Origin of the sequence: Streptomyces sp. NPDC058872 (genome assembly GCF_042743065.1) — a bacterium.
GTDB lineage: Bacteria > Actinomycetota > Actinomycetes > Streptomycetales > Streptomycetaceae > Streptomyces.
On the sequence record NZ_JBHYMK010000009.1, the window covers coordinates 109,550 to 165,163 of the forward strand.

General features: G+C 69.8%; 58 protein-coding genes, 1 tRNA gene and 1 pseudogene (2 of these 60 only partly in view). 25 read left to right on the forward strand and 35 right to left on the reverse strand.

All coding sequences use genetic code 11. The annotated features are described in order from the left end of the window. The 14 genes from nuoN to ACFW22_RS08130 all read right to left on the reverse strand — a co-directional run. Nucleotides 1-107 carry the 5' end (the start) of an NADH-quinone oxidoreductase subunit NuoN gene (gene nuoN, locus ACFW22_RS08065; RefSeq protein WP_386400454.1) on the reverse strand. It extends 1,555 nt beyond the left edge of the window, so the window shows 107 of its 1,662 coding nt (coding positions 1-107); the start codon lies at nt 105-107; its stop codon lies off the left edge, out of view. Further along, nucleotides 104-1,714 carry an NADH-quinone oxidoreductase subunit M gene (locus tag ACFW22_RS08070; RefSeq protein WP_386400456.1) on the reverse strand — a complete coding sequence of 537 codons (1,611 nt, stop codon included), beginning with the start codon at nt 1,712-1,714 and terminating at the stop codon, nt 104-106. The genes nuoN and ACFW22_RS08070 overlap by 4 nt, the downstream gene beginning before the upstream one ends. Before the next feature lie 5 nt (nt 1,715-1,719). After that, nucleotides 1,720-3,612, reverse strand: a complete 1,893-nt coding sequence (gene nuoL / locus ACFW22_RS08075) for an NADH-quinone oxidoreductase subunit L (protein WP_386400459.1) — start codon at nt 3,610-3,612, stop codon at nt 1,720-1,722. 10 nt (nt 3,613-3,622) lie between these two features. Next, on the reverse strand, nt 3,623-3,922 hold the full coding sequence (gene nuoK / locus ACFW22_RS08080) for an NADH-quinone oxidoreductase subunit NuoK (protein ID WP_017239464.1): 300 nt from the start codon (nt 3,920-3,922) through the stop codon (nt 3,623-3,625). After that, a complete protein-coding gene (locus ACFW22_RS08085; RefSeq protein WP_386400461.1) occupies nt 3,919-4,752 on the reverse strand; it encodes an NADH-quinone oxidoreductase subunit J in 834 nt (277 codons plus the stop codon). Before ACFW22_RS08085 ends, nuoK begins: the two co-directional genes overlap by 4 nt. Then, nucleotides 4,749-5,345, reverse strand: a complete 597-nt coding sequence (gene nuoI, locus ACFW22_RS08090; protein ID WP_386400463.1) for an NADH-quinone oxidoreductase subunit NuoI — start codon at nt 5,343-5,345, stop codon at nt 4,749-4,751. The genes ACFW22_RS08085 and nuoI overlap by 4 nt, the downstream gene beginning before the upstream one ends. After that, entirely contained in the window at nt 5,320-6,648 is a 1,329-nt protein-coding gene (nuoH, locus tag ACFW22_RS08095) for an NADH-quinone oxidoreductase subunit NuoH (protein ID WP_386400564.1), read from the reverse strand. Before nuoH ends, nuoI begins: the two co-directional genes overlap by 26 nt. Nucleotides 6,649-6,680: 32 nt before the next feature. Beyond that, a complete protein-coding gene (locus ACFW22_RS08100) occupies nt 6,681-9,164 on the reverse strand; it encodes an NADH-quinone oxidoreductase subunit G (RefSeq protein ID WP_386400465.1) in 2,484 nt (827 codons plus the stop codon). Then, complete coding sequence (nuoF, locus tag ACFW22_RS08105) at nt 9,161-10,510, reverse strand: NADH-quinone oxidoreductase subunit NuoF (protein WP_386400467.1); 1,350 nt, start codon at nt 10,508-10,510, stop codon at nt 9,161-9,163. The genes ACFW22_RS08100 and nuoF overlap by 4 nt, the downstream gene beginning before the upstream one ends. Further along, nucleotides 10,507-11,253 carry an NADH-quinone oxidoreductase subunit NuoE gene (gene nuoE / locus ACFW22_RS08110; RefSeq protein WP_386400469.1) on the reverse strand — a complete coding sequence of 249 codons (747 nt, stop codon included), beginning with the start codon at nt 11,251-11,253 and terminating at the stop codon, nt 10,507-10,509. The genes nuoF and nuoE overlap by 4 nt, the downstream gene beginning before the upstream one ends. Continuing rightward, nucleotides 11,250-12,596 (reverse strand): NADH-quinone oxidoreductase subunit D, encoded by a 1,347-nt coding sequence (locus tag ACFW22_RS08115; RefSeq protein ID WP_386400471.1) that lies wholly within the window; start codon nt 12,594-12,596, stop codon nt 11,250-11,252. Before ACFW22_RS08115 ends, nuoE begins: the two co-directional genes overlap by 4 nt. Beyond that, entirely contained in the window at nt 12,593-13,324 is a 732-nt protein-coding gene (locus tag ACFW22_RS08120; RefSeq protein ID WP_386400473.1) for an NADH-quinone oxidoreductase subunit C, read from the reverse strand. The genes ACFW22_RS08115 and ACFW22_RS08120 overlap by 4 nt, the downstream gene beginning before the upstream one ends. A 114-nt stretch (nt 13,325-13,438) precedes the next feature. Continuing rightward, nucleotides 13,439-13,993, reverse strand: coding sequence for a NuoB/complex I 20 kDa subunit family protein (locus tag ACFW22_RS08125; protein WP_384873377.1), 555 nt, complete (start codon nt 13,991-13,993; stop codon nt 13,439-13,441). Between the two features lie 17 nt (nt 13,994-14,010). Then, entirely contained in the window at nt 14,011-14,370 is a 360-nt protein-coding gene (locus tag ACFW22_RS08130) for an NADH-quinone oxidoreductase subunit A (protein ID WP_019888619.1), read from the reverse strand. A gap of 659 nt (nt 14,371-15,029) precedes the next feature. Here ACFW22_RS08130 and ACFW22_RS08135 point away from each other — a divergent pair. Continuing rightward, nucleotides 15,030-15,914: a C40 family peptidase gene (locus ACFW22_RS08135; protein WP_386400566.1), complete on the forward strand. Its 885-nt coding sequence runs from the start codon at nt 15,030-15,032 to the stop codon at nt 15,912-15,914. A gap of 89 nt (nt 15,915-16,003) precedes the next feature. On the opposite strand, the gene clpB is transcribed toward ACFW22_RS08135, so the two are convergent. After that, nucleotides 16,004-18,595 (reverse strand): ATP-dependent chaperone ClpB, encoded by a 2,592-nt coding sequence (gene clpB, locus ACFW22_RS08140; RefSeq protein WP_386400476.1) that lies wholly within the window; start codon nt 18,593-18,595, stop codon nt 16,004-16,006. Between the two features lie 122 nt (nt 18,596-18,717). Here clpB and ACFW22_RS08145 point away from each other — a divergent pair, with 122 nt between their 5' ends. Further along, entirely contained in the window at nt 18,718-19,122 is a 405-nt protein-coding gene (locus tag ACFW22_RS08145; RefSeq protein WP_386400478.1) for a pyridoxamine 5'-phosphate oxidase family protein, read from the forward strand. A 124-nt stretch (nt 19,123-19,246) separates the two neighbouring features. Here the strand turns inward: ACFW22_RS08145 and ACFW22_RS08150 are convergent, their stop codons facing one another. Together ACFW22_RS08150 and ACFW22_RS08155 are read right to left on the reverse strand one after the other, a co-directional pair. Beyond that, nucleotides 19,247-19,564 carry a (2Fe-2S)-binding protein gene (locus ACFW22_RS08150; RefSeq protein ID WP_384886169.1) on the reverse strand — a complete coding sequence of 106 codons (318 nt, stop codon included), beginning with the start codon at nt 19,562-19,564 and terminating at the stop codon, nt 19,247-19,249. Continuing rightward, nucleotides 19,561-19,788, reverse strand: a complete 228-nt coding sequence (locus tag ACFW22_RS08155; protein ID WP_386400480.1) for a 5'-nucleotidase — start codon at nt 19,786-19,788, stop codon at nt 19,561-19,563. The genes ACFW22_RS08150 and ACFW22_RS08155 overlap by 4 nt, the downstream gene beginning before the upstream one ends. Nucleotides 19,789-19,927: 139 nt before the next feature. Between ACFW22_RS08155 and ACFW22_RS08160 the strand changes: the two genes are divergently transcribed. Then, nucleotides 19,928-20,911, forward strand: a complete 984-nt coding sequence (locus ACFW22_RS08160) for a helix-turn-helix transcriptional regulator (protein ID WP_386400482.1) — start codon at nt 19,928-19,930, stop codon at nt 20,909-20,911. A gap of 72 nt (nt 20,912-20,983) precedes the next feature. On the opposite strand, the gene ACFW22_RS08165 is transcribed toward ACFW22_RS08160, so the two are convergent. From ACFW22_RS08165 to dnaK, 4 genes are read right to left on the reverse strand one after another with little or no spacing between them, the layout of a single operon-like run. Further along, entirely contained in the window at nt 20,984-21,427 is a 444-nt protein-coding gene (locus tag ACFW22_RS08165; RefSeq protein ID WP_384886176.1) for a heat shock protein transcriptional repressor HspR, read from the reverse strand. A gap of 4 nt (nt 21,428-21,431) precedes the next feature. Further along, nucleotides 21,432-22,616: a molecular chaperone DnaJ gene (gene dnaJ, locus ACFW22_RS08170; protein ID WP_386400485.1), complete on the reverse strand. Its 1,185-nt coding sequence runs from the start codon at nt 22,614-22,616 to the stop codon at nt 21,432-21,434. Nucleotides 22,617-22,649: 33 nt separating this feature from the next. Next, the gene (grpE, locus tag ACFW22_RS08175) at nt 22,650-23,297 is read right to left on the reverse strand and encodes a nucleotide exchange factor GrpE (protein WP_386400487.1); all 648 of its coding nucleotides are present in this window, start codon (nt 23,295-23,297) and stop codon (nt 22,650-22,652) included. Beyond that, entirely contained in the window at nt 23,294-25,132 is a 1,839-nt protein-coding gene (gene dnaK, locus ACFW22_RS08180; protein ID WP_386400489.1) for a molecular chaperone DnaK, read from the reverse strand. The genes grpE and dnaK overlap by 4 nt, the downstream gene beginning before the upstream one ends. Nucleotides 25,133-25,377: 245 nt before the next feature. On the opposite strand from dnaK, the gene ACFW22_RS08185 reads away from it, so the two are divergent. From ACFW22_RS08185 to ACFW22_RS08195, 3 genes are all read left to right on the forward strand, one after another. After that, nucleotides 25,378-25,866, forward strand: a complete 489-nt coding sequence (locus ACFW22_RS08185) for a sugar transferase (protein WP_386400491.1) — start codon at nt 25,378-25,380, stop codon at nt 25,864-25,866. A 107-nt stretch (nt 25,867-25,973) separates the two neighbouring features. Next, entirely contained in the window at nt 25,974-28,229 is a 2,256-nt protein-coding gene (locus ACFW22_RS08190) for a (Fe-S)-binding protein (RefSeq protein WP_386400493.1), read from the forward strand. Nucleotides 28,230-28,467: 238 nt separating this feature from the next. Then, nucleotides 28,468-29,328 (forward strand): Yip1 family protein, encoded by an 861-nt coding sequence (locus ACFW22_RS08195; protein ID WP_386400495.1) that lies wholly within the window; start codon nt 28,468-28,470, stop codon nt 29,326-29,328. A gap of 78 nt (nt 29,329-29,406) precedes the next feature. Here the strand turns inward: ACFW22_RS08195 and ACFW22_RS08200 are convergent, their stop codons facing one another. The 3 genes from ACFW22_RS08200 to ACFW22_RS08210 all read right to left on the reverse strand — a co-directional run bounded on the left by ACFW22_RS08200 (nt 29,407) and on the right by ACFW22_RS08210 (nt 32,675). Continuing rightward, nucleotides 29,407-30,105 carry a LuxR C-terminal-related transcriptional regulator gene (locus ACFW22_RS08200; protein WP_386400497.1) on the reverse strand — a complete coding sequence of 233 codons (699 nt, stop codon included), beginning with the start codon at nt 30,103-30,105 and terminating at the stop codon, nt 29,407-29,409. Next, nucleotides 30,102-31,418 carry an ATP-binding protein gene (locus ACFW22_RS08205; protein WP_386400499.1) on the reverse strand — a complete coding sequence of 439 codons (1,317 nt, stop codon included), beginning with the start codon at nt 31,416-31,418 and terminating at the stop codon, nt 30,102-30,104. Before ACFW22_RS08205 ends, ACFW22_RS08200 begins: the two co-directional genes overlap by 4 nt. A gap of 144 nt (nt 31,419-31,562) precedes the next feature. Beyond that, the gene (locus ACFW22_RS08210; protein ID WP_386400501.1) at nt 31,563-32,675 is read right to left on the reverse strand and encodes a peptidoglycan DD-metalloendopeptidase family protein; all 1,113 of its coding nucleotides are present in this window, start codon (nt 32,673-32,675) and stop codon (nt 31,563-31,565) included. A 212-nt stretch (nt 32,676-32,887) separates the two neighbouring features. Here ACFW22_RS08210 and ACFW22_RS08215 point away from each other — a divergent pair, with 212 nt between their 5' ends. Together ACFW22_RS08215 and ACFW22_RS08220 are read left to right on the forward strand one after the other, a co-directional pair. Next, nucleotides 32,888-33,427: a hypothetical protein gene (locus ACFW22_RS08215; protein ID WP_386400503.1), complete on the forward strand. Its 540-nt coding sequence runs from the start codon at nt 32,888-32,890 to the stop codon at nt 33,425-33,427. Nucleotides 33,428-33,476: 49 nt separating this feature from the next. Next, complete coding sequence (locus tag ACFW22_RS08220) at nt 33,477-36,080, forward strand: GH25 family lysozyme (protein ID WP_386400505.1); 2,604 nt, start codon at nt 33,477-33,479, stop codon at nt 36,078-36,080. A gap of 90 nt (nt 36,081-36,170) precedes the next feature. On the opposite strand, the gene ACFW22_RS08225 is transcribed toward ACFW22_RS08220, so the two are convergent. Next, nucleotides 36,171-36,668: a phosphoribosyltransferase gene (locus ACFW22_RS08225; RefSeq protein WP_386400507.1), complete on the reverse strand. Its 498-nt coding sequence runs from the start codon at nt 36,666-36,668 to the stop codon at nt 36,171-36,173. Nucleotides 36,669-36,681: 13 nt separating this feature from the next. Further along, nucleotides 36,682-37,257 (reverse strand): dCTP deaminase, encoded by a 576-nt coding sequence (gene dcd / locus ACFW22_RS08230; protein WP_030690788.1) that lies wholly within the window; start codon nt 37,255-37,257, stop codon nt 36,682-36,684. Nucleotides 37,258-37,662: 405 nt separating this feature from the next. On the opposite strand from dcd, the gene ACFW22_RS08235 reads away from it, so the two are divergent. Continuing rightward, nucleotides 37,663-37,736: transfer RNA gene (locus tag ACFW22_RS08235), tRNA-Gly, on the forward strand. Nucleotides 37,737-37,827: 91 nt separating this feature from the next. Here the strand turns inward: ACFW22_RS08235 and ACFW22_RS08240 are convergent. Further along, on the reverse strand, nt 37,828-38,403 hold the full coding sequence (locus ACFW22_RS08240; RefSeq protein ID WP_386400510.1) for a PIN domain-containing protein: 576 nt from the start codon (nt 38,401-38,403) through the stop codon (nt 37,828-37,830). A gap of 43 nt (nt 38,404-38,446) precedes the next feature. Next, complete coding sequence (locus ACFW22_RS08245) at nt 38,447-38,896, reverse strand: helix-turn-helix domain-containing protein (RefSeq protein ID WP_386400512.1); 450 nt, start codon at nt 38,894-38,896, stop codon at nt 38,447-38,449. 612 nt (nt 38,897-39,508) lie between these two features. Here ACFW22_RS08245 and ACFW22_RS08250 point away from each other — a divergent pair. From ACFW22_RS08250 to ACFW22_RS08295, 10 genes are all read left to right on the forward strand, one after another. Beyond that, nucleotides 39,509-39,844 carry a WXG100 family type VII secretion target gene (locus ACFW22_RS08250; RefSeq protein WP_386400568.1) on the forward strand — a complete coding sequence of 112 codons (336 nt, stop codon included), beginning with the start codon at nt 39,509-39,511 and terminating at the stop codon, nt 39,842-39,844. Nucleotides 39,845-39,863: 19 nt separating this feature from the next. Continuing rightward, a complete protein-coding gene (locus ACFW22_RS08255) occupies nt 39,864-40,169 on the forward strand; it encodes a WXG100 family type VII secretion target (protein ID WP_386400514.1) in 306 nt (101 codons plus the stop codon). Further along, a complete protein-coding gene (locus ACFW22_RS08260; RefSeq protein WP_386400516.1) occupies nt 40,169-41,956 on the forward strand; it encodes an RNase A-like domain-containing protein in 1,788 nt (595 codons plus the stop codon). Before ACFW22_RS08255 ends, ACFW22_RS08260 begins: the two co-directional genes overlap by 1 nt. Before the next feature lie 27 nt (nt 41,957-41,983). Then, the gene (locus ACFW22_RS08265; RefSeq protein ID WP_386400518.1) at nt 41,984-42,544 is read left to right on the forward strand and encodes a hypothetical protein; all 561 of its coding nucleotides are present in this window, start codon (nt 41,984-41,986) and stop codon (nt 42,542-42,544) included. Between the two features lie 47 nt (nt 42,545-42,591). Beyond that, on the forward strand, nt 42,592-42,891 hold the full coding sequence (locus ACFW22_RS08270) for an RNase A-like domain-containing protein (protein WP_386400520.1): 300 nt from the start codon (nt 42,592-42,594) through the stop codon (nt 42,889-42,891). A 13-nt stretch (nt 42,892-42,904) separates the two neighbouring features. Further along, the gene (locus ACFW22_RS08275) at nt 42,905-43,561 is read left to right on the forward strand and encodes a contact-dependent growth inhibition system immunity protein (protein ID WP_386400522.1); all 657 of its coding nucleotides are present in this window, start codon (nt 42,905-42,907) and stop codon (nt 43,559-43,561) included. Nucleotides 43,562-43,920: 359 nt separating this feature from the next. After that, nucleotides 43,921-44,361, forward strand: a complete 441-nt coding sequence (locus ACFW22_RS08280; RefSeq protein WP_386400524.1) for a hypothetical protein — start codon at nt 43,921-43,923, stop codon at nt 44,359-44,361. Next, complete coding sequence (locus ACFW22_RS08285; RefSeq protein ID WP_386400526.1) at nt 44,358-44,924, forward strand: hypothetical protein; 567 nt, start codon at nt 44,358-44,360, stop codon at nt 44,922-44,924. Before ACFW22_RS08280 ends, ACFW22_RS08285 begins: the two co-directional genes overlap by 4 nt. Nucleotides 44,925-44,992: 68 nt before the next feature. Then, complete coding sequence (locus tag ACFW22_RS08290; RefSeq protein WP_386400528.1) at nt 44,993-45,751, forward strand: hypothetical protein; 759 nt, start codon at nt 44,993-44,995, stop codon at nt 45,749-45,751. Then, nucleotides 45,751-46,071, forward strand: a complete 321-nt coding sequence (locus tag ACFW22_RS08295) for a hypothetical protein (protein WP_386400530.1) — start codon at nt 45,751-45,753, stop codon at nt 46,069-46,071. Before ACFW22_RS08290 ends, ACFW22_RS08295 begins: the two co-directional genes overlap by 1 nt. Nucleotides 46,072-46,383: 312 nt before the next feature. Here the strand turns inward: ACFW22_RS08295 and ACFW22_RS08300 are convergent, their stop codons facing one another. From ACFW22_RS08300 to ACFW22_RS08310, 3 genes and pseudogenes are all read right to left on the reverse strand, one after another. Then, nucleotides 46,384-46,599 (reverse strand): DUF6243 family protein, encoded by a 216-nt coding sequence (locus ACFW22_RS08300; protein ID WP_386400532.1) that lies wholly within the window; start codon nt 46,597-46,599, stop codon nt 46,384-46,386. A 251-nt stretch (nt 46,600-46,850) separates the two neighbouring features. Next, the gene (locus tag ACFW22_RS08305; protein ID WP_386400570.1) at nt 46,851-46,982 is read right to left on the reverse strand and encodes an aldo/keto reductase; all 132 of its coding nucleotides are present in this window, start codon (nt 46,980-46,982) and stop codon (nt 46,851-46,853) included. A 163-nt stretch (nt 46,983-47,145) separates the two neighbouring features. Next, nucleotides 47,146-47,580: pseudogene (locus ACFW22_RS08310) on the reverse strand (aldo/keto reductase); the annotation flags it as partial. On the opposite strand from ACFW22_RS08310, the gene ACFW22_RS08315 reads away from it, so the two are divergent. Beyond that, nucleotides 47,543-47,845, forward strand: a complete 303-nt coding sequence (locus ACFW22_RS08315; RefSeq protein ID WP_386400573.1) for a helix-turn-helix transcriptional regulator — start codon at nt 47,543-47,545, stop codon at nt 47,843-47,845. The pseudogene ACFW22_RS08310 and the gene ACFW22_RS08315 sit on opposite strands and share 38 nt — an antisense overlap. A gap of 346 nt (nt 47,846-48,191) precedes the next feature. Here the strand turns inward: ACFW22_RS08315 and ACFW22_RS08320 are convergent, their stop codons facing one another. Both ACFW22_RS08320 and ACFW22_RS08325 read right to left on the reverse strand, forming a co-directional pair. Then, complete coding sequence (locus ACFW22_RS08320; RefSeq protein ID WP_386400534.1) at nt 48,192-48,644, reverse strand: GNAT family N-acetyltransferase; 453 nt, start codon at nt 48,642-48,644, stop codon at nt 48,192-48,194. 32 nt (nt 48,645-48,676) lie between these two features. Further along, the gene (locus ACFW22_RS08325) at nt 48,677-49,312 is read right to left on the reverse strand and encodes a TetR/AcrR family transcriptional regulator (RefSeq protein ID WP_386400536.1); all 636 of its coding nucleotides are present in this window, start codon (nt 49,310-49,312) and stop codon (nt 48,677-48,679) included. A 122-nt stretch (nt 49,313-49,434) separates the two neighbouring features. Between ACFW22_RS08325 and ACFW22_RS08330 the strand changes: the two genes are divergently transcribed. Both ACFW22_RS08330 and ACFW22_RS08335 read left to right on the forward strand, forming a co-directional pair. Then, nucleotides 49,435-50,376: an alpha/beta fold hydrolase gene (locus ACFW22_RS08330; RefSeq protein ID WP_386400538.1), complete on the forward strand. Its 942-nt coding sequence runs from the start codon at nt 49,435-49,437 to the stop codon at nt 50,374-50,376. Between the two features lie 143 nt (nt 50,377-50,519). Further along, the gene (locus ACFW22_RS08335) at nt 50,520-50,729 is read left to right on the forward strand and encodes a hypothetical protein (RefSeq protein ID WP_386400540.1); all 210 of its coding nucleotides are present in this window, start codon (nt 50,520-50,522) and stop codon (nt 50,727-50,729) included. Between the two features lie 601 nt (nt 50,730-51,330). Here the strand turns inward: ACFW22_RS08335 and ACFW22_RS08340 are convergent. Further along, nucleotides 51,331-51,924, reverse strand: coding sequence for an MBL fold metallo-hydrolase (locus ACFW22_RS08340; RefSeq protein ID WP_386400542.1), 594 nt, complete (start codon nt 51,922-51,924; stop codon nt 51,331-51,333). A 129-nt stretch (nt 51,925-52,053) separates the two neighbouring features. On the opposite strand from ACFW22_RS08340, the gene ACFW22_RS08345 reads away from it, so the two are divergent. Continuing rightward, on the forward strand, nt 52,054-52,962 hold the full coding sequence (locus ACFW22_RS08345; protein WP_386400575.1) for a GlxA family transcriptional regulator: 909 nt from the start codon (nt 52,054-52,056) through the stop codon (nt 52,960-52,962). Nucleotides 52,963-53,285: 323 nt separating this feature from the next. Here ACFW22_RS08345 and ACFW22_RS08350 read toward each other — a convergent pair whose 3' ends face one another. Then, nucleotides 53,286-53,540, reverse strand: coding sequence for a hypothetical protein (locus ACFW22_RS08350; RefSeq protein WP_386400544.1), 255 nt, complete (start codon nt 53,538-53,540; stop codon nt 53,286-53,288). 548 nt (nt 53,541-54,088) lie between these two features. On the opposite strand from ACFW22_RS08350, the gene ACFW22_RS08355 reads away from it, so the two are divergent. Together ACFW22_RS08355 and ACFW22_RS08360 are read left to right on the forward strand one after the other, a co-directional pair. Then, nucleotides 54,089-54,292: a cold-shock protein gene (locus tag ACFW22_RS08355; RefSeq protein ID WP_190223980.1), complete on the forward strand. Its 204-nt coding sequence runs from the start codon at nt 54,089-54,091 to the stop codon at nt 54,290-54,292. A 247-nt stretch (nt 54,293-54,539) separates the two neighbouring features. Then, on the forward strand, nt 54,540-55,614 hold the 5' portion of the coding sequence (locus tag ACFW22_RS08360) for a DEAD/DEAH box helicase (protein WP_386400546.1). The gene runs 437 nt beyond the window's last position; 1,075 of the gene's 1,512 nt are visible here — the first part of the coding sequence; the start codon lies at nt 54,540-54,542; its stop codon lies beyond the right edge, outside the window.

Consider the following 55,614-nt stretch of genomic DNA (forward strand, 5'->3'; position numbering starts at 1 on the left):
GGCGAGAGCTGGGTGTACTCGATGTGGGGGGCCGGGATCTTCTCCAGCGGCCCGGCGGCGTTCGCCCACAGGCCGTGGACGGGGGATGCGACGGCGGATGTGCTCACTTGGCCGCCTCCACGTTCTGGATGGAAGGCTGGGGGTCCTTCTGCTGGACGTCGGACATGGTGTGCTGGACCGCCGGGTTGACGACGTCCGTGAGCGGCTTCGGGAAGACCCCGAGGAAGATCAGGACGGCGATCAGCGGGACGACCACGGCCAGTTCGCGCGCCCTCAGGTCGGGCAGCGCCCGCACCTCCTCCTTCACCGGCCCGGTCATCGTCCGCTGGTACAGGACGAGGGTGTAGAGCGCGGCGAGGACGATGCCGGTGGTGGCGATGATGCCGGCCACCGGGTACCGGGCGTACGTGCCGACCAGGACGAGGAACTCGCTGACGAACGGCGCGAGTCCGGGCAGCGACAGGGTGGCGAGGCCGCCGATCAGGAAGGTGCCGGCGAGCACCGGGGCGACCTTCTGGACGCCCCCGTAGTCGGCGATGAGCCGCGAGCCGCGCCGGGAGATCAGGAAGCCGGCGACCAGCATGAGCGCGGCCGTCGAGATCCCGTGGTTCACCATGTAGAGGGTGGCGCCGGACTGGCCCTGGCTGGTCATCGCGAAGATGCCCAGGATGATGAAGCCGAAGTGCGAGATCGACGCGTAGGCGACCAGGCGCTTGATGTCCCGCTGGCCGACCGCGAGCAGCGCCCCGTAGACGATGCTGATGAGGGCGAGGACGACGATCGCGGGGGTGGCCCACTGGGAGGCCTCGGGGAAGAGCCCGAGGCAGAAGCGGAGCATCGCGAAGGTGCCGACCTTGTCGACGACGGCGGTGATGAGGACGGCGACCGGGGCGGTGGCCTCCCCCATCGCGTTCGGCAGCCAGGTGTGCAGCGGCCAGAGCGGCGCCTTCACGGCGAAGGCGAAGAAGAAGCCGAGGAAGAGCAGCCGCTCGGTGGTGGTCGCCATCTCCAGGGAGCCGTTGGCCCGGGCCTCGGCGATCTCCGTCAGGGAGAAGTTGCCGGCGACGACGTACAACCCGATGACGGCGGCCAGCATGATCAGGCCGCCGACCAGGTTGTAGAGGAGGAACTTGACCGCCGCGTACGAGCGCTGGGCCGCCGCGTTCTCGTCGGAGCCCGAGTGGGCGCGGTCGCCGAAGCCGCCGATGAGGAAGTACATCGGGATGAGCATGGCTTCGAAGAGGACGTAGAAGAGGAAGACGTCGGTGGCCTCGAAGGAGAGGATGACCATCGCCTCGACCATGAGGATCAGGGCGAAGAAGCCCTGGGTCGGACGCCACCGCTTGTCGACGCGGTCCCGGGGGCCTCCCCCGTCCGAAGGGCTCGGGGAGGGGTCGGCGTCGTGCCAACCGGCCAGGATCACGAAGGGGACCAGCAGGGCGGTGAGCGCGATCAGCGCCACGCCGATGCCGTCGACGCCCAGTTCGTAGCGGACGCCGAAGTCCTTGATCCAGGTCTGGGACTCGGTCAGCTGGTACCGCGCGCCGCCGGGTTCGAACCGGGCGAAGACGACGGCGGCGAGCACGAGCGTGCCCAGCGAGACCAGCAGCGCCAGCCATTTGGCGGCGGTGCGCCGGGCGGCGGGGACGGCGGCGGTGAGGATCGCACCGACCGCCGGCACCGCTGCCGTCACCGTAAGGAGCGGGAAGGACATGGGGGTTACACCGCCCTCATCAGCAGGGTCGCGGCGATGAGCACCGCCGCACCTCCGAACATGGAGACCGCGTAGGAGCGGACGTAGCCGTTCTGGAGCTTGCGCAGCCGGCCGGAGAGACCGCCCACCGAGGCCGCGGTGCCGTTCACCACGCCGTCGACCAGGGTGTGGTCGACGTAGACGAGCGAGCGGGTCAGGTGCGTGCCGCCGCGGACGAAGACGACGTGGTTGAAGTCGTCCTGGAGGAGGTCCTTGCGGGCCGCCCGGGTGAGCAGCGAACCGCGCGGGGCGACCGCCGGGACGGGCCGACGGCCGTACTGGAGGTAGGCCAGGCCGACGCCGATCACCATCACGGCGACGGTGGCCGTGGTGACGGCGGCGGCGCTGATCGGTGCGTGGCCGTGCTCGAAGCCGGTGACCGGCTCCAGCCACTCGACGAATCCGGCGAACTCGAAGAAGGCGCCTCCGGCGACCGAGCCGACGGCGAGGAGCACCATCGGGATGACCATGGACCGGGGGGACTCGTGCGGGTGCGGCTCGTGGCCCTCGGCATCGGGCTGCCAGCGCTTCTCCCCGAAGAAGGTCATCAGCATGACGCGGGTCATGTAGTACGCGGTGATGGCCGCGCCGAGCAGGGTGACCGCGCCGAGGATCCAGCCCTCCGTGCCGCCCTTGGCGAAGGCCGCCTCGATGATCTTGTCCTTGGAGAAGAAGCCGGACAGGCCGGGGAAGCCGATGATCGCGAGGTAGCCGAGGCCGAAGGTGACGAAGGTGACCGGCATGTACTTCCGCAGGCCGCCGTACCTCCGCATGTCGACCTCGTCGTTCATGCCGTGCATGACCGAGCCCGCGCCGAGGAACAGCCCGGCCTTGAAGAAGCCGTGCGTGACCAGGTGCATGATCGCGAAGACGTAGCCGATGGGGCCGAGACCGGCCGCCAGGATCATGTAGCCGATCTGCGACATCGTGGAACCGGCGAGGGCCTTCTTGATGTCGTCCTTCGCGCAACCGACGATCGCACCGAAGAGGAGCGTGACCGCGCCGACCACGGTGACGACGAGCTGGGCGTCCGGCGCCGCGTTGAAGATGTCGGCGGAACGGACGATCAGGTAGACGCCGGCGGTCACCATGGTGGCCGCGTGGATGAGGGCCGAGACCGGGGTGGGGCCCTCCATGGCGTCCCCGAGCCAGGACTGCAGCGGCACCTGGGCCGACTTGCCGCAGGCCGCGAGGAGCAGCATCAGGCCGATCGCCGTCAGCTTGCCCTCGGAGGCCTGACCGGTGGCCTCCAGGACCGGCCCGAAGGCGAAGGTGCCGAAGGTGGTGAACATCAGCATGATCGCGATCGAGAGGCCCATGTCGCCGACCCGGTTGACCAGGAAGGCCTTCTTGGCCGCGGTGGCCGCGCTGGGCTTGTGCTGCCAGAAGCCGATCAGGAGGAACGAGGCGAGGCCCACGCCCTCCCAACCGAAGTAGAGGAGCAGGTAGTTGTCGGCGAGGACGAGCAGGAGCATCGCCGCGAGGAACAGGTTGAGGTAGCCGAAGAACCGGCGGCGGCGCTCGTCGTGCTCCATGTATCCGATGGAGTACACGTGGATGAGCGTGCCGACCCCGGTGATCAGCAGGACGAAGGTCATCGACAGCTGGTCGAGCTGGAAGGCCATGTCCGCCTGGAAGCCCTCGACGGGGATCCAGGTGAAGAGCTGCTGGTGCAGGGTCCGGTCCTCGGCGGTCTTGCCGAGCATGTCGGCGAAGAGCACCAGGCCGATCACGAACGAGCCGGCCGCGAGCAGGGTGCCGAGCCAGTGCCCGGTCCTGTCCAGCCGTCGGCCGCCGCAGAGCAGGACGGCCGCCCCCAGCAGGGGCACCCCGACGAGCAGTGCAATGAGATTTTCCACGGTCAGCCCCTCACAGCTTCATCAGGCTGGCGTCGTCGACCGAGGCCGAGTGGCGGGCACGGAAGACGGACACGATGATCGCGAGCCCGACGACGACCTCCGCGGCGGCGACGACCATCGTGAAGAAGGCGATGATCTGGCCGTCGAGGTTTCCGTGCATGCGGGAGAAGGTGACGAACGCGAGGTTGCAGGCGTTGAGCATCAGCTCGACGCACATGAAGACGACGATCGCGTTGCGCCGGATCAGCACCCCGGCCGCACCGATGGTGAACAACAGGGCGGCGAGGTAAAGGTAGTTGACGGGGTTCACCGGGAAGCCTCCTCTTCGCGGCCCAGGCGCTCCGCCGACCGCTGCTCCAGGGCCTTGAGGTCCGAGAGCGCCTCGCTGGACACGTCCCGGACCTGGCCCCGCTCGCGCAGGGTCGAGATGACGGTGAGCTCGGACGGGGTGCCGTCGGGCAGCAGGCCGGCGATGTCCACGGCGTTGTGCCGGGCGTACACGCCGGGCGCGGGCAGCGGCGGCACGTGCTTGCCCTCCCGCACGCGCTGCTCGGCGAGCTCGCGCTGGGTGCGGGCGCGCTCGGTGCGCTCCCGGTGGGTGAGCACCATCGCGCCGACCGCCGCCGTGATCAGCAGTGCACCGGTGATCTCGAAGGCGAAGACGTACTTGGTGAAGATGAGGGCGGCGAGGCCCTCGACGTTCCCGCCGTAGGCGCCGTTGGCGGCGCCGAGGCCGGTGAACTCCGACAGGGAGGCGTTGCCGATGCCGGCGGCCAGCAGGATGCCGAAGCCGAGGCCGCAGGCGACGGCCCACCAGCGCTGCCCCTTGATCGTCTCCTTCAGCGAGTCCGCGGCCGTGACGCCGACCAGCATGACGACGAAGAGGAAGAGCATCATGATCGCGCCGGTGTAGACGACGATCTGGACGATGCCGAGGAAGTAGGCGCCGTTCGCCAGGTAGAAGACCGCCAGGACGATCATCGTGCCGGCGAGGCAGAGGGCCGAGTGCACGGCCTTCTTCATGAGGATCGTGCACAGCGCCCCGACGACGGCGACGGTGCCGAGGATCCAGAACTGGACGGCCTCACCGGTGGAGGTGCCGGCGGAGAGGGTGACCGCTGCGGCGAGGTTCGTGCTCATGCGCCCGCCCCTTCCGGCTCGGCCTTCTCCCCCTTGGAGACCGCGACCTGACGGACGGTGCCGGGCGCGGCCTCGGTGACCAGGCCCTGGTAGTAGTCCTGCTCGGTCATGCCCGGGTGGATCGCGTGCGGCGAGTCGACCATCTTCTCGTCCAGGCCGGCGAGGAGCTGCTCCTTGGTGTAGATCAGGTTCTCGCGGGAGGAGTCGGCCAGTTCGAACTCGTTGGTCATCGTCAGCGCGCGCGTGGGGCAGGCCTCGATGCACAGGCCGCAGAGGATGCAGCGGGCGTAGTTGATCTGGTAGACGCGGCCGTACCGCTCGCCCGGCGAGTAGCGCTCCTCGTCGGTGTTGTCCGCGCCCTCCACGTAGATGGCGTCGGCGGGACAGGCCCAGGCGCACAGCTCGCAGCCGACGCACTTCTCCAAGCCGTCGGGGTGACGGTTGAGTTGGTGCCGGCCGTGGAAGCGGGGCGCCGTCGTCTTCTGCTGCTCCGGGTACTGCTCGGTCAGCCGCTTCTTGAACATGGCCTTGAAGGTCACGCCGAAGCCGGCCACCGGATTCTGGAAATCAGACACCGTCCGTCTCCTTTCCATCACTCGCAGGAGCAGTATCGGGGCCACCGCTGACGACGAGGTCCCGGTCCTGCCGGGACCTGCGCCGCGGTACGGGCGGCAGGGACTGTCCGGGCTTGGGCGGTACGGGGAAGCCGCCGGCCATCGGGTCGAAGGGGGCCGCGGTGCCGGGGGTTCCTGCCACGGCCTTGGCCTTCCGCTCGCGGAAGAGGTCGACGAGGAAGGAGAGCAGCAGCAGGGCGAGGACGGCACCGGCCACGTACAGGACGATGTTGCCGAAGGCGATGTTCTCGTTGCGCAGCGCCCGGACGGTGGCGACCAGCATCAGCCAGACCACGGAGACCGGGATGAGCACCTTCCAGCCGAGCTTCATCAGCTGGTCGTAGCGGACGCGGGGCAGGGTGCCGCGCAGCCAGATGAAGAAGAACAGCAGCAGCTGCACCTTGATGACGAACCAGAGCATCGGCCACCAGCCGTGGTTCGCGCCCTCCCAGAAGGTGGAGACCGGGTACGGGGCCCGCCAGCCGCCCAGGAAGAGGGTCACCGACACGGCGGAGACCGTCACCATGTTCACGTACTCGGCGAGCATGAACATCGCGAACTTGATGGACGAGTACTCGGTGTTGAAGCCGCCGACGAGGTCTCCCTCGGACTCCGGCATGTCGAACGGCGCACGGTTGGTCTCGCCGACCATCGTGACGACGTAGATGATGAAGGAGACCGGCAGCAGGATCACGAACCAGCGGTCCGCCTGGGCCTCGACGATCGCCGAGGTCGACATCGACCCGGAGTAGAGGAAGACGGAGGCGAAGGCCGCGCCCATGGCGATCTCGTACGAGATCATCTGCGCGCAGGAGCGGAGGCCGCCCAGCAGCGGGTACGTCGAGCCCGAGGACCAGCCGGCGAGGACGATGCCGTAGATGCCGACGGAGGCGACCGCGAGGACGTACAGCATCGCGATCGGCAGGTCGGTCAGCTGCATCGCGGTCCGGTGGCCGAAGATCGAGACCTCGTTGCCGGCCGGGCCGAAGGGGATCACCGCGATCGCCATGAAGGCGGGGATCGCGGCGACGATCGGGGCGAGGACGTAGACGACCTTGTCGGCCCGCCGGACGATCACGTCCTCCTTGAGCATCAGCTTGATGCCGTCCGCGAGGGACTGGAGGAGGCCCCAGGGGCCGTGCCGGTTGGGGCCGATGCGCAGCTGCATCCAGGCGACGACCTTGCGCTCCCACACGATGGAGAAGAGCACGGTGACCATCAGGAAGGCGAAGCAGAAGACGGCCTTGACCAGCACGAGCCACCAGGGGTCCGTGCCGAACATGGACAGGTCTTCGGCCGCCAGGACGTTCGGGGTCACGACTGCACCTCCTGCGGGGTCGCCGGGCCGATGCGGACCGGGTCGCCGGGGTGGGCGCCGGTGTCGGAGAAGACGCCGCGGCCGGTGGAGTTCAGCGGCAGCCAGACCACGCGGTCGGGCATCTCGGTCACCTGGAGCGGGAGGGTGACCGAACCGGTGGGACCGGTCACCTCCAGGACGTCGCCGTCCTTGACCCCGGTGTCGGCGGCGGTGGTGGCGGAGAGCCGGGCGACCGCCGCGTGCCGGGTGCCGGCCAGTGCGGAGTCGCCCTCCTGGAGCCTGCCGAGGTCGAGGAGGAGGCGGTGTCCGGCGAGGACGGCCTCGCCCTCGCCGGCCCGGGGGGCCGGCTGGCCGGGCACGGTGGGCTCGGAGGCCCGCTCCTCGGCCCATCCGCCGAGCCGGTCCAACTCCCGGCGGGCCGACCGCAGGTCGGGCAGGCCGAGGTGGACGTCGAGGGCGTCGGCGAGCATGTGGAGCACCCGGGCGTCGCTCGGTGCGAGGGACCGGGTCATCTGCTCGGGCTTGAGCGCGGCCTCGAAGAGCCGGGCCCTGCCCTCCCAGTTGAGGAAGGTGCCGGGCTTCTCGGCGACGGCGGCGACCGGCAGGACCACGTCGGCGCGCTCCGTCACCTCGCCGGGCCGCAGCTCCAGGGAGACGACGAAGGCCGTTTCGAGGGCCTCGCGGGCGCGTGCCGGGTCCGGCAGGTCGGCGACCTCGACGCCGGCGACGAGCAGTGCGGCGAGTTCGCCGCCGGCGGCGGCCTCCACCATCTGGCCGGTGTCGCGTCCGTAGCGGTGCGGGAGTTCACGGACCCCCCAGGCCGCGGCGACCTCCTCGCGCGCGCGGGGGTCGGTCGCGGGCCGGCCGCCGGGCAGCAGGCTCGGGAGGGCGCCCGCCTCGATCGCCCCGCGCTCACCGGCGCGGCGCGGGATCCACACCAGCTTCGCGCCGGTGGCCACGGAGGCGCGCAGGGCGGCGGTGAGGGCGCCGGGCACGCCCGCGAGGCGCTCGCCGACGAGGATGACGGCGCCCTCCTGGCGGAGGGACTCGGCGGCGGTGTGGCCGGTGGAGCTCAGGCCGACCCGGGAGGTGAGGGCGTCGAGCCACTCGGCTTCGGTGCCGGGGGCGGCGGGCAGCAGGGTGCCGCCCGCCTTCGTCAGGCCCCGGGTGGCGAAGGCCGCGACCGCGTAGGTCTTCTGGCCGTGCTTGCGCCAGGCCTTGCGGAGCCGCAGGAAGACGCCGGGGGCCTCCTCCTCGGACTCCAGGCCGACGAGGAGCACCGCCGGGGCGGCTTCGAGCGAGGTGTACGTGACGCCGTCCCCCCCGAGGTCGCGACCGCGGCCGGCGACCGTGGAGGCCAGGAAGTCGGCCTCCTCGCCGGAGTGGATGCGGGCCCGGAAGTCGATGTCGTTGGTGTCGAGGGCGACCCGGGCGAACTTGGCGTACGCGTAGGAGTCCTCGACGGTCAGCCTGCCGCCGGTCAGCACGCCGGTCCGGCCGCGGACGAGTCCGCGGGCGGCGGCCTCCAGGGCCTCGGGCCAGGAGGCCGCCTCCAGTTCACCGGACTCGGGGTTCCGGACGAGCGGGGTGGTGAGCCGGTCGCGCTGCTGGGCGTACCGGAAGCCGAAGCGGCCCTTGTCGCAGATCCACTCCTCGTTGACCTCGGGGTCCTCGGCGGCGAGCCTCCGCACGACCTTGCCGCGCCGGTGGTCGGTGCGGGTGGCGCAGCCGCCCGCACAGTGCTCGCAGACGGACGGCGTGGAGACCAGGTCGAAGGGGCGGGAGCGGAAGCGGTAGGCCGCCGAGGTGAGGGCGCCGACCGGGCAGATCTGGATGGTGTTGCCGGAGAAGTACGACTCGAAGGGGTCGCCCTCGCCGGTGCCGACCTGCTGGAGCGCACCGCGCTCGACGAGCTCGATCATCGGGTCGCCGGCGACCTGGTTGGAGAAGCGGGTGCAGCGGGCGCACAGGACGCAGCGCTCGCGGTCGAGGAGCACCTGGGTGGAGATCGGGACCGGCTTCTCGTACGTCCGCTTGACGCCTTCGAAGCGGGACTCGGCCTGCCCGTGGGACATGGCCTGGTTCTGCAGGGGGCACTCGCCGCCCTTGTCGCAGACCGGGCAGTCCAGCGGGTGGTTGACGAGCAGCAGCTCCATCACCCCGTGCTGGGCCTTCTCGGCGACGGGGCTGGTCAGCTGCGACTTCACCACCATGCCGTCGGTGCAGGTGATGGTGCAGGAGGCCATGGGCTTGCGCTGGCCTTCGACCTCGACGATGCACTGGCGACAGGCGCCGGCGGGGTCGAGGAGCGGGTGGTCGCAGAAGCGCGGGATCTCGATGCCGAGTTGCTCGGCGGCGCGGATGACCAGCGTCCCCTTGGGGACGGAGATCTCGGCGCCGTCGATGGTCAGCGTGACGAGGTCCTCGGGGGGCACCGGCGCGCTGCCGCCGCCGCTGGGCGTGGACGCGATGACGGTCATGCGGTCACCTCCTTGTGGTTGTCCGCCCAGGCGGTCGACTTGGCCGGGTCGAAGGGGCAGCCCCCGCCCGTGATGTGCTGCTCGTACTCCTCGCGGAAGTACTTCAGCGAGGAGAAGATCGGCGAGGCGGCGCCGTCGCCGAGGGCGCAGAACGACTTGCCGTTGATGTTGTCGGCGATGTCGTTGAGCTTGTCGAGGTCGGCCGGGGAGCCCTTGCCGGCCTCGATGTCGCGGAGCAACTGGACGAGCCAGTAGGTGCCCTCGCGGCAGGGCGTGCACTTGCCGCAGGACTCGTGGGCGTAGAACTCGGTCCAGCGGGTGACGGCGCGCACCACGCAGGTGGTCTCGTCGAAGCACTGGAGCGCCTTGGTGCCGAGCATCGACCCGGCGGCGCCGACGCCCTCGTAGTCGAGGGGCACGTCGAGGTGCTCGTCGGTGAACATCGGGGTGGAGGAACCGCCGGGCGTCCAGAACTTGAGCCGGTGGCCGGGTCGCATCCCGCCGCTCATGTCGAGGAGCTGGCGCAGGGTGATCCCGAGCGGGGCCTCGTACTGGCCGGGTGAGGCGACGTGTCCGCTGAGCGAGTAGAGCGTGAAGCCGGGGGACTTCTCACTGCCCATCGACGTGAACCAGTCCTTGCCGCGGTGGAGGATCGCGGGAACCGAGGCGATGGACTCGACGTTGTTCACCACGGTGGGGCAGGCGTACAGACCGGCGACCGCGGGGAAGGGGGGACGCAGCCGGGGCTGGCCGCGGCGCCCTTCGAGCGAGTCGAGCAGCGCGGTCTCCTCGCCGCAGATGTACGCGCCGGCGCCGGCGTGCACGGTCAGTTCGAGGTCGAGGCCGCTGCCGAGGACGTTGGTGCCGAGGTAGCCGGCGGCGTAGGCCTCGCGCACCGCCTCGTGGAGCCGCCGCAGCACGGGGACGACCTCGCCGCGCAGGTAGATGAAGGCGTGGCGGGAGCGGATCGCGTAGCAGGCGATCACGATGCCCTCGATGAGCGAGTGCGGGTTGGCGAAGAGGAGCGGGATGTCCTTGCAGGTGCCGGGTTCGGATTCGTCGGCGTTGACGACGAGGTAGTGCGGCTTGCCGTCGCCCTGCGGGATGAACTGCCACTTCATTCCGGTGGGGAAGCCGGCGCCGCCGCGACCGCGGAGGCCGGAGTCCTTGACGTACGCGATGAGGTCGTCGGGGCTCATCGCGAGGGCCCGCCTGAGGCCCTGGTAGCCCTCGTGCCGCTCGTAGGTCTCCAGGGTCCAGGAGTCGGGCTGGTCCCAGAAGGCCGACAGGACGGGCGCGAGCAGCTTCTCGGGGCTGCTGTTGTTGATCTCGGCGGCCAAGGTCATTCCTCCCCCTCCTGTCCGGAGGTCTCACCGCGCGGGTGGACGATTCGGTGGTGCTGCGGGTGCTCGCCCTTGGCGAGGCGCAGGCCGACCAGCGAGGCGGGTCCCGCGCCGCCGGTGGCTTCGACCGCTCCGGGGCGCTCGTCGGGGAAGCCGGCCAGGATGCGGGCGGTCTCCTTGAAGGTGCAGAGCGGGGCGCCCCGGGTGGGCTCGACGGTCCGACCGGCCCTCAGGTCGTCGACCATCTGCTTGGCGGACTCGGGCGTCTGGTTGTCGAAGAACTCCCAGTTGACCATCACGACGGGGGCGAAGTCGCAGGCCGCGTTGCACTCGATGTGTTCGAGGGTGATCTTGCCGTCGGCCGTGGTCTCGTCGTTGCCGACGCCGAGGTGCTCCTTGAGCTCCTCGAAGATGGCGTCGCCGCCCATCACCGCGCAGAGCGTGTTGGTGCAGACGCCGACCTGGTAGTCGCCGGAGGGCTTGCGCCGGTACATCGTGTAGAAGGTGGCGACGGCGGTGACCTCGGCGGTGGTCAGTCCGAGGACCTCGGCGCAGAACCGCATGCCGGTGCGGGTCACGTGGCCCTCCTCCGACTGCACCAGGTGCAGCATCGGCAGGAGCGCGGAGCGGGAGTCCGGGTAGCGGGCGATGATCGCCCGGGCGTCCTCTTCCAGGCGGGCGCGGACGTCCGCCGGGTAGGCGGGGGCGGGGAGCTGGGGCATGCCCAGGCTGATCTGGTCGGTCATCGGTCGACGCCTCCCATCACGGGGTCGATGGAGGCGACGGCGACGATGACGTCGGCGACCTGGCCGCCCTCGCACATCGCGGCCATGGCCTGGAGGTTGGTGAAGGACGGGTCGCGGAAGTGGACCCGGAAGGGACGGGTGCCGCCGTCGGAGACGACGTGGACGCCGAGCTCGCCCTTGGGGGACTCGACGGCCGCGTAGACCTGTCCGGCGGGGACCCGGAAGCCCTCGGTGACCAACTTGAAGTGGTGGATGAGGGCCTCCATGGAGGTGCCCATGATCTTCGCGATGTGGTCCATGGAGTTGCCGAGGCCGTCGGGGCCGAGCGCGAGCTGTGCGGGCCAGGCGATCTTCTTGTCACCGACCATGACGGGGCCGGGCTCCAGGCGGTCGAGGCACTGCTCGACGATCCGGAGCGACTGCCGCATCTCCTCCAGGCGGACGAGGAAGCGTCCGTAGGAGTCGCAGGTGTCGGCGGTGGGGACGTCGAAGTCGTAGTCCTCGTAGCCGCAGTACGGGTCGGTCTTGCGCAGGTCGTGCGGAAGGCCCGCGGAGCGCAGGATCGGTCCGGTGGCGCCGAGGGCCATGCAGCCGGAGAGGTCGAGGTAGCCGACGTCCTGCATGCGGGCCTTGAAGATGGGGTTGCCGGTGGCGAGCTTGTCGTACTCCGGCAGGTTCTTCTTCATGGTCTTCACGAACTCGCGCACGGCGTCGACGGCACCGGGCGGGAGGTCCTGGGCGAGGCCGCCCGGGCGGATGAAGGCGTGGTTCATGCGCAGGCCGGTGATCAGCTCGTACAGGTCCAGGATCATTTCGCGGTCCCGGAAGCCGTAGATCATGATCGTGGTGGCGCCGAGCTCCATGCCGCCGGTCGCGATGCAGACCAGGTGCGAGGAGAGGCGGTTGAGCTCCATCAGCAGCACCCGGATGACGCTGGCCCGGTCCGGGACCTGGTCGGTGATGCCGAGGAGCTTCTCCACGCCCAGGCAGTACGCCGTCTCGTTGTAGAACGAGGTGAGGTAGTCCATGCGCGTGACGAAGGTGGTGCCCTGGGTCCAGGTCCGGTACTCGAGGTTCTTCTCGATGCCGGTGTGGAGGTAGCCGATGCCGCAGCGGGCCTCGGTGACGGTCTCGCCGTCGATCTCCAGGATCAGGCGGAGCACGCCGTGGGTGGACGGGTGCTGGGGGCCCATGTTGACGACGATGCGCTCGTCGTCGGCCTTGGCGGCGGAGCGGACGACCTCGTCCCAGTCGCCGCCGGTCACCGTGTAGACGGCGCCCTCCGTCGTCTCCCGCGGGGACTGCGGCGCCGCGGAGGGGCTCGATGCGTTGGGGCTGGTCACGAGTACGACCTCCGCTGGTCCGGAGCCGGGATCTGGGCGCCCTTGTACTCGACGGCGATGCCGCCGAGGGGGTAGTCCTTGCGCTGCGGGTGGCCCTGCCAGTCGTCCGGCATCATGATCCGGGTGAGGGCGGGATGGCCGTCGAAGACGATGCCGAAGAAGTCGTAGGTCTCGCGCTCGTGCCAGTCGTTCGTCGGGTAGACGGCGGTGAGCGAGGGAATCCGCGGGTCGGCGTCCGGGGCCGAGACCTCCAGGCGGATCAGCCGGCCGTGGGTGAGCGAGCGCAGGTGGTAGACGGCGTGCAGCTCGCGCCCCTTGTCCCCCGGGTAGTGGACGCCGGAGACGCCGGTGCAGAGCTCGAAGCGGAGCGCCGGGTCGTCGCGCAGGGTGCGGGCCACTCGGAGGAGGTGCTCGCGCTCGATGTGGAAGGTGAGCTCTCCGCGGTCGACGACCGTCTTCTCGATGGCGTTCTCCGGGAGGAGGCCCTGCTCCTCCAGGGCGCCTTCGAGTTCGTCGGCGACCTCGTCGAACCAGCCGCCGTACGGGCGGGCGGCCGGGCCGGGGAGCCGGATCGAGCGGACGAGACCGCCGTATCCGGAGGTGTCGCCGCCGTTGTTGGCGCCGAACATCCCGCGCTGGACGCGGACCTCCTCGCCGTGGTCCCCGCGCTGGCCCGGCAGGTTCTGCCCGCTGAGCTCCTTCTCGGGGTTGGGTGTCTCGTCACTCACTGGGCTGCCCCGTTTCCTTCTCCGCCCGCGCCGGGGGCACCGCCCGCCGGAGGCGGGGGAGCAGGGGCGCGGCCTTCGCTGTTGTCTGCGGCCAGGCGACCGTGCGCGCGTCGGTCACTGCAGCAGACCCTTCAACTCGATGGTCGGCAGGGCCTTGAGCGCCGCCTCCTCCGCCTCGCGGGCCGCCTCCTCGGCGTTCACGCCGAGCTTGGAGCCCTGGATCTTCTGGTGGAGCTTGAGGATCGCGTCCAGGAGCATCTCCGGACGCGGCGGGCAGCCGGGCAGGTAGATGTCGACCGGCACGATGTGGTCGACGCCCTGGACGATCGCGTAGTTGTTGAACATGCCTCCGGAGGAGGCGCAGACGCCCATGGAGATGACCCACTTGGGGTTGGGCATCTGGTCGTAGACCTGCCTCAGGACGGGTGCCATCTTCTGGCTGACCCGGCCGGCGACGATCATCAGGTCGGCCTGGCGCGGCGAGCCGCGGAAGACCTCCATGCCGAAGCGGGCCAGGTCGTACCGGCCGGCTCCGGTGGTCATCATCTCGATGGCGCAGCAGGCGAGGCCGAAGGTCGCGGGGAACACGGACGCCTTGCGCACCCAGCCCGCGGCCTGTTCGACGGTCGTCAGCAGAAAGCCGCTCGGGAGTTTCTCTTCGAGTCCCATAGGTGCCCCTCAGCCCCTCAGTCCCATTCCAGGCCGCCGCGCCGCCACACGTACGCGTAGGCGACGAAGACGGTGAGCACGAAGAGCAGCATCTCCACGAGCCCGAAAAGCCCCAGGGCGTCGAAGGTGACGGCCCAGGGGTAGAGGAAGACGATCTCGATGTCGAAGACGATGAAGAGCATCGCCGTCAGGTAGTACTTGATCGGGAAGCGACCGCCCCCGGCGGGAGTGGGCGTCGGTTCGATGCCGCACTCGTACGCCTCAAGTTTTGCCCTGTTGTACCTCTTTGGCCCGATAAGCGTGGCCATGACCACGGAGAAGATCGCAAACCCCGCACCCAGGGCACCGAGCACGAGGACGGGCGCGTACGCATTCACGCTCCTCGCTCCTTCCAGTCGTCCTTGACCGTTGGACCGCACCACCGGACCGTGAAAGATCGCCCCCATGTGAGGCAGTTCACAAGCCCGGCTGCCCCGCATCTTATGCCCGCCCCTCTGTGATCTGCGACACGGGGTGCAGCAAGGACTTTGTGATCTCCACCACCTGACGAAGGATCATGAAGTCGGATGAGCGGTGATCTTGTTGCGCGAAGCGCCCAGGTGATCACCAGATGTGACATCCGGACCGGAAATCGCTGCTCGGAAGGGGTGTCGCTCTATCAAGCCATGGCCTGTACAAGCAAATTGGTGGTGGGCACATCCAGGTGATAAAGGAACCGCCGGTCGCCCGGTCGGGGGTCCTCGCGTACGGAGGTGGACGCGTGCGCCCATGCACGAGCAAACCTGTGACCTGCGTCACCCTTCACAAGCGCACGAAGAAGAGGGCTTGGCCATCGGTGTGAAGAGGTGGTAAGTGACGGGCAATTCGGGCTTTTCATTGAAAACGCGTGATCAAGGGCTGGATGACTCATGCCCGATTTGCCCGTTACGGCGTCAATAAGGGTGCAGAAGAAGCGGATTCGGGGGTTCCGAACGTAACTGTGGCGCAACCCACGTTTCTTGAAGGGAACCGCATGGCCCTGATAGCGGTTGTCCTCATGTCCCACACCGCTCACATACCCAGCCACCGGAAGCCCCGCCGCAGCGCCTCGAAGCTCGCGCTCCGGGCCGGAGTTACCGGTGGCTTCCTCGGCACCATCGCGGTGGCCGGTGCTGCCGGGCCGGCGCATGCCGAGCCGGTGACCGAGACCATCGAAATGCCCACCCTGGGCTCCCTCAGCGCCGGCGCCGACCTCGCCAGTGCCGTTGCCGCCTCCGCGGAGGCCTCCCAGCAGGAGGCGCTCGACCAGAGCCTCCAGAGCCAGGAGGACGCGGCGCTGCAGAAGGCCGCCAAGGAGGCCAAGCAGGCCAAGGCCGAGGCCGACCGCAAGGCGGCTGCCGAGCGCGCCGAGGAGGCACGGCTCAAGGCCGAGCAGGAGCGCAAGGAGGCCGCGGAGCGCGCTTCCCGCGACGCCGCCCGCACCCAACTCGCCACCACGAGCTCGTCGAGCAACGGCGGCTCCACCGGCTCGTCCTCCGACAGCGGCGCCACCACCTCGAAGGGCAGCACCCAGACGCAGGCCCCCTCGGGCGCGGCGGCCACGATCGTGGCCTTCGCCAAGGCCCAGATCGGCGACGCCTACGTCTCCGGCGGCACCGGCCCCAACTCCTGGGACTGCTCGGGCCTCGTCCAGGCCGCCTACCGCGCGGCCGGCATCGACCTGCCCCGCATCTCGTACCAGCAGTCGAGCATGGGCACCTCCGTCTCGCTGGGCAACCTGCAGCCGGGCGACATCCTGTACTGGGGCAGCCGCAGCGGTTCGTACCACGTCGCCATCTACGTCGGCGGCGGCAAGTTCGTCGGTGCGCAGAACCCGTCCACCGGCGTGGTCGAGCGCTCCCTGGACTGGGACACCCCCTCGGGCGCGATCCGCATCCTCTGATCCTCACCGTCCGTGGGGGCGGGGCGGGCCACCCCGGGGGGGGGGGGGGCCGGCCCCCGCCCCGCCACCGCAGCGGACCGGCAGCCGCCCTACGGGGCGGCCCCGACGATCAGGCCGTCCTCGAAGCGGTCCACCCGGACCGTGTCGCCGTCCTCGACCTCCCCCGCGAGGATCTCCTTGGCGAGCCGGTCGCCGATCGCCGTCTGGATCAGGCGGCGCAGCGGCCGGGCGCCGTAGGCGGGGTCGTTGCCCTCCTCGGCGAGCCACTCCAGTGCCTCCGGGGTGACGTCCAGGGTGAGCCGTCGCTCCGCGAGGCGCTTGGCGAGCCGATCGATCTGAAGCCGTGCGATCCGTCCCAGTTCGGCCCGGTCCAGGGCCGAGAAGACGACGAGGTCGTCGAGCCGGTTGAGGAACTCGGGCTTGAAGCTCGCCCGCACGACCTCCAGGACCTGCTGCTTCTTGACGTCCTCCGGGGTCAGCGGCTCCACCAGGAACTGGCTGCCCAGGTTGGAGGTGAGGATCAGGATGGTGTTGCGGAAGTCCACCGTCCTGCCCTGCCCGTCGGTCAGGCGCCCGTCGTCGAGGACCTGGAGCAGGACGTCGAAGACCTCGGGGTGCGCCTTCTCCACCTCGTCGAGCAGCACCACGCTGTACGGGCGGCGGCGCACCGCCTCCGTGAGCTGGCCGCCCTCCTCGTAGCCGACGTAGCCGGGAGGCGCACCGACCAGCCGGGCCACGGAGTGCTTCTCCCCGTACTCCGACATGTCGATGCGGATCATCGCCCGCTCGTCGTCGAAGAGGAAGTCCGCGAGCGCCTTCGCCAGCTCGGTCTTGCCGACGCCGGTCGGGCCGAGGAAGAGGAAGGACCCGGTGGGCCGGTCGGGGTCGGCGATCCCGGCGCGGGTGCGGCGCACCGCGTCGGAAACGGCCTGGACGGCCTCGGACTGGCCGATCAGCCGCTTGCCGAGCTCGCTCTCCATGCGGAGCAGCTTCTTGGTCTCGCCCTCCAGGAGGCGACCGGCGGGGATGCCGGTCCAGGAGCCGACCACGTCCGCGATGTCGTCCGGGCCGACCTCCTCCTTGACCATGGTGTCCTTGGCGGACTCCTGCTGGGCCTCGGCCTCGGACGCCTCCTCCAGCTCCCGCTCCAGGGCCGGGATCTCCCCGTACAGCAGCTTGGAGGCGGTGTCGAAGTCGCCGTCGCGCTGGGCGCGCTCGGCGCGGCCACGGGCCTCGTCGAGGCGCTCCTTCAGCTCGCCGACGCGGTTGAGCGACTGCTTCTCCTTCTCCCAGCGGGCGGTCAGGCCGCGCAGCTCCTCCTCGCGGTCGGCGAGGTCGCGGCGCAGCTTCTCCAGGCGCTGCCGGCTCGCGGCGTCCGTCTCGTTCTTCAGCGCCAGCTCCTCCATCCGCAGCCGGTCCACGGAGCGCTGGAGCTCGTCGATCTCGACGGGTGAGGAGTCGATCTCCATGCGGAGCCGGGAAGCGGCCTCGTCGACGAGGTCGATGGCCTTGTCGGGGAGGAAGCGGGAGGTGATGTAACGGTCGGAGAGGGTCGCGGCGGCCACCAGGGCGGAGTCGTTGATCTGCACCTTGTGGTGCGCCTCGTAGCGGCCCTTGAGCCCGCGCAGGATCGCGATGGTGTCCTCGACCGTCGGCTCGGCGACCAGGACCTGCTGGAAGCGGCGCTCCAGGGCGGGGTCCTTCTCGATCCGCTCGCGGTACTCGTCGAGGGTGGTCGCGCCGACCATCCGCAGTTCGCCGCGGGCCAGCATCGGCTTGAGCATGTTGCCGGCGTCCATCGCCGAGTCGCCGCCGGCGCCCGCGCCGACGACCGTGTGCAGCTCGTCGATGAAGGTGATGATCTGCCCGTCGCTCTCCTTGATCTCGGAGAGGACGGTCTTGAGGCGCTCCTCGAACTCACCGCGGTACTTGGCGCCGGCGACCATCGCGCCGAGGTCGAGCGAGACGAGGCGCTTGTTCTTCAAGGACTCCGGGACGTCACCCTTCACGATCCGCTGGGCGAGGCCCTCGACGACGGCGGTCTTGCCGACGCCGGGCTCGCCGATGAGGACCGGGTTGTTCTTGGTGCGGCGGGACAGGACCTGGACGACGCGCCGGATCTCGTGGTCGCGGCCGATGACCGGGTCGAGCTTGCCCTCGCGCGCGGCGGCGGTGAAGTCCGTGCCGAACTTCTCCAGTGCCTTGTACTGCCCCTCCGGGTCGGGCGTGGTCACCCGGCGTCCTCCCCTGTTCGTCTCGAAGGCGTCGAGCAGTCGCTTCGCGCTCGCACCCTGCCGGTCGAGGATCTCACCGGCCTGACCGCCCTTGGCGGCGATCCCGATGAGCAGGTGCTCGGTCGACAGGAAGTCGTCGCCGAGCTCCTTGGCGTGCTGTGCGGCGTCCGCGATGACGGCGAGCAGCTCGCGGTTGGGCTGCGGCGGCGCGACGGTGGACCCGGTGACGCTCGGCTGGGCGGCGAGCAGGCGCTCCGCGCCGGAGCGGACGGCGGCCTGGTCGGCTTCGACGGCGGCGAGCAGGTCGACGATGTTCTCGTTGTCCTGACCTGCGAGGAGTGCGAGCAGCAGGTGTGCGGGGGTCAGGTCCGGATGCCCTTCGGACACGGCGCGGCTGGTCGCCGCGTTGATCGCGTCCCGGCTCCTGTTGGTCAGTTCGGCGTCCACGTGCGGTGCTCCTCCTCGAAGGTCGCGGGTCCACTTCTTCCTTTGACCCTTCCACCATACACAAACATGAGTGGAATCGACTCAAGTTATTGAAGGGAGTTCTGCCCGGGTAGTTTCCCGGCATGGCCACAGACCCGAGGAACCCCTCCGACTCGTACCTCAGCTTCTGGCGCGAGTACCACATGTGCACCCTGACCACCCCGCGCCCGGACGGCACCCCGCACGTCGTCGCGGTCGGCGTCACCTACGACCCGGAGCAGGGGTACGCGCGCGTGATCACCAACAAGAACAGCCGGAAGGTCGCCAACGTCCTGGCGGCGGGCGCGGACGGCGCACGGGTCGCGGTCTGCCAGGTGGACAAGGGGCGCTGGGCCACCCTGGAGGGCATCGCCCACGTCCGGGCGGACGCCGAGGTCGTCGCGGACGCCGTCGCCCGCTACGCCGAGCGCTACGGGCGCACGCCGACCCCGAACCCGGACCGGGTCGTCATCGAGATCGCCCTCACCCGGGCGATGGGCCGCGCCTGAGGAGCGCGGAGGACCTTCGAAGGACCTTCGGACGCAGCACAGCGGCGCCATCGCGTTTCAGGTCCGCGATGGCGCCGCTGTGTGGGGGAAGCACCTGAGCGATCTACAACGACGGGGGAATCGCTCAGGCACTGCGGGGAGTGGCCATGGTCTCGGGTTCGATCAGCTGGTGGTCCCGCTGGTCGAGGTTGACGAAGATCATGCCGTACCGGATGGCACACCGGATGGGCTGAGGAGCGCCCCGGGGGCGCCGCAGACAGCGGTAGGCCCGGACGTCCTCGTCGTGTTCGCGTGCAACGACCACGGGCTCTCCGAAGAGCGTGATCTTCAGCGAGTCACCACGGTGGGGGATGGCCGTGGCGAGATCGACGAAGTGCCAGCCGGACCGATAGGCCGAGGCCATCTCCCGGCGGAACCTGGGGTCGTCCGGCGGGACCGTCATGCTTCCTCGTTCGCCGGGGCGAAGTCCCACACCGGGTCGGCCTGCCGCGCCGGAGTGACGTCCCACACCGGGTCGGTCTGCCGCGCCGGAGTGACGTCCCACACCGGGTCGTTCGGGGCTGCGGCCACCAGGGCGGGCTCGCTGTCCCACACCGGGTCGCCGACGGCCAGCGCTCCTGCTGCTGCCGCCCCTATGAAGACGGAAGCAAGTATCGAGCGAAGCATTTTCCTGGACATGAGCAGCTTCGACCTCACTTGATGGTTTCCTCTCCCCCGCGCCTTAGACGATGGCTCACTCTTTGCGCGCACACCACTGGGGCAATGCATCATGTTCCTGAAATACAGGATCCTGGGGGGTGTACAAATGGCTCAAAATGACACATCCAACGCACATCCTCACGGGCATGTCGACCTCTGTACCGTCGGATCGGACTTGTACGCACGTGCGTTGCGCATCGGGCGAATCACAAGGAGTGAGGCAGAAGCCACTCCCTGCCTCATGGACCTCGACCTGCTCCATCCGGATCCCGACGACCCGGTGTGGCTCCGTCCGGTTCCACCTTCGGCCGCGCTCGCCCGGCTCGTCCATCCCCTGGAGCGCGAGATCCAGGAGCGGCGCGCCCTGGCCATGGGACTGTCCAGCACCTTCGAGCAGTTCATGGCGATCAGCGCCCAGGACCCGTCGACCACCCACGCCATCACCGTCCTCGAAGGCATCCACCGCATAGACGCCGTGCTGAGCCGGGTCACGGCCGAGTGCTCCCAGGAACTCCTCACCATCCAGCCCGGCGGCGCGCGCAGCGAGCACACGCTCAACACCGCCCTCAACCGGATCCAGCCGCTGCTCGACCGCGGGGTCCACGTGCGCACGCTCTACCAGCACACCGCACGGCACAGCCCCGGCATGCAGGTCTACCTCGAACAGGCCGGAATGGACCGGCTCCAGGTCCGCACCCTGGAGGAGAGCATCGAGCGGCTCATCATCATCGACCGCTCGGTGGCACTCATACCGGCACGGCAGGACCGCCAGGTCGCCCTGGAACTGCGTCATCCCGGCCTGGTCGAGTACCTGGCGTCGGTCTTCGAACAGTCCTGGGCGCGGGCCACCCCGTTCGGCGAGCAACTCCCCAACGCCCAACCGCGGGAGGGGATCAGCGGCGTCCAGCACTCCATCGCCCGGCTCCTCGTCGAGGGCCACGTGGACGAGGCCATCGCCCGCCGGCTCGGCATGAACGTGCGGACCTGCCGGGCACACATCGCCAAGCTCGCCGCCGCGCTCGGCAGCGGAAGCCGCGCACAACTCGGCTACCTCATCGCCCAGTCGGGCATCCTCGAACGGGACGAATGACCGACCCCGGGCACACGTCCGAGGCCCCCTCCGCCCATGGGGAGGGGGCCTCGGACACCAGCCGGTGAAGGGCTACTCGCCGCGCTTCGGGCGCCACACCACCAGGGCGCTCGCCTGCTGCACGTCGGTGTACGGAACCAGGTCCCGCCGGTACGAGGCATGGACCTGGGCCTCGCGCTGGCGCAGCGTCGCCGCCGCGCCCTCGACCGCCGCCGACAGCTCGGCCACCCGGGCCTGGAGCGCGGCGACCTGGTTCTCCAGTTCGATGATCCGCTTGATTCCGGCCAGGTTGATGCCCTCGTCCTGTGACAGCTGCTGCACCTGACGGAGCAGCTCGATGTCGCGGGCCGAGTAGCGCCGCCCGCGCCCCGCCGTGCGGTCGGGGGAGACCAGGCCGAGCCGGTCGTACTGCCGCAGGGTCTGTGGGTGCAGGCCGGAGAGCTGCGCCGCCACCGAGATGACGTACACCGGTGACTCGTCGGTCAGTTCGTACGGATTGCGTCGGCGTCCTTCCACCGCGTCACGCTCCCTTCGCCGCCTGGAACAGCGCGGCCCGCGGGTCCTCGGAGGCCGTCGCCTCGCGGAAGGTCTCCAGGGCCTCGCGTGCCTTGTCGTCCAACTCCTTCGGCACCGCGACCTCGACCGTCACCAGGAGGTCGCCGCGGGTGCCGTCCTTGCGGACCGCGCCCTTGCCCCGGGCCCGCATGGTCCGGCCGTTCGGGGTGCCCGCGGGCAGCTTCAGGGTGACCGCGGGACCGCCGAGGGTCGGCACCTTGATCTCGCCGCCGAGTGCCGCCTCAGCGAAGGAGATCGGCACCGTGACGGTGAGGTTGTCGTCCTTGCGGCCGAAGACCGGGTGGGCGTCGACGTGCACGACGACGTACAGGTCGCCGTTGGGCCCGCCGCGCTCGCCCGGCGCGCCCTTGCCGCGCAGTCGGATCTTCTGGCTGTTGCTCACGCCGGCCGGGATGCGGACCTGCATGGTGTGGGAGGACTTGGCCCGACCGCTGCCCTTGCAGACCTCGCAGGGGTTCTCGGCGATGAGGCCGCGGCCCTTGCAGTCCACGCAGGGGTCGGTCAGCGAGAAGCCGCCGCCGCTGCCGCGCGAGACCTGGCCGGTGCCGACGCAGGTCGGGCACACCCGGGGCGTGCCGTTCTTGTCACCGGTGCCCGAGCACGCCGTGCACGGCTGTTGGCTGGACATCCGCAGCGGCACGGTGGCGCCCTCGATGGCCTCGGTGAAGCTGAGCGTCACCTCGGACTCGATGTCCTGGCCGCGCCGCGGCTGGGTGCGGGTGCCCGCTCCCCCGCCCCGGTTGAACAGACCGCCGAAGACGTCCCCGATGCCGCCACCGCCGGCGCCACCGCCGAAGCCGCCGGCCCCGCCCTGGGCTCCCCCGAAGAGGTCGCCCAGGTCGAAGTTGAAGGAGCCGCCGCCGCCCGGGCCGCCGGCCCGGAAGCCGCCGTTGCCGAAGAGGGCGCGGGCGTCGTCGTACTCCTTGCGCTTCTTGGGGTCGCCGAGGACGTCGTTCGCCTCGGAGATCTCCTTGAAGCGGGCCTCGGCACTGGCGTCGCCCTTGTTGGCGTCCGGATGGTTCTCGCGGGCGAGCTTCCGGTACGCCTTCTTGATCTCCGCCTCGGTGGCGTCCTTGGGGACGCCGAGAACCTTGTAGTAGTCCTTCTCGACGAAGTCCTTCGTGCTCATCGACGTCCCTCCTCCCGCGTACGGGTACGGCTGTTACTCGTTGTCGTTCTCGGAGTCGTCCGACTCCTCGGCCTTGGCCTGCGCCCCCGGCTGGGGCTCGGCGACGGCCACGCGGGCGGGCCGGATGGTCCGCTCGCCAATCCGGTACCCCGGCTGCAGGATCGCCACGCAGGTCGTCTCGGTGACGTCCGGCGCGTACGAGTGCATCAGGGCCTCGTGGATCGTCGGGTCGAAGGGCTCGCCCTCCTTGCCGAACTGCTGCAGACCCATCTTGGCGACGACGGTCTCCAACGATTCGGCCACCGACTTGAACCCGCCCACGAGCTCTCCGTGCTCCCGGGCCCGGCCGACGTCGTCGAGGACGGGCAGGAGCTCGGACAGGAGGCTCGCGACGGCGATCTCCTTGACCGTGACCCGGTCCCGCTCCACGCGGCGGCGGTAGTTCTGGTACTCGGCCTGGAGCCGTTGCAGGTCGCCGGTGCGCTCGTCGAGCGCGGAGCGCAGCTGGTCCAGCTGGGCCGTGAGGCCCGCCGTACCGGCCGACTTCTGGCTGCTCGCGTCCCCGGCCGGGGCCGTCGAGTCCTCCTCGGTGGAGTTCTCGACGGCCTCGGCGGCGTCGTCAGGCGTGGCGCCGGAGGGGACGTCGGGCTTCTCCTCGAAGCCCGGGGTCTCCTCGGTCACGCCTGGCCGCCCTTCGGCTTGTCCTCGTCGACGATCTCGGCGTCGACGACGTCGTCGTCAGCGCCGCCCTTGGGGGCCGCACCCGCGTCGCCGCCGGCGGCCTGGGCGTCGGCGTACAGGGCCTGGCCGAGCTTCTGCGAGACGGCCGCGACCTTCTCGGTGGCGGTGCGGATCTCGCCGGTGTCCTCGCCCTTGAGCTTCTCCTTCAGCTCGGCGAGAGCGGCCTCGACCTCGGTCTTGACGTCGCCCGGGACCTTGTCCTCGTTGTCCTTGAGGAACTTCTCCGTCTGGTAGACGAGCTGCTCGCCCTGGTTGCGGGACTCGGCGGCCTCGCGGCGGCGGTGGTCCTCCTCCGCGTACTGCTCGGCCTCCTGGCGCATCCGGTCGACCTCGTCCTTCGGCAGCGAGGAGCCGCCGGTGACGGTCATCTTCTGCTCCTTGCCCGTGCCCAGGTCCTTCGCGGTCACGTGCATGATGCCGTTGGCGTCGATGTCGAAGGCGACCTCGATCTGCGGGACGCCGCGCGGCGCCGGCGGCAGACCGGTCAGCTCGAACATGCCGAGCTTCTTGTTGTACGCCGCGATCTCGCGCTCGCCCTGGTAGACCTGGATCTGCACGGACGGCTGGTTGTCCTCGGCCGTCGTGAAGATCTCGGACCGCTTGGTCGGGATCGTGGTGTTGCGCTCGATGAGCTTGGTCATGATGCCGCCCTTGGTCTCGATGCCGAGGGACAGCGGGGTCACGTCGAGGAGCAGGACGTCCTTGACCTCACCCTTGAGGACACCGGCCTGGAGCGCGGCGCCGATGGCGACGACCTCGTCCGGGTTGACGCCCTTGTTGGCCTCGCGGCCACCGGTCAGCTCCTTGACGAGCTCGGCGACGGCCGGCATGCGGGTCGAGCCGCCGACGAGGACGACGTGGTCGATCTCGCTGAGCTGGATGCCCGCGTCCTTGATGACGTTGTGGAACGGCACCTTGCAGCGCTCGAGCAGGTCGGAGGTGAGCTGCTGGAACTGGGCGCGCGTGAGCTTCTCGTCCAGGTGCAGCGGGCCCTCGGCGGAGGCCGTGATGTAGGGCAGGTTGATCGTGGTCTCGGTCGAGGAGGAGAGCTCGATCTTCGCCTTCTCGGCCGCCTCGCGCAGACGCTGGAGGGCCATCTTGTCCTTGGCCAGGTCCACGCCGTGGCCGTTCTGGAACTGCGTCACCAGGTAGTCGACGACGCGCTGGTCCCAGTCGTCACCACCGAGGTGGTTGTCACCGTTGGTGGCCTTCACCTCGACGACGCCGTCACCGATCTCCAGGAGGGACACGTCGAAGGTGCCGCCACCGAGGTCGAAGACGAGGATCGTCTGGTCGTCCTTGTCCAGGCCGTACGCCAGGGCGGCGGCGGTCGGCTCGTTGACGATGCGCAGGACGTTGAGGCCCGCGATCTCACCGGCCTCCTTGGTAGCCTGGCGCTCGGAGTCGTTGAAGTACGCCGGGACGGTGATGACCGCGTCGACGACCTTCTCGCCCAGGTAGGCCTCGGCGTCGCGCTTGAGCTTCTGCAGGATGAAGGCGCTCATCTGCTGCGGGTTGAAGCTCTTGCCGTCGATGTCGATCTTCCAGTCGGTGCCCATGTGGCGCTTGACCGACCGGATGGTCCTGTCGACGTTGGTGACGGCCTGGCGCTTGGCCACCTCGCCGACGAGCACCTCGCCGTTCTTCGCGAAGGCGACGACGGACGGCGTGGTCCTGGCGCCCTCGGCGTTGGTGATGACGGTGGGCTCGCCGCCTTCCAGAACGCTGACGACGGAGTTAGTCGTGCCCAGGTCGATGCCGACCGCACGTGCCATTTCGATTCCTCCAGCTGACTGACTTGAGTGGAACTGACTCAAGGATGCACGAGGAAGGGGAGCACGTCAACAGACTTGAGTGAAGTCGACTCAAGTCTTCGTCCGCAGCATCACTCAAAGAGGGGGTGTGAGCGCGTCGGTGCGGGCGCGGACGGGGTGCACCGTGAGAGAGTCCGAAGGCCCCTGCCGGGCAAAGCAGGCATATCCCACGAATATCCCATGATTCTTGTCGGAGGGTAGGGGCCATGGCGGCGAAGCGCGTGCTCGACCTGACGGGCGGACTGGCCCTCCTCGTCCTCCTCTCCCCCCTGGCCGCCGCCGTCGCGCTCTCGACCGCGCTCCGCTCGACGCCCTCGGAGCGCGCCGTGCTGCGACGCCGGACGGTGGCCGGGCTGGAGGGGCGGCCGTTCACGATGCTGACCTTCCGCACCAGGGGCCCGCTGGCCGCGCTGCCCCTGCTCCTGCACGTCGTGGCGGGCCGGATGTCGCTCGTCGGCCCCTGCCCGCTGAGCCCGACCCACCGCGAGTGCACGGGCGAGGGCCGGCGCCGGCTCTCCGTGCGCCCGGGACTCACCGGTCCGTGGCAGATCAGCGGCCGTTCGGACCTGCCGTGGGAGGAACGCGAGCTGCTGGACCTCCACTATGTGGACGACCACTGGCTGGGAATGGACCTGCTGATCCTTGCGCGTACGCTTCCAGCAGTCCGCAGGCGTCGCACGGCAAGGTTTGCCTGAGCGACACACATCACCGCGGGCGCCGCTACAGTGCGGCGCCGCGAACGGGTAATCTCAGCAGGAACTCAATAAGTTACCGCTTAGTAGGCCCGCCCGAGGAGCCCGTCATGCAACTCGCCGCGATCATCGTGTCGATCGCCATCACGGTGGTGGCCGTCGCGCTGTTCGGCCGCGCCACCGTGCAGATCTACCGCTTCGTGCGGCTCGGTCAGCCGGTACCGGCCGGCACGCGCACCGGTGACCCCAAGCAGCGCACCATCACGCTGGTCAAGGAATTCCTCGGCCACACGCGCATGAACCGCTGGGGGATCGTCGGCTTCGCGCACTGGTTCGTGGCGGTGGGCTTCTTCTCCCTGCTCCTCACCATCGTGAACGCCTTCGGCCAGCTCTTCCAGGCCGACTGGCTGATCCCGATCATCGGCGACTGGCTGCCGTACGAGATCTTCACCGAGTTCCTCGGCCTGATGACGGTGCTCGGCATCGTGACCCTCATCGTCATCCGCCAGCTGAGCACGCCGAACAAGGCCGGCCGCAAGTCCCGCTTCGCCGGCTCCAAGACCGGTCAGGCGTACTTCGTCGAGGCCGTCATCCTCATCGTCGGCGTCTGCATCATGACGCTCCGCGCCCTCGAAGGCGTCCAGCACCACGTGACCGGCTGGGAGCCGGGCTTCTTCGCCTCGTACCCGCTGATCGCGCTCCTGGACGGCCTGGACCTGGGCACGATCCAGCACCTCACCTACTTCTTCGCGGCGCTCAAGATCGTCACGTCCTTCACCTGGATGATCACGGTCTCGCTCAACACCAACATGGGCGTCGCCTGGCACCGCTTCCTCGGCTTCCCGAACATCTGGTTCAAGCGCAACGCCGACGGCTCCACCGCCCTCGGCGCGCTCCAGCCGATGACCACCGGCGGCAAGGAGATCGACTGGGAGGACCCGGCCGAGGACGCCGTCTTCGGCGTCTCCCAGGTCGAGCAGTTCTCCTGGAAGGGCATCCTCGACTTCTCCACCTGCACCGAGTGCGGTCGCTGCCAGTCGCAGTGCCCCGCCTGGAACACCGGCAAGCCGCTCTCCCCCAAGCTCCTCATCATGTCGCTGCGCGACCACGCGCACGCCAAGGCGCCGTACCTGCTCGCGGGCGGCGGCAAGACCATGGAGGGCGACGAGAAGGCCACCGAGGAGCAGCTCAAGGACGTTCCGGCCGCGGCCCTCGCCGAGGCCGAGCGCCCGCTGATCGGCACCGCCGAGGAGAACGGCGTCATCGACCCGGACGTCCTGTGGTCCTGCACCACCTGCGGCGCCTGCGTCGAGCAGTGCCCGGTGGACATCGAGCACATCGACCACATCGTCGACATGCGCCGCTACCAGGTCATGATCGAGTCGGCGTTCCCGTCCGAGGCGGGCACGATGCTCAAGAACCTGGAGAAGAAGGGCAACCCCTGGGGCCTGGCCAAGAAGCAGCGGGTCGAGTGGACCAAGGAGGTCGACTTCGAGGTCCCGATCGTCGGCAAGGACGTCGAGGACCTCTCCGAAGTCGACTACCTGTACTGGGTCGGCTGCGCCGGCGCCCTGGAGGACCGCGCCAAGAAGACCACCAAGGCCTTCGCCGAGCTGCTGCACATCGCGGGCGTCAAGTTCGCGATCATGGGCGGCGAGGAGAAGTGCACCGGTGACTCCCCGCGCCGCCTGGGCAACGAGCCGCTCTTCCAGCAGCTCGGCCAGGAGAACGTCGCGATGCTGAACATGGCCTTCGGCGAGGACGACGAGGACGAGTCGACGAAGAAGCCGAAGTCGGCCAAGAAGATCGTCTCGACCTGCCCGCACTGCTTCAACACCATCGCCAACGAGTACCCGCAGCTCGGCGGCGACTACGAGGTCATCCACCACACCCAGCTGCTCCAGCACCTCATCGACGAGGGCAAGCTGATCCCGGTGACCCCGGTCGAGGGCCTCATCACCTACCACGACCCCTGCTACCTGGGCCGCCACAACAAGGTCTACACGCCGCCGCGCGAGATCATGTCCGCCGTCCCGGGCCTGCGCCAGCAGGAGATGCACCGCCACAAGGAGCGCGGCTTCTGCTGCGGCGCCGGCGGTGCCCGGATGTGGATGGAGGAGCGGATCGGCAAGCGCATCAACAACGAGCGCGTCGACGAGGCCCTGTCCCTCAACCCGGACATCGTCTCCACCGCCTGCCCCTTCTGCCTGGTCATGCTGACCGACTCGGTCAACGGCAAGAAGAACGAGGGCAAGGCCAAGGAGTCCGTCACCGTCGTCGACGTCGCCCAGCTGCTGCTCGACTCGGTGAAGACCCCGGTGGAGCCGGAGGAGCCGGCCGCCGAGGAGCCGACACCGGCCGTCTGAGCCCGGACCGCGAGGGGGCCGCAACGCGCGAGGAGCGCGGGGCGGCCCCCTCGCGCACGTCCGCAGCGGCACGGCGCGGGGCCGGGGGAACCGCGCCACCCGGTCGGGGTCCCCGCGCCCCGCGACGGCCCGCCCGCACTCCCCCGCGCCCCCGTCACACCCCCGACGCCCCCTAGGGGATGTCACAGGTCAGCCGCAAAGGAGCGAGTCCACAGCCGAAGCAGGTACGTTCGATGACGTGGCTGGATTCAGGAACGGACGCGGCAGGGACAACCGCCCCCCGCAACAACAACCGCAGCAGGCGCCGTACGGGTACAACGCGGCCCCGCCGCCCTACCCGCAGCAGCAGTGGCAGCAGCAGCAACAACAGACGCAGCCGTACGGGCAGCAGGGGCAACCGCAGCAGTCCCACGGCGAACCGGAGTACTTCGGCGAACCGTACGGCCAGCAGCCCCGGCAGCACGCGGCGACGGCGAACAACCCGGGCCACACCCAGATGTTCAGCGTGGACGACCCGTACGGCCAGGGCGGCCCCTCCGGCGCCCCCGCCCCGACGGGGCCCCGACTGCCCTGGAAGCAGCTGCTGAGCGGCATCGTGCTGCGCCCGGCGGACACGTTCCTGCAGATGCGGGACTACGCGGTCTGGGGCCCGGCGCTGTCCGTCACCTTCCTCTACGGACTCCTGGCGATCTTCGGCTTCGACCAGGCCCGCGAGGAAGCGATCAACGCGACCCTGTCGACGGCGGTCCCGTACGTCCTGATGACCGCCCTCGGCTTCGTGGTCGGCGGTCTGATCCTCGGCGCGGTCACCCACACCCTCGCCCGCCAGCTGGGCGGTGACGGCTCCTGGCAGCCGACCATCGGCCTCTCGATGCTGATCATGTCGATCACGGATGCGCCGCGTCTGCTCTTCGCGCTCTTCCTGGGCGGCGAGAACGGTCTCGTCCAGGTCATCGGCTGGGCGACCTGGCTGGCGGCGGGCGCGCTCTTCACCGTGATGGTGAGCCGCTCGCACGACCTGCCCTGGCCGAAGGCGCTGGGCGCATCGGCGATCCAGCTGGTGGCGCTGCTGAGCCTGATCAAACTGGGCACGCTGTAACGGCGCCCGCACGGACCCCGAGGAGCCCCCCACCGCACGCGGTGGGGGGCTCCTCGTCTCGGTGGTGCCGCCCGGTGCTCAACGGACGCCGCCGATCCGCCACCAGTCCTTGCGGTCCGTCGTCCCGTCGGCCCAGAACTCCAGCAGGTCGCCCGGCGCGAGTCCCAGGGCCCGCTCGATCTCACCCGGCGTCAGGCTCCGCAAGGACTCCGACAGCGACCTGGTCAGGTCGAACCAGTAACCGCGCAGCGTCGACTCGCTCACGAACAGCTCCCGTGCGAGCCGGGCGTAGCTCAGTCCGCGGGCCCGCCCGTGCAGGACCTGGCGCTGACGCTCGCTCAACAGCGTGATGCAGTCGCGTCGGACGAGCACTTCGAGGATGCCGACGACCGCTGCCGGAACGACGGTGCCGCCGGCCGCGACGTCGAGGAAGAGCCGTTCGGCCCGGTCCCGGGGCAGGGCCTTGGAGACGATGCCGCTCGCACCGGCCGCGAGGCACGCCGCCAGCACGAAGCGACGCTCCTCCTGGCTGTAGACGCAGACGCGATAGCCACGTCGGGTCAGGGTGCGAACGGCGGCGACGCCCTGGCGGACGTCGGGCTGCCGTTCGAGGTTGGACAGGTGGAGGTCGAGCAGGACGACGTCCACCACGGGGCCGCGGCGCACCAACTCCTCCACCGTCGCGACCGCGGCGACGACGTCGAGGCCGGGCATCAACGGACCGACCGACTCGCGGATCAACGACGCGTCGTCGACGACCGCCACCGCGGGCCTCACGGCGCCTCCGCGAAGGCGGCCCGTACCGTCGGCCGCACCGGACGGCCCTCCGGCCCCGGGCACGCGGTGATGGTCGCGGTCGTCCCCTCGCCCGCGGCGGACGCGATCCCCACGTCGAGGCCCCGTCGGCGCAGCTCGCCCACGACCACCTCCCGCAGCCCGACCCCCGCCGTCACCGACGACGGGTCGAAGCCGACTCCGTCGTCGTGCACCGTCAACGTCCAGCCCCCGCCCGCCTCCTCGTCCAGGTGCACCACCACCTGCTGGGCGCGGGCGTGCACGCGGACGTTCAGCAACAGGCTCCCCAGCGCACGCTCCAGGGCCTCGGCCTGCGCGGCGGTGACGCTCAGGCCGGTGCCCAGGTCGACCGACGCGATGACGTTCAGGTCGGCGAAGCGCTCGCACACCCGGCGGACCATCGGGACCAGCGCGATCCGCCGGCCCTCCCCCTCCGCACGCCGGCCGCCTTCCGGCGCCCCGTCCCGGCCGTCCGGACCGTCCGGACCGTCCGGCCCGCCCGGAGCGTCCGGCCCCGCCCCGTCCCGGCCCCCTCCGCGCAGATAGGAACGCATCCGCCGCAGCTCCACCTCCGCCTGGTCGACGAGCCGGGCGCGCGAGACGGCGTCCCCCTGCTCGGTCAGCAGCCGCATGACGGCGACGCCGTTGTGCATCATCACCTGGGCCCGCCGTTCCTCCTCGCGCCGGGCGAGTTCGGCGGCACGGGCGCGCGAGGCGTCGGCGTCCCGGGCGATGCGGCGGGTGTACCCGAAGAACATGCGGGCCACCAGCGCGTACACCACGTAGGTCAGGACGTTGCCGACCGCGGTCGGCACCATGTCGCCCTCGACGTCGCCACCGAGGTAGAGCACGTAGCAGAGGGAGACGGCGAGCAGGCTGCCCGCCCAGACGCCGAAGCCCCGCACCCCGCCGGCCGTGATGATGACGGACAGTGCGTATCCCGGCTGGAAGGCGGTCCAGGTACCGAACCGGTCCCAGGGCGCGAGCACCAGCGGACCGAGGACCAGCAGCGCGCAGGCGAGCCCGAAGTCGAGCACGGACGCAAGGGTGCCCAGGGGCCGGCGGCGCACGAACGTCGCCGCGCTCACCGCGACCGCGGCCAGGGCGGCGGCACCCCAGCACGCGAGGTAGGCGGTCTCGTCGGGCGCCCGCCCCGCACCGAGCCGCACCGCGGGGACCATCTGCGCGACGGTCCCGAGACGGACCCCCACGGTGAAGTAGGAGAAGGCCCGCTCGACGCCGGCCCTGGTCGTGGGCAGCTCCGCGACCCGCCGCAGCCCGTTGCGGATCCTCATCGTCCTCCTCGACTCCGGGCGGTCGGGACCGCCGGAAGGCGCGCGGATTCGTCGGGCTGCGGCAGCCCTGCGACGCTTCACGATGAAGATAGTTGAGCGGGACCGGCGGGGAGGGCGGATCGCGGAGGAAGACGGTCCGGTCCGTCAGACGAGCTTGGCGAGCGCAGCCCAGGTGTGGGTGCCGGGGACGCCGTCGATCGGACCGGTGTAGCCGCCGAGCCGGGCCATCCGCTGGAGCGCGGCGTAGGTGCCGGTGCCCGGCGCGCCGTCGATCGGACCCGTGTAGCCGTAGCCGGTGAGCACCTTCTGCACGCCCTTCCACGACAGGGAGCCCAGCACCCCGTCGGCCGGACCGGTGTAACCGCCGAGCTTGGCGAGGCGCTGGAGGGCCGCCCAGGTGTTGCTGCCCGGCGCCCCGTCGATCGGACCCGTGTAGCCGAACCGGCGCAGGACGGTCTGGACGCCCTTCCAGGAGTTGGTGCCCATCACTCCGTCGATCGGGCCGCCGTACCCGCCCTTCTGCGCCAGCCTCTGGAGCGCGGCGTAGGTGTTGCCGCCCGGCGCCCCGTCGATCGGACCGGTGTACCCGTAGCCCTTCATCACCTGCTGCACGCCGAGCCAGGTGTGGGTGCCCGGCACCCCGTCCAGGGGACCGGTGTAGCCGCCGGCACCGGCGATCTTCTGCAGGGTCAGCCCCTCCCCCTGGACGGGGGGAGGGGTGGAGCCGAAGGAGAGCGGGTTGACCCGGACGCCGTTGGGGTTGATGACGTGCCAGTGCAGGTGCGGACCGGTCGAGTTGCCCGCGCCGTCGGCCCCGGCCGCTCCGCCGGAGAGCCCGACGACCTTCCCGGCGGCCACGTAGGTGCCGTTGGCCAGGAGGAACTTGGACAGGTGCATGTACTGGCTGCGGTATCCATCGGCGTGGTGGATGGTGACGGTGTGCCCACCGGTGCCGTTGTACGGGATGTTCTCGATCGTTCCGGCGGCACAGGCCGGCAGCGAAGTCCCCACGGCCATGCCGAAGTCGACCCCGTTGTGGTTCGGCGGGTCCCACGGCCCGGTGATGGCGTACGCGGCGAACGGGTTGTAGATCGCGGGGACGGCGTACGCGCTCGTGGGCAGGACGAGCCCACCGGCGGCCAGCGCGCCCCCACCCACCACCGCTCCGCGCAACAGGGTGCGGCGGCTCATCCCCGAGGGGACGTGCGGCTCGTCCAGGTCGCCGCCACAACGGTGCCGTGCCTCGTTCTCGGACAATGCTTCTCCCTGTGCTGAATCGACTGACGGGGGTCCTTCGGCAGCTCGCGAGCCCGCTCATCACACCGGTCCGGCCCGGTGCCGACAACCCAACGAATCCGCGGAACCACGTGCGGTTCCGCGGATTCGTTGGGTTGCCGGCGCACCGGCCGTGGGGTGGTCTTGACCGGTCCGCGGTGCGAGCGGCAGCACAGGGAAACCCAGGAGGTCACGTGCCCGAGCAAGTCGACGGCGAGGAGCGGGGGACGTCCCGGCGGTCCGTCCTGCGGACGACCGGGGCGCTGCTGGCGGGCCTGGCCCTGGGGGCGGGCGCGGGCGGCACGGCCGCGGCGGTCGGCGCCCCGGCGCCCGCCCCGGGGGTACGGGGATCCTTCGGGGCCCCGGGCTATGCGTGGCGGGCCACCGGACCACGGGCCCGATCCGGGGCCACGGCCGCGGGAGTGGTGTTCGCCCTCGTCTCGCACGACGGCCGGCCGTTGCCCGGCCGCCGGGTGCGGTTCTCCCTCAGCGCGTTCCAGACGGCCCGCCCCAGCATCTGGCTCGAAGTGTCGGAGGGCCTCAAGTCGGCCGTTCCGCACGGCTATCTGGACCTGGACACGCACACGGACGGAACCGTCGTCCTGGATCCCTGGCTGCGCCACGGCGCGGTGCCGACCGCTGCGGTGGGAACGCGGCCGGTCCTCCGGGCGCAACTGGTGGGGGCGGAGGCGATCCTCGCCTCGACGCGCCTCGACGTCCTCTCCGCTCCCTGACATCCGACACCCGACACCCGACACCCGACACCGAGCAAAGGGGCACGAGTTGACGAGAACGGTCGCCGGGGCCGAGCAGTGGGCCCGGCTGCACGTCACCGACGGCGGTGACGCCGGCTTCGACAACGGCCGCGACTGGTCCGACATGTGCCAGTCCCTGATGTTCCGGGCCTGTGACCTGAGCAGTTCGCGGGGCACGGCGTACGACGCGTGGGAGGCGTCCGGGGAGGGGCACCCGGACCACTCGGCCGCTCCCCGTGGCGCCTTCCACTGGTGGGCCAACGCGGTGCGGCGCACGCCCGGCCACGTGGCCCTGGACCTCGACGGCGGCGGCAGCCGCTGTCTGATGGCCACCACCCATCTCTCCGGCGGAGAGGACTTCGCCCCCGGCGGCCACCGCATCGGCACCCAGTCCGTGGCCCGGTACGACGCGCTCTCCGGTCTGGTGTACCTGGGCTGGACGCTGGACAACGTCGGTTCGCGGATGGCCGACGTGGGCACCCCGGGGCCCGGCGGCACCGCCTACGTCCTGACCGCGGACGACCAGCAGGTGCTGCAGACGCTCGCCCGGCGCGGCGACTACACCGGACCGATCGACGGCGTCATGGGCACCCACTCCTGGAAAGGCGTCCAGACCGCCGTCCGCGGCTACGGCTACACCGGCCCCGTGGACGGCGTGCCCGGATCCGCGACGTACCGGGCCGTCCAGGCGCTCGCCCGGGACGGCGGCTACACCGGACCGATCGACGGGATCCTCGGTCCGAACACGATCCGTGGCGTCTCGGGCTGGCTGTCCGCGCACCCGCCGTCCGCCCCGCCGGCGCCGGGGCCGGCACCCGCCCCGTCGCCCACGGATCCGATCTACGGGATCGACGTCGGCACCAGCCAGGCCTCCCTCGACTTCCTGGCCGCGCGCAGCGCCGGCTTCCGGTTCTGCGTCGTGAAGTCCGGCGGCTCCAACGACTCCACCCACCAGCCCTACACCTCGCCCCACTACGTGCGGCAGGTCGACGAGGCCCGGGCCGCCGGCTTCCTCGTCGGCCACTACTGGATGACCGGCTGGGGAGCGGCGGACACCGACGCCGAACACTTCCTGTCCCACCTGCGCGACTACCGTGCCGGCGAGCCCCTCATGGTCGACGTCGAGGGCGTGGACCAGAGCCCGGTCTGGACGGACGCCCAGACGGCGGAGTTCATCGACATCGTGAAGGACCGGCTCGGCACGATCCCCTTCCTCTACACCTACTCCTCCCTCCTCACCTCGCGGAGCTGGCCGCTGACCCGGGCGACCGGGGCGAAGCTCTGGGTGGCGGACTACGGCGCTCCCGCGGGCAGTCCGAGGATCGGCACCGCGTATCCGGACTGGGCGATCCACCAGTTCAGCGACACGGGATCGGTCAAGGGCATCGCCGTCGACCTGAACCGGGCGCGGCCGGACGCCTTCGGACCGGCGGTCCTGCCGGCTCCCGGCCCGAACCCGGTGCCCGACCCGACGCCCGAGATCACGCTCGACGACGGCGTGACCCTGCAACGGATCGCCCGACTGGGCGGGTACACCGGCCCCCTCGACGGCGTCCTCGGGCCGAACGGCTGGCAGGGCGTGCAGACGCTCCTCTCCCGGCTCGACCTCTACGACGGTCCGACCGACGGGGTGCCCGGCACGCACACCTACCGCGGCCTCCAGGAGCTGGCCCGGCGCGGCGGCTACACCGGACCGATCGACGGCGTCATGGGACCGCACACCTACGCAGGGCTGCGCGGCTACCTCGACCAGGCCGGCGGAAACATCACGTTCGCGACGGAGGACGCCGAAACGCTCCAGCAGGTCGCCCGGCGCGGCGGCTACACCGGACCGATCGACGGCGTCATGGGCACCCTCTCCTGGAAGGGCGTCCAGACCGTCCTCGCACAGGGCTACTACGACGGTCCGATCGACGGCGTCCCCGGCACCCACACCCACCGGGGCCTCCAGTTGCTGGCCGCGGACTACGGCTACACCGGCCCCATCGACGGGGTTCCCGGCCCCCTTGCCTTCGCGGCCGTCCGCACCTACCTGAGCGTGACGGCAGCGGGCCCCGGCCCCCTCTCGACCACCGACGGGGCGACCCTGCAGAAGATCGCCGCGGCAGGCGGCTACACGGGGCCGATCGACGGCGCCCCGGGCCCCGAGTCGTGGCGGGGCGTCCAAACGGTCCTCCGCGGGTACGGCTACACCGGCCCGCTCGACGGCGCCCCGGGCACGCACACCTACCAGGGCCTGCAGACCCTGGCGACCGCCGGCGGCTACACCGGACCGATCGACGGCGTCATGGGCACCCTCTCCTGGAAGGGCGTCCAGACCGTCATGCGACGCTTCGGCTACACCGGACCGATCGACGGCGTCCCCGGCACCCACACCCATGCGGCGATGCAGCGGATGGCCCGGCTGGGCGGCTACGCCGGCCCGGCCGACGGGCTGCTCGGCTCGTACAGCTGGGGCGGGATCCAGGCCTGCCTGCGCGGTTGGGGCTACTCCGGCCTGCTCGACGGCACCCCCGGCACGGAGACGCTCGTCGCCCTCCAGCGCCTGGCCCAGACGGGCGGCTACACGGGCCCGCTCGACGGCGCCCCGGGCACGCACACCTACCGGGCGCTGGCCAACCTGGTCACCTGAGCGGACGGACCGCGGGGAACGGGGACAGCGGGGACGCTGGGGCACCGGGGGACCCGACCCCCACCCCGGCTCGCCGGGGCGCCGGCTCGCTCAGGCGTCGAGGACCTGGCCCTCGCGCTTCACGACGGGCGGCAGGACCGACCAGGGGAAGTTGATCCACTCGTCGGTCTTCTTCCACACGTACTCGCACTTCACGAGGGAGTGGGACTTCTCGTAGATGACCGCAGAGCGGACCTCGGCCACGTGGTCGACGCAGAAGTCGTGGACCAGCTTGAGGGTCTTGCCGGTGTCGGCGACGTCATCGGCGATCAGGACCTTCTTGTCGGAGAAGTCGATCGCGTTCGGCACGGGCGCCAGCATGACGGGCATCTCAAGGGTCGTGCCGACGCCGGTGTAGAACTCCACGTTGACGAGGTGGATGTTCTTGCAGTCCAGGGCGTAGGCCAGACCACCGGCGACGAAGACGCCACCGCGGGCGATGGAGAGCACGATGTCGGGCTCGTAGCCGTCGTCCGCGATGGTCTGGGCCAGCTCGCGGACGGCGTCGCCGAAGCCCTCGTACGTCAGGTTCTCGCGTACTTCACTCATGCCTGCGACCGCCTCACACCTGGGTCCGATGGAAGTTCATGTAGGAGCGGGAGGCCGTCGGGCCCCGCTGCCCCTGGTACCGGGAGCCGTACCGCTCGCTCCCGTACGGGAACTCCGCGGGCGAGCTCAGCCGGAACATGCACAGCTGGCCGATCTTCATCCCCGGCCAGAGCTTGATCGGCAGGGTGGCGAGGTTCGACAGCTCCAGGGTCACGTGCCCGGAGAAACCGGGGTCGATGAACCCGGCGGTCGAGTGGGTGACGAGCCCGAGCCGCCCCAGGGAACTCTTCCCCTCAAGCCGCGAGGCAATGTCGTCCGGGAGGGTGATGACCTCGTAGGTCGAAGCGAGCACGAACTCGCCCGGGTGAAGGATGAACGCCTCGTCGCCCTCCGGCTCGACCTCGCGCGTCAGGTCGAGCTGCTCGACGGCGGGGTCGATGTGCGGGTAGCGGTGGTTCTCGAACACCCGGAAGAAGCGGTCGAGACGCACGTCGATACTCGACGGCTGCACCATGGATTCGTCGTACGGGTCGATGCGCACCCGCCCGGCATCGATCTCGGCCCGGATGTCCTTGTCTGAGAGAAGCACGCCCCCACGATACGCAGAGGGCGCGGACCTGCCCCAATCGGCAGGCGCCCGCGCCCGGCACTTCAGCGCTCAGTGCCGCCCGGCCTCCACCGGCACCGCATGACGCAACCGCGCGCACCGCGGACACCGAATGAGCCGCCCGGGCCCGATCCGCCCGGCCCCGAGCTGCTGAAGCGGGAACGAGGCGGTACTGAACACATGCCCTTCGGCACAACGGACGACGGTGCGCTCCATCGAAGCCATCAAGTCCCTTCCCCTACACGTGTGGTGGACGAGGAGCCACATTAGGGGATGAAGGGGACACCCTCCAGACGGCACTCCGCACCGCCGACGGCATGAAGTTCGCCTCAAGTGGCGCATGGGGTACAGTATGCAACGATGCGGCAGGGATAATCCGGCCGCTACGCGGATGTAGTTTAATGGTAGAACATGAGCTTCCCAAGCTTATAGCGCGGGTTCGATTCCCGTCATCCGCTCCACGACAAAGCCCCAGGTCAGCGACCTGGGGCTTGTTTGTCGTCTAGACCTCTCCGGGCGTCACGCACCACCTGTGCACCACCCGCGCCCGCGTCACCTCGCGCGGTGCCCGAGGTGACACGTCAGAAGGTCCGCGAAGCGCGGCAAGCCGGCTTTCGCAAGTCGGGCGACGGCGTCGTCGATCGTGACCGGCGGGTTGCGCTTCTCTTCGGCGAGCCGGACCACCGTCTCCGCCACCTCATGCGGCAACTCGCTGTACAGCTCGCACAGGTACGAATCCGGGTCGATCACGCGCACTCCACGCTCAGCCAACTCGCTTGCGGGGAAGTCGGCGAGGTTCCATGTGATCAACACGTCGGCCCCGGCAGCCATCGCTGCCGCCGCATGGTATCGATCGTCGGGGTCATCGCCCGGCATTTCCTCCACGAGGTGACCATAAGCCTCCGCCGGAATCTCACAGTCGGCGAAGAAGCGTCGGACGGCTTGGGTGACCGCGGCAGCGGACTCCACCGAACGCCTTCCTTCCCGGACGATGACCCGCTCCCACTCGGCGAGCAGCCTTTCGGACCACACGATCTCGTGGACGGAGTCCTCTGTGAGAGCCAGCATCACGTCCATCACCGAGAACGGAAACAAGACGTTGGTGTCGACAAAAACCCGCGCTGCCACGCTCCCCCTCTTCCTCCTTCACGGCTGGCCAGTGACACCCGCATCAATCAGGCAGGTCGGTGTCCGCCAAGACATCGGCGATCTGGCGCCGCCCCTCCCTGCGGCGCTCACGCCGCTGCTGGAACGCCAGCACGTCCGCAAGGCGGACGACGCGGTGACTGCTACCGGGAAGATTCGTCGAGGGGATGTCACCGGCGTCGAGCAAGCGGGCGACAAACGGCCGGGACAGACCAAGAAGTTCAGCGGTCTCAGCAGGCGACAACTGCGCCTCGGACGCCAGGACCGTCACCGCATGCCCGCGGGCCAGCTCACCGGCCGAGGCCAGAAGAACACGGACCAGTTCCTTCGGCAGGGCCAGTTCGCCGCCATCCGGGGTGCGCACCAAGACCTCGACCGAGTCCGGCGCCATCCGAGCAGCAGCGGCGAGTGAGGCCCGGTGCGACGGGTTCGGTTCGACCTTCTCAGCACGGGCAAGAACGCTGGAACGAGCCATGGCCGCCTCCAATCACTGACCCCGGCGAGAATCCATCTGCAATAACTGTAACCATAGGGTCCGGCGCGGGCAACCGTTAAGAAGAAGCGCTGCAGCCGTGACGCGCGGGAGCCATCCACCCCGCCTGCCGACTCTGCCGGCCACCGGTCCGGCAGGAGCCCTCGGATCGCATGCGCATGGGCATCCGCCCCACCGGCATTGCCCCCTCCTGAGCCCACACGAGAGTCCGTGCCACAACGTGCCAGTAAGGGCGGTAAACAGCGGTCAACAAGGGGGCCGTCGGAGCGGCAACGGCACAGCCGCCAGAATACATCCCTGCAGGTCAGGCGGCATGTACGGACCCAAGTGCCGGGTGATTCCCAAGCTTATAGCGCGGGTTCGATTCCCGTCATCCGCTCTTCTACGAAGCCCCAGGTCATCGACCTAGGGCTTCGTCGTTATCCAGCCTCCTCACGGCTCCCGTCCCCGATCACCAGGACCCGGCCGCTAGGGTGAGCAGTCGCGCGGGAACATGCGTACGAACGACGCGACGAGCGGGGGCTCGGGGTGCGGAACGTCGATCTGGACGTCTCGGAGGACGGCCTGACCAGGCTGGCGGACGATCTCGACGAGATGCAGCGGCATCTGGAGCAGCAGACCCGTCTGATGGACGAGGTCGTCGACAGGATCGCCGCAGGCTGGCAGGGGCCCACCGCCACCGCGTACCGCTCGCTGCATCGTGGTGTGGCCGAGGACGCCGTGCGCATCCGCCAGGTGATGGTCCTCCTCGAAGCGGCCGTACGTGCCTCGCGCGACGGCTTCACCGAGCAGGAACTCGACACCCTGGCCCGGATCCGGCGAATGCAGGACGGCGAGGACGTGCCCGCCGCCGCCCGCGACCTCACCGTGCCCGACCCGGCACCCGCACCGGACAGCAGCCATCCTCAGAGCCGCATCCTGGACGTCTGAACCACGGGGGATCAACAGCATGTCGGACGAAGACCGGATCACCGTCGACTTCGCCACCCTGCAACGCCTTTCGAGCGACCTGGAGGACATCCTCCGCGCCCTCAACGAGAAGCTGGACACGTTGTATGGGCGGGCCGCGAAGGTCGTCCTGAGCTGGGACGGCGAGGCCCGCGAGGCGTTCATCGACGAGCTGGACAAGTGGAGCCACTCCGCCGACGACCTCAAGGCGGCCCAGGCCTGGCTCCATGAGGTCGTGGTCAAGGGACACCTCAACTACGCCGCCGCCAACCGGTCGGTGCTCGAAGGTTGGGGAGGCGGCGCCTGATGGCCGGTCCCATCGCCCCCGCCCCGTCACCAAGCGGCAGCGGCAGCGGCAGCGGCAGCGGCACCATCGACGTCCAACCGAGCGACCTCTGGTCGGTCTCCGGACGGGTCGCCGCCCAGCAGGACTTCCTGATGCGCGGTGCCCACAAGCTCCTGGAGGAGCTGCGCGAATACCCCGACGCCGGAGGCGCGGGCAGTGAGGCCCAGAAGTTCGCCCGGGCGTACAAGAAGATCGGCGACCGCTGGCTGGAGGTCTGGGGCAAGTCCGTGCTCAGCGTCGGCGGCGTCGCCGTCGGGTTCACGGAGACCGCCAACGCCTACACCCAGGCAGACGCGGCGACCCATCCCAAGCCGGGAACAACCGCCGAGCAGCGCCCACGCCCCGCCGTCATCGACCAGGCCCCGAAGTTCGGTGGGATACCGGACATCAAGTGGGGTGACGACGACGGCGGCGACGACATCCTGCGCGGACTGATGGAAGGCATCCCCGAAATCGTCCGGGACGTCCTCCAACCGCTGTGCAAGCACGTGTTCCGGGTCGGCAGGGTGGCGGACGTCCACCCCTTCCCCCAGCAGCACTACCTCAACTCCCTGTGCCACAGCTGGACGAACGTCTCCATCACGGCGTCACTGGGGGCGGACCAGCTCACCCAGGCCGTCAGTGCCATCACCAACCACCAACAGGCCGACTGGGAAGCCGCCATGCGGACCTTCTGCAGCGCCCTGTGGGGAGGGACGGCCTGGGGCCAACAGCGGCACGGCTACCAGTGGGCACAGACCGCCAACTCCGGCCCCGGCACGCCCCACACCCCCACCGGCAGCGAACCCGTCCTGGCGGTGCTGAAGGACACGGCCGACAGCATCGCCACCATCCTGCGCGAGTACGCCGAGGCCGCCGTCGACCTGAACCGCGACGTCGCCGATGAACTCCACCGGGCCATGTGGAAGGCCGCCAAGGAGATCATCGACGACCTGGAGAAGCCCAAGAACCCCAAGGATCTCCTCGGCAAGGTCACGTCGGTCATCGGCAAGGGGGCGGGTCTGATCCTGTCGTTCGACGTCAAGACCGTGCTCAACATCAACACGGCCAAACTGAACCGGATCGTCAACACCTACACCGGCATCCTGGAGGGTCTGACCACTCGCGTGGAGGCGCTGAAGGGACCTCTGGACGAGGCATATCTGAGCGCCCCCAAGTTCGAGGCCGGCGTCGCCCGTGCGCACGGCTTCGGCACGCGGGCCCTGGAGGAGTTCAAGGACTCGCAGGTCTGGTTGAAGGTCGACTCGAACGGCAACTACGACCTGAACCTCGCCGCCAACGAGTACATGGGGGACGGCCATACCCTGGACAAGCACGTCGGCAAGACGGACGAGCAGCTCGCGCAGCGCCTGCGGGACCAGCAGTCGAACGGCCCGACGCAGGCGTGGCCGCATGGCAAGCCGATGCCCAGCGGCTCCTCGGCCTTTCCGAACTACCAGCGCGCGGAGGACCTGACCGAGTACAACCTCAACAAGAACAAGGCCGCTATCGAGGCGTGGATCAAGGGCCCGCCGCCGGCGTCCGACGGCAATGTCAAGTCGTTCTACTCGACGGCGCCCAACGGCGAGACAAGCGGCCGCAGCGTGAGCAAGCAGCCGGTGGACCCGAACGACCCGCTGTCCGGATACAAGCAGGGCGGCATCAATGCCAAGGCGTATGACGTCACGGGCATCGACACGCGGATCCGGTACGACAGCAGCCGCACCCCACCGTTCACCGTCATGACGTCGATGCCCTCCAAGTCCTAACACTCCGCCGAGAAAGGCCAATACCGCATGCCCGTCGACCAGGCGTCCTGGGAAGCCGCGGTACGTCACCTGTACGAGGACGCGTACCCGTACGACGCCACCGGCCCACGTCGTCACGAGGACTGGATCCTCGACGTCCTCGCGCTGATGGCGCGGGTCGCGGACCCACGGGGCTGGGCCGGCCTCGACGACGCGGTGCAGGACCCGGAGCGCGCGGCGTCCCCCACGTACCCCTTCGTCTCCCACCCCCCGGACTACATCAGGACACGCCTCCGTGAGATCGACCGGGGCAGTGCCGAGAACCTGCTCCTGGCCCTCACGGACGACGGCTGCACGCTGTCCAACCTGAGGCGCTTCGCAGAGAGCAAGGAAGAATTGCGGGTCATGGCGCGCACGGTCCTCGCGCGATACGGAGACACGGCCACCTACCACACCAACGTCGACCGGCCCGGTGCCGCGCCCGGCACGCTCGACTTCACAACCCCGAGCTGGGGGTACAGCCCGCTCAGCGTCTACTCGGAGGACTGTGGCCTGATCGTCGTCTCGGACACCGAGGTCGGCATGTTCTGGACCTTCGCCGACTACTGATCCCGTACCGGCGCAGCTCCTGACGGCCGCTTTGAGAGGATGCCCCCGTGCTGACCCGTTCCGCTTCCTATCCCGACCGGGAGACCGCCCACTGGGCCACCCAGCAGGTGGTGAACGCCAATGAACAGGCCATCCACCGCTGGCTCGCCCAGAACACCCGGGCCCGCCTCGCCATCGAGGCCGCCTGGCCCTCCCGCGAAGAGCCCGTGGGGCGGGTCCAGCTGGAGGGCGACCTGCTGGCCGGCCGCGGGCCCGTCGACGTCCGCGCGGCGCGCGTCGTGCTGCGCCGCGAGCCGACGAGCCCGCACGGCTTCGTCGTCCACACCACCATCCCGTTCTACCTGTAGGGGCCGCACCCACATGCCCATGAAGCCCCTCGAACACGACCGCCGGTACGGCGAACTCGACCAGGTGATGCGCGCCTACCTGGGACAGCCCGCCGACGACACCCCGGAGCACCGCAGCCGCGCGTTGGAGGCGTACCTCCGCCACACCTGGCACACCCGCCCCCCGGCCATCGCCGAGGCAGAACGCCAACTGCGCGAGTACAGCCGCAACCCTCCGGGCCGCCTCCGACAGGAACTGGGCGAGTTCTACGCGATCCCCGACACCGGGATGCCCCAGGCCGAGATCGGCGACTGGCTGACGATCCTGGCCGACCACCTGAAGAAGAGCATCGAGGAAGGCGACGTCCCCGAGCCCACGTCCCCACAGACCCACTGGGAATGGCACGCCCGCTTCCCCGAGACCGCGCAACTGCTCGGCGGCTGGTTCTCCCAGGACATCGTCGACGAGTTCCCCGACCACGAAACCGCCCTCGCCGACTACGCCACCACCACCCACCCCCAACTCGTCGCCCACCTCGTCGGCGAACTCCACGAACTGCTCGCCCTCCCCCTGGACGAGGGCGACTACGCCCTGGCCGCCGCCGAACTCGGCATGGAAGTCGGCCCGCCCGAACCCTTCTCCCACGGCGCCTGGTTCCAGTCGGCGGCGACGACACTCTCCGGCGTCTGATCCGGCCCTCGTGATCGGCGGCCGGCTGTGGGAGCCCGTGCCACAACGTGCCAGCAGGGGCGGTGAACAGCGGTCAACAGCAGACGCCGGAAGGCAATCGAGAGCCCTACCGAAAGTACCCGTTTCCGCAGGTCAGATGCCTTTTTCAGGCCCCATTACCGGGTGATTCCCAAGCTTATAGAGCGGGTTCGATTCCCGTCATCCGCTCTTCTACGAAGCCCCAGGTCAGGGACCTGGGGCTTCGTCGTTGTCCAGGCCCCTCCCCGCGCCTTGCGCCACCTCCGCACCACGCCCCGGTCTCCATCCTTGATAACCTCGTCGGCCACTCGTACAGAAGACCGACAACCGCAGGGGGACGCGTGTCGTTCGATGACGAATGGGCCCGGGCGAAAGCCGATGTGTCCTTAAGCGGCCCGACCGCCATGCGGCTCAACCAGCTTCCCGTGGATCGGGGCGGTGCCACCACGGGCGGCACGCTCGACTACAACACGGACTCCATCAACGGGAACGCGAACCTGCTGATCGAGATCGCGGGCTTCCTCCACGAAGGCAAGCCTGACGGTGATCTCGGAACCATGGCGCGCGCGCCGAGAGCCCACGCCGAAGTCGCCGCTCAAGTAGAGCGTTTCGGGCGGTTCGCCAACGATCAGTTCCTGGACACGGTCGCGCTCCTCGCGTCGCTCGCCACCCGTCTCAAGACCACGGGGACCGACTTCGCCGCCGTGGACGACGCCCATACCCGTCGCTTCCTCGACAACGTACTGAGCGATGGCCAGTACGTGGCACCGGAGGCGAAGTGACCGGCCTGAGCTACCGCAAGGACGTCGAGTTCCTCGAAGGCTGTAACCCCGCCCTCGTCGAGCGGAACGCCGACGAGTTCAAGCGCCTCCACGACATGTTGGTCGAGGTCGACGTACCGGCCGAGCGCGCGGAGAAGCGGACCCACTGGCACAGCGAAGGCAGTCAGCACTACGTGTCTCGGCTCGCCGAGGCACGCAAACTCGTGCAGCACATCGCCGAGGGCTACGGGCGGGCAGCCGGCGTCCTGCGAAGCTATGCGTGGGCGCTGGAGACGGCCAAGAGTCACTACTCGGACGGCAAGGCCAACGAGCGGAGCCTGGCCGCCCTCATCGGCACCAAGGGCACCGCGATCACACGCGAGGCACAGGACGCCGAACCCATGCGTCAGTGGGAGGACATGCGAGCCACCACAGGTGTCCTCGACTTCCTCGCCGAACTCACCATGGATGTCGACGACATCCGGGAAGAGGCGAACAGGCTCCACGATGCGGCGGGGGGGGCGCGTTCCACCTCGCTCGAACGGCCGAGAAGGAAGCCCGTGATCTGTGCGTACACGGACTGAAGCAGGCGTACGAACTACTGCCCGAATTCCGCCTGGGCTCCGTCCAGAGAGTGGACATCGTGTCGGCCATGGCGTCCCTGAGGAGCGAGGCCAAGGAGGCCAGCGGTAATCCCCTCACCCACCTTCCCGGTAGCCCACCGAAGCAGGACTACGCCGGAGGAGTCGGCACCACCCCGGTCTCGCCGACACTTCACGACATCCGGACGCGGTTGTCCGCACTGCCGGACGCAGAGGACAGCTACTGGAGTCCGCCGTCGACGAGCCAGGACCGGAAGGACTGGATCAGCGCGAACAAGGAGATCATCCAAGCCGCGGCGAAGAACTCTGGATTGCCTGCGGACGTGGTCGCCGGGATCGCCTGGCAGGAGATCGGTGGACAGCCCGGCATTCTCGACGACATCACGGACACGATCCGCGAGCAGGCCGACGCGCCCTGGGGGCTGAGCCCGGTCTCCCCGGAGAACCTCCCCTGGCGCCTCGGCGGAACCCCGGACGAAACGTCCTTCGGTCCCATCGCCATCCAGGTGCGCCGCGGAGCCGAAGTACTCGGCTACGACCCCCAGCACATGACCGAACAGCAACGAGCCATCGTGGAGGAGTCCCTCCAGGACCCGGGGCAGAACATCTTCATCGCGGCGGAGTACCTGGCCCAGCTCAAGGCCGAGAGCGAGTTCGCCGACGTTCCCCCCGAGCAGATGACGCCCGAGCAGCGCCAGGAACTGGCGGCACGGTACAACGGTGGACCGTACTGGCAGGGCGATGACGCCCAGGCCTACGGACGGGCCTTCTCCAGGAACCTCGACGAAGCCAAGGGAGCTCTCCGGTGATGTCCGATCGGACCGACGCCGCTGGGGCGGCCGGTGATGACGGCTGTCTGCGGTGGGTCATGGCGGTCCCGCTGGTGCTCCTCCACGCGATCGCCGCATGGTTCGTGTACACGGCCCTCACGATCCGGCCCGCAGGCAGCTGGGACGACGAAGCACAGGCCGGGATCGAGCTGTCCTGCGTCCTCGCCGTCGCCGCGAGCGGACTCGCCCTGCTGATCACCCTGCTTCCTTCGATCCGTCGCGCCATGGGCCCCTGGTGGCTCGCCCCACCGCTCCTCCTGGGCGCGGTCGCGGCCGTCCGGTGGGCAGCCGGGGCGTGAGGACGGGGTCCGCATCTCGTGCCCCAAGCGTGCCCTTCAGGGCGGACAACAGCGGTCGACACGGGTACCCAAGAGCTTGTGGGATGAGCGCCACCAGAGCATGTTCCCAAAGGTCAGAAGCGGTATGTTCGAGCTGGGCGACGGTGATTCCCCAGCTCATAGCGCGGGTTCGATTCCCGTCATCCGCTCTTGAGAGAAGGCCCAGGTCAGCGACCTGGGCCTTCTTGGTTGTCCCGACCTCTTCGGACCCGCGTGCCAGGGCTGCCGAACCTGCGGCTGCCCGATGCGCTGCCGCCCCGCAGCGGCGGTGCGTCAGCTCTGTGCGGTGTCGTCGCCCGTCTGCCCGGCAACCTCGGCTGCGCCTGTCTTCTCGCGCATCTTGCGCACCAGCTCCGCCTTCCGATCGGCGGCACCCAGGCGGTCCAGGTTGCGGTGCGGACCGTTGTTCTGCCGTTCGGCGCGGGACAGCCTCTTGCGCTGGCCGCCGCCCTGGCCCACGGGGTTGTTGATGTTCTTGCTGTCGGTCACGGGTTCTCCCGGTGGTGAGGTGAAGTGATCTGCGGATTCATCGGTGGGGACGGATGGCGACGTCGAAGGACGTCAGCAGGGGCCATCACGCTCTCACTCGTAAATCGGCGTCTGGAAGAACATGACAAAGACGTTACCCGGTTCCGCCGACCCCGCTCACCAAGCTTTCGCCGCCCTGATCACCTACGGGCTGCTGTTCCTGCCGGCCCGCCCCGACCAGGACCAGGCGCTCCACGATGATCCGTCGCGACTCAGGCCGACAAGGCGTCCAGGGCGGCGAGGTCCTCCGGATCGAGACGCAGGTCGGCCGCCGCGACGTTGTCCTCCACATGGGCCACCGAGGAGGTGCCGGGGATCGCGAGGACGACCGGTGACCCGGCCAGCGTCCAGGCGAGCTTGACCTGCTCGGGAGAGGCCCCGTTCCGGGGCGGCGATCCGGGCGAGCGGTTCGGTCGGCTCGGGGCGGCCCGGGGTTTCCGGGGAGAAGAACGGGACGAAGGCGATGCCCTGCCGGGTGCAGGTGTCGAGGACGTCCGGGTTGTGGCGGTGGAAGAGGCCGTACATGTTCCGTACCGCCGCCACCGGGGCGGTCCGCTGCGCCCTGGCGAGCTGTCCGGTGGTGGTGTTGCTGAGGCCGAGGTGCCGGATCAGACCCTCCTCGCGCAGGGTTGCGAGCGCGCCGAACCGCTCGGCCACGGTGTCGTCGTCCTCGTGGAGGCGCAGGTGGACGAGGTCGAGGTGGTCCCGGCCGAGTTCCCGCAGAGTGCGGTGGACGCCGGCCGCGAGCTCCCGGGGGCCGGCCGGGGCGCCCCAGCTGCCGTCGGGGTGTCGGACGGGACCGACCTTGGCCGCCAGGACCAGGTCCTCGGGATGGGGGTGCAGGACGCGGCGGATCAGGCCGTTGGCCGAGAGCCCGCCGTGAAAGGAGAACCAGGCGGTGTCGATGTGGTTCACCCCGAGTTCGACGGCCCGCCTCAGCACAGCCGCCGATGTCTCCGGATCGTTCGCGGGACCGGCGATCTCCCGGGCCCGCAGGCCGTTTCCCCGACTCGGCGACGCCGAGCGGGCCGTACTGCGGGCCCTGGCGGCCGGTCATACGGACGAGGCCGCGTCCCGCCGGCTGGGGGTGTCCCTGCGGACCTACCGCCGACGGGTCGCCGCCCTCATGGCCGCCCTGGACGCCCGGTCCCGCTTCCAGGCCGGCCTGCGGGCCCGGGAGATCCTCGGCCGAAGGTCGGACTCCTGACGGTGTCCGGGCAGCCGGAGGCGGACACGAGCCGTGCCACAACGTGCCGGTAGGGGCGGTGAACAGCGGTCACCAGAGGCCGGACAACATCACCAGACCAGGGCTGTCGCCGCGAGTTCTCGCAGGTCAGAGCCTATGCACAGACCCAGGTGCCGGGTGATTCCCCCGCTTATCGTGCGCGTTCGATTCCCGTCATCCGCTCCATGGCGAAGCCCCAGGTCAACGGCCTGGGGCTTGTTTGTCGCCCGGTTCAGTCCGGAGCCTCCCACCGCCTGCGTGCCACATGATCCCCCGGGTGGCCCGCAGTTGACGCTCAGGCGGTTCGGGAGATCCGCGGCGGATCCGGTCAGGGCGCCGCACTGCGCAGGTCGGGGCGGTTCCTGGGCAGTCCGAAGCCCGCCATCCCCTTCTCCTCGTACGACAGGAACCCCAGGCTTCGATAGAACGCGTGGTTGCGCTTGCCCTCGGGCGTCGACTCGTGGTCCGTGGACAGGAGGAAGAAGCGGCAGTGCGAGTAGCGCCGCATGAGGTGCTCGACCAGCGCGCGGCCGACTCCCTGCCGGTGGCACGCAGGGTTGACCACGACATCCTGGACGTAGCAGATGTGTTCGTCGTCGGAGACCGTCCGGGCCAGGCCGAGGAGCGTTCCCGAACCGTCCCGTGCCGTGATGACCAGGTGGGAGTTGGCCAGGCCGCGGCACAGCCTGTCGACATCACGGGTGTAGCCCTCCCATCCGACCGAGTCGTAGAGTCCCAGCACCTCCTCCGGATCGAATGCGTCCTCCCTCGCTACGAACACGCTGAAACCCTCCCGCGGCGCTTCGTGACCCGTCAGTTTGATCCCGCTCCCCGCTCGGACGTCCCGGCAGTCGTGAAGATCCGGTCCAGGTGGTGGCTGAGCACCGCGATTGCCGCCTCGGGACTCCGCTGGCCCACGAGGACGCTGGTGCCCAGGGTCGCCGCCATCGCGAGCAAGCTGATCGCCTCCGTGCGCGCGTCGGCGTCCGGGTCGGCCAGGCCGGCCCCCTGCGCCTGCTCAAGGAGTCCGGTCACGGCGTTCTCCGCGGCGTCCGGGTTGTCGATGAAGGGCTGGGCGGCGAGCGCCTCGTCGGTCACCGAGAGGATCGCGTAGGAGCTGTACAGCAGGTGGAACGTGCGGCTCTCCTCATCGGTCGGCAGCGAGGCCAGCAGCAGCGCCTCCACCATGGCGCGCGGGCCCGGGTCCGGGCCCGCAGCGGCCAAGCGGGCACTCACCCTCGCGGTGAAGCGATCGGTGAGGTGCCGGAGGCCGTAGAAGAGCAGCTTCTCCTTGGTCTCGAAGTAGTACTGCACGAGCCGGAGCGACACACCAGCCTCCGCCGCCACGTCGCGCATGCCGACGGCATGCAGACCCCGCCGCCCCGCGACCCGGATGAGCGCCTCGGCGATCTGGCCGCGCCGCTCCTCGTGATCCACACGCTTCGGCATGTTCCCGTTTCTCCGCCCGTCGACAGTTCGCAGTCGCCACCCGACGCCCTTCATGATACCGATGTATTACATAAATGATACGGTCGTACCACGAAGAACGGATCTTCACCGGAGGTGCCGCCGTGCCAGAGAACTCCGCCCGTGTACGCCGTGATGTCGGCCGCTACGTCAGCGACGCCCTGCGCGACCGCTACTTCGCCGCCGAAGACGTGCTCCACACCATGGGGGCGCCCGTCCGCTCCGAGACGGACGTCGAGACGAGCTTCGGCACCACCCACGTCTACCGGTACGGGCCCGCGGACCCCGCGGCCGAGTCCCGGACCCCGATCGTCCTGATCCACGGCGCGGGCTACAGCTCTGCAATGTGGTACCCCAACACCCCCGGGCTGAGCCTCGACCGCCCCGTCTACGCCCTCGACACCCCCGGCGACGCCAACCGCAGCATCCACCGCGAACCCATGTGGCAGCCCGAGCGCGCCGCTCAGTGGATGGACGAGGCCCTCGACGCGCTCGGCCTCGACCGGGTCCACCTCGTGGGCTCCTCCTACGGCGGCTGGCTCGTCCTCAACCAGGCCCACAGGCGGCCCGGCCGGCTCGCCTCGGTCACCGCCCTCGACCCAGGCGGCCTGGAGAAGGTCGGTCTGCGTTTCTTCGCCTGGGTCTTCGTGAGCCTCTTCGCCACCTTCGCCCCGACGGCGCTGCGTCCCCGGCTCGCCAGGTGGCTGGACCAGCCGGTGATCGCCGTCCCCGAGATGCGCAGGTGGATCCAACTCGGCGCCCGCGCGTACCGGATCCGCCGCCCCGCACCCCTGCCGCTCGCCGAGGACGCGCTGCGCTCCATCCGGACCCCGCTCTACGTCATCATGGGCAAGCACAGCCTGCTCGTACACCCCAAGCGCCAGCTGGAGCGCGTACCGCGCCTCGTCCCCCGGGCGCGCGCCGAGATCATCACCGCGACCGGACACGGCCCGCAGATCGACCACCCCGACGTGGTCAACGCCCGGATGCTGAGCTTCATGGAGGACGTCGACTCCCTCGACCCCTCTGCGGTCGGCGGCGCATAGGGCTACGACAGGGAGAAGCGCCGCCAGCGGCGCCCGCTCCGTGCCACAACGTGCACCGGCCCATCCGGAGGGATCCCGCGTAACCGCCTGCACGTTGCCGCCGTTGGCCGTGCGCGGCATCCTTCCGACCTGGAGAAACGAGCATGCGCGTACGCACTGCCCTCACCGCCACCGCCCTCGCGGCCACCGCCCTTCTCGGCAACGCCGGCCTGGCGGCCGCAGCCGACCCCGGGCCGGCCGCCCCTCTCGGCGTGTCGAACGACGTGCCCCTCGACTTCGAGGACAACGCCGTGGGCACCCCGTTCGGCCAGTGGGGCGCCCCCGAATTCCACGAGGACGTCTCGGGTTCCTGAGACATCGTCGCCGAGCTGAACAGGCAGCAGGCGCCGTCCGACTAGACGGGAGCACCGGGCACCCTGTACCGCCGAGGCTGACCCGCGCCCCGGCCTCGGCGGCGTGGACCAGCCGCGTCAGTCGGTCGTCCTGATGACGGCGGGAGGCTGCCAGGTGCCGTCGAGCGCGGACGGGCTGGGCCAGTAGGCGCGCAGATAGAGCGAGAAGGGGCCGTCCGGGGCGGGGAGCCAGTTCGTCTCGCGAACGCGAGCTTCCTGCGGTCGTCCTCGTCGAGCTGCTCTCTGAGTTGCAGCGCATGGGAGGGCAGCGAGAGCAGGAACGCCGGATCGCGGTAGGGGCGCTCCGGTGAAGCGGTCTTGAGGCTCACCGCTGCAGCCTCCGCCACGATCGCCCCCAACGGGCCGGGGCGACGGATCCGGCCGGTCCGGAGCCCCAGTCGCACACTCACGGCCTCGGTTCTCCACGCAGCCTGCCGGCCGCCCGGCACCTCCAGCGTGCGGCCGGGCGGCGTCGTCGTGAGGTCTGCACGGGGGCCGAGGTCGTCGGGCGCCAGCAGCAGAAGTCACACGACGACCAACGATCGACCACTGGCACGGGCCACTAGCGTGGCGTGGCGTCATCGGCCCTGAACGGGCCGCCGTGACCGGGCACGATCAGGTCCGCGGCGGCCAGCACCCGGAGCCGGGAGGCGCGCAGCACCTCGCGGTCGGGAGCCACTGGGTCGTCCGCCGGGCCGTCCGCGTGCCACCACAGGTCACCGGCGAAGGCGACGACGCCCGAGTCCGTTCCCGCCAGCAGTGTGATGTCCTCGGCGCTGTGCCCCGGGGTGCGAATCAGCCGTAGTGACGGGGTGAGTTCGTACCCCTCCGCGTCCCGGTTCCTCCATTGATCGCCGAGGTACTCCACCTTGTGGTCGTGCACCCGAGCCCGTCCGAACAGACCCACGTTCATGGTGTTGTCCGGGTGGTGGTGGCTGAGCACCACGTCGGTGATGTCCTCGGGGCCGAGCCCCAGTTCGTCGAGCGGGGCGAGGATACGGTCGCGACTCGCCACCATCCCCGGGTCGAAGATCACATGCCGGCCGGCGTCGGATACGTAGGAGACGGTGGCGGCGACTCCGGGGCCGGTGGAGCCGACGTATCCGGTGGTCAGGATCGTGTACACGGCGCTGCGGCCGAGCGGTGCGTCTGTCATGCCTCAATCCTTCCGAGCAGGCCGATCGTTCACGAGTGGCACAACTGCCGCTGATCGCAGGTTTAGTGCCACACTCCACGTGTGCCTCCCTTCGTGACCGTCGCCGCGTATACCCCGCCCGGAGTCGGCATGCTCGCCGTCGGCATCGTCACCGAGGTCTTCGGCCCGCACGGCGAGGCGCTGCCTGGCTTCGACTTCGCGTTGTGCGCCGATCGGCCCGGGCCGGTCCTCACCGACCTCGGCGTGCCGCTCACCATCGCGCACGGCCTGGACCGGCTCGCCTCCGCCGATCTGGTGATCGCCCTGCCCTGGGCCGGCTTCCGCACACCACCCGCTCCCGCCGTGCTCAATGCGCTGTCGGTCGCACACGAACGCGGCTCACTGGTCGCGGCCCACTGTGTCGGGGCTTTCGCGCTCGCCGCCGCCGGACTGCTCGACGGCCGGCGGGCCACCACCCACTGGCGGTTCGCTGAACTGCTCGCTCGCCGCCACCCGAACGTCACCGTCGACCCCGACGCCCTCTACATCGACGAAGGTCGGATCATCACGGGTGCGGGATCCGCTGCGGGCTTCGATCTGTGCCTGCATCTGCTGCGGCGGGAACACGGAGCTGCGATGGCCAACACTGTTGCCCGGGACTTGGTTCTGCCCTCCCACCGCGACGGCGGGCAGGCGCAGTACGTGACCGCCCCCGTCCCCGAAGACTGCCGCGACGAACGGCTCGCCGAGGTGCTCGCATGGGTCCGCGAGAACCTCCATGAGCCGCTTCCCGTCGCGGAACTGGCCCGGCGCGCCGTGATGAGCAAACGCTCCTTCGCCCGCCGTTTCACCGCAGCGACCGGCACCACCCCCCACGCCTGGCTGCGGAGCCTGCGTCTGAGCAGCGCTGAGGAGCTCCTGGAGACCACGGACCTGCCGGTCGAGGAGATCGCCCACCGCGTCGGATACGGAAGCGCGGCCGTCCTGCGCGAACAGTTCGTGCGGCGCCGGGGAGTGCCGCCCCGCTCCTACCGACGCTCCTTCACGAACACGCCGTAGCGCCGGGGCGACCGCCCCCGGACCGGGAACCCCGCGCCGCGCGTCGGTGAGGGGTTCTCACGTGTTCGACACCGTCACGCTTCTTGTCCCCGGTGGCTGTGAGGACGATCTCGCGGATGTCACGTTCACGGGCTGCCCGGTACGCGTGGCCGGTCAGCTCGGCGACCGCCTGCGGAGCCACCGGGCGACGTTGGTTCCCGAGCTTGTGGCGAAGGTTCGATTCCCGTCATCCGCTCTTGCAAGAAGGCCCAGGTCAACGCCCTGGGCCTTCGCCACTGTCCAGACCTCTTGGGGACCGCGCCATTCGCGCGCCACAAGCTCCGTCAACAGGGCATCAGGCTGGACCCCCCATCATCACCCGCGACCGCGGGAAGGTCTTGGATTCCGTAGTCCCGGGTCCACGCCAGATGATCACCGTCCCCGCCGGGCAGCAAAAGCAGCACCGGCCAACGCTGCACGGAACGCTGGGCGTGCCAGTTCTCGGGAATGAGGAGCCGCACCCCGGCCGGACGCGCAAGCGCGACCGGATGCACCACGAGATCGACGATCCGCCGTCCGGGGAACGTCTCCTCGGCCACCTCCGCCCCACCGCCCGAGACGGCCTTGGGCCGTGCGACGGCCTGCCCGGCCCCACAGGCGCCGATGGCGAGAACCGTCGACGCCCGAACAGCAGCCGATCGCTGGAGGCGCATCCGACGCGAAGGACTCGGCCGCCGCCATGCCCGCGACAGCTTCGACCTCTGCGAACCGCACACGCCGGCTCCGTCGACTGCCGGCTCCGTCAACTGCCGACGCCCCAGCAGGTCGACCGCCTTGCTTCCGGAACACCTCATTCGAAGTACACGAATACCTGTGTTCGCCGCCTTAGATTTTAACGACTGTCGCGGACAGAGTTTTTACCGGCGACACACAGGGAGAAATATTCGCAGCGCACAGGACGCGAGGACGTGCTACTGTCGAAGTCAGTTGCAGTTTTGGTACCCAAAAACTTCAAGCGCCTCCCATCGGCCGCGTGCCACACGGAAGCGTTTTGTATTTCCGGTCATTTTCCGGGCAGGGCATCATCGCGGCGACACGGGATCCGTACGGTACGGATTCCGTCGTACTTGCCCAGAGGAGAAATGACATGGCTGCTGGCACCGTGAAGTGGTTCAACGCGGAAAAGGGCTTCGGCTTCATCGAGCAGGACGGTGGCGGCCCTGACGTGTTCGCGCACTACTCGAACATCGCGACGCAGGGCTTCCGTGAGCTCCAGGAAGGCCAGAAGGTCTCCTTCGACATCGCGCAGGGCCAGAAGGGCCCGACGGCCGAGAACATCGTTCCCGCCTGACGCTGACGCGCAATAAACAGCTGGGGCCCGCATCCCTCGGGGTGCGGGCCCCAGCTGTATTCATTTCACGGGACCCCTCCGCGCCCGCGACCCCTCTTTCATTTCGCCGACCCGATGTCGCGTCGACAACCATTCACCCTGCCGAGCCGCTCTCTTTCTCATTCCATTCGGCCGTCCCTGTGATTCCAAAAGCTGTTCATCCGCTGCCGGGATTCTTTGATACGCGCCGTATCCAGGAAGGTTCTGAATGAACCCCACACGCACGAACGGCCGTACCTCCCGCACCCGCCGCAACGGCGGCCGCTCGTACGGCTCCTCCGCCGAAACGGGCCGGGGCGGTCGCCCCGGTTCGTCCGCCGCGGGCCGATCGGAAGGTCCGAGCCGGTCGGGCGGATACGGCAGGCGTCCCGCCGCCGTGCAGGGGGAGTTCGCCCCGCCGAAGACGATCACTCCGGCGCTTCCCGCCGTCGAGACCTTCACCGACCTGGCTCTGGACCGGCGCCTCCTGGCCGCGCTCACCACGCAGGGAGTGGCGGTCCCGTTTCCCATCCAGGGCGCGACGCTGCCGAACTCCCTGGCCGGCCGTGACGTCCTGGGCCGCGGCCGGACCGGCTCCGGCAAGACCCTCGCCTTCGGTCTGGCCCTACTGGCCCGCGTCGCCGGGCAGCTCGCCGAACCCCGTCAGCCGCTGGCACTGGTGCTGGTCCCCACCCGGGAACTCGCCCAGCAGGTGACCGACGCCCTCACCCCCTACGCCCGTGCCGTGAAGCTACGCCTGGCCACCGTCGTCGGCGGAATGCCGATCCGGCGGCAGGCGAACGCACTGCGCGGTGGCGCCGAGGTCGTCGTGGCCACCCCCGGTCGCCTCAAGGACCTCATCGACCGCGGTGACTGCCGACTGGACCAGGTCGCGGTCACCGTCCTCGACGAGGCCGACCAGATGGCCGACATGGGCTTCATGCCGCAGGTCACCGCGCTCTTGGACCAGGTCCGCCCCGAGGGCCAGCGGATGCTGTTCTCCGCGACCTTGGACCGCAACGTCGACCTGCTGGTCCGCCGCTACCTCACCGACCCCGTCGTCCACTCCGTCGACCCCTCCCAGGGCGCGGTCACGACGATGGAGCACCACGTCCTGCACGTGCGCGGCGCCGACAAGCACCGGCTGACGACGGAGATCGCGGCACGCGACGGCCGGGTGATCATGTTCTTGGACACCAAGCACGCCGTGGACCGCCTCACCGAGGACCTCCTCGCCTGCGGTGTCCGGGCCGCCGCCCTGCACGGCGGGAAGTCGCAGCCTCAGCGCACCCGCACCCTCACCC

Bases quoted from the DNA above. Each gene is read 5' to 3' on its own strand.
- ACFW22_RS08070 (WP_386400456.1), bottom strand. From the start codon at position 1,714: ATGTCCTTCCCGCTCCTTACGGTGACGGCAGCGGTGCCGGCGGTCGGT.
- ACFW22_RS08085 (WP_386400461.1), bottom strand. From the start codon at position 4,752: ATGAGCACGAACCTCGCCGCAGCGGTCACCCTCTCCGCCGGCACCTCC.
- nuoI (WP_386400463.1), bottom strand. From the start codon at position 5,345: ATGGAAAGGAGACGGACGGTGTCTGATTTCCAGAATCCGGTGGCCGGC.
- nuoH (WP_386400564.1), bottom strand. From the start codon at position 6,648: ATGTTCGGCACGGACCCCTGGTGGCTCGTGCTGGTCAAGGCCGTCTTC.
- ACFW22_RS08100 (WP_386400465.1), bottom strand. From the start codon at position 9,164: ATGACCGTCATCGCGTCCACGCCCAGCGGCGGCGGCAGCGCGCCGGTG.
- nuoF (WP_386400467.1), bottom strand. From the start codon at position 10,510: ATGACCTTGGCCGCCGAGATCAACAACAGCAGCCCCGAGAAGCTGCTC.
- nuoE (WP_386400469.1), bottom strand. From the start codon at position 11,253: ATGACCGACCAGATCAGCCTGGGCATGCCCCAGCTCCCCGCCCCCGCC.
- ACFW22_RS08125 (WP_384873377.1), bottom strand. From the start codon at position 13,993: ATGGGACTCGAAGAGAAACTCCCGAGCGGCTTTCTGCTGACGACCGTC.
- ACFW22_RS08135 (WP_386400566.1), top strand. From the start codon at position 15,030: ATGTCCCACACCGCTCACATACCCAGCCACCGGAAGCCCCGCCGCAGC.
- ACFW22_RS08145 (WP_386400478.1), top strand. From the start codon at position 18,718: ATGGCCACAGACCCGAGGAACCCCTCCGACTCGTACCTCAGCTTCTGG.
- ACFW22_RS08150 (WP_384886169.1), bottom strand. From the start codon at position 19,564: ATGACGGTCCCGCCGGACGACCCCAGGTTCCGCCGGGAGATGGCCTCG.
- ACFW22_RS08155 (WP_386400480.1), bottom strand. From the start codon at position 19,788: ATGCTTCGCTCGATACTTGCTTCCGTCTTCATAGGGGCGGCAGCAGCA.
- ACFW22_RS08160 (WP_386400482.1), top strand. From the start codon at position 19,928: ATGGCTCAAAATGACACATCCAACGCACATCCTCACGGGCATGTCGAC.
- dnaJ (WP_386400485.1), bottom strand. From the start codon at position 22,616: ATGAGCACGAAGGACTTCGTCGAGAAGGACTACTACAAGGTTCTCGGC.
- dnaK (WP_386400489.1), bottom strand. From the start codon at position 25,132: ATGGCACGTGCGGTCGGCATCGACCTGGGCACGACTAACTCCGTCGTC.
- ACFW22_RS08185 (WP_386400491.1), top strand. From the start codon at position 25,378: ATGGCGGCGAAGCGCGTGCTCGACCTGACGGGCGGACTGGCCCTCCTC.
- ACFW22_RS08190 (WP_386400493.1), top strand. From the start codon at position 25,974: ATGCAACTCGCCGCGATCATCGTGTCGATCGCCATCACGGTGGTGGCC.
- ACFW22_RS08205 (WP_386400499.1), bottom strand. From the start codon at position 31,418: ATGAGGATCCGCAACGGGCTGCGGCGGGTCGCGGAGCTGCCCACGACC.
- ACFW22_RS08225 (WP_386400507.1), bottom strand. From the start codon at position 36,668: ATGAGTGAAGTACGCGAGAACCTGACGTACGAGGGCTTCGGCGACGCC.
- ACFW22_RS08245 (WP_386400512.1), bottom strand. From the start codon at position 38,896: ATGGCTCGTTCCAGCGTTCTTGCCCGTGCTGAGAAGGTCGAACCGAAC.
- ACFW22_RS08250 (WP_386400568.1), top strand. From the start codon at position 39,509: ATGCAGCGGCATCTGGAGCAGCAGACCCGTCTGATGGACGAGGTCGTC.
- ACFW22_RS08255 (WP_386400514.1), top strand. From the start codon at position 39,864: ATGTCGGACGAAGACCGGATCACCGTCGACTTCGCCACCCTGCAACGC.
- ACFW22_RS08260 (WP_386400516.1), top strand. From the start codon at position 40,169: ATGGCCGGTCCCATCGCCCCCGCCCCGTCACCAAGCGGCAGCGGCAGC.
- ACFW22_RS08265 (WP_386400518.1), top strand. From the start codon at position 41,984: ATGCCCGTCGACCAGGCGTCCTGGGAAGCCGCGGTACGTCACCTGTAC.
- ACFW22_RS08275 (WP_386400522.1), top strand. From the start codon at position 42,905: ATGCCCATGAAGCCCCTCGAACACGACCGCCGGTACGGCGAACTCGAC.
- ACFW22_RS08290 (WP_386400528.1), top strand. From the start codon at position 44,993: ATGGCGTCCCTGAGGAGCGAGGCCAAGGAGGCCAGCGGTAATCCCCTC.
- ACFW22_RS08295 (WP_386400530.1), top strand. From the start codon at position 45,751: ATGTCCGATCGGACCGACGCCGCTGGGGCGGCCGGTGATGACGGCTGT.
- ACFW22_RS08315 (WP_386400573.1), top strand. From the start codon at position 47,543: ATGTGGTTCACCCCGAGTTCGACGGCCCGCCTCAGCACAGCCGCCGAT.
- ACFW22_RS08325 (WP_386400536.1), bottom strand. From the start codon at position 49,312: ATGCCGAAGCGTGTGGATCACGAGGAGCGGCGCGGCCAGATCGCCGAG.
- ACFW22_RS08335 (WP_386400540.1), top strand. From the start codon at position 50,520: ATGCGCGTACGCACTGCCCTCACCGCCACCGCCCTCGCGGCCACCGCC.
- ACFW22_RS08340 (WP_386400542.1), bottom strand. From the start codon at position 51,924: ATGACAGACGCACCGCTCGGCCGCAGCGCCGTGTACACGATCCTGACC.
- ACFW22_RS08345 (WP_386400575.1), top strand. From the start codon at position 52,054: ATGCTCGCCGTCGGCATCGTCACCGAGGTCTTCGGCCCGCACGGCGAG.
- ACFW22_RS08355 (WP_190223980.1), top strand. From the start codon at position 54,089: ATGGCTGCTGGCACCGTGAAGTGGTTCAACGCGGAAAAGGGCTTCGGC.